Annotated in this window: 62 protein-coding genes, 5 tRNA genes, 1 pseudogene and 1 riboswitch (1 of these 69 running past the window's edge); of the genes and pseudogenes, 21 read left to right on the forward strand and 47 right to left on the reverse strand. The window is 66.4% G+C overall.

The genetic code is table 11. The features are described 5' to 3' along the window. Window positions 1–218: 218 nt before the first annotated feature. From AC5P5R_RS19525 to surE, 4 genes are read right to left on the reverse strand one after another with little or no spacing between them, the layout of a single operon-like run. Complete coding sequence (locus AC5P5R_RS19525) at window positions 219–1010, reverse strand: peptidoglycan DD-metalloendopeptidase family protein (RefSeq protein ID WP_005409011.1); 792 nt, start codon at window positions 1008–1010, stop codon at window positions 219–221. Further along, window positions 1007–1621 carry a YqaA family protein gene (locus AC5P5R_RS19530; RefSeq protein ID WP_005409010.1) on the reverse strand — a complete coding sequence of 205 codons (615 nt, stop codon included), beginning with the start codon at window positions 1619–1621 and terminating at the stop codon, window positions 1007–1009. Before AC5P5R_RS19530 ends, AC5P5R_RS19525 begins: the two co-directional genes overlap by 4 nt. A gap of 18 nt (window positions 1622–1639) precedes the next feature. Further along, window positions 1640–2317 carry a protein-L-isoaspartate(D-aspartate) O-methyltransferase gene (locus AC5P5R_RS19535; RefSeq protein WP_099474119.1) on the reverse strand — a complete coding sequence of 226 codons (678 nt, stop codon included), beginning with the start codon at window positions 2315–2317 and terminating at the stop codon, window positions 1640–1642. Further along, entirely contained in the window at window positions 2314–3093 is a 780-nt protein-coding gene (surE, locus tag AC5P5R_RS19540; RefSeq protein WP_010485979.1) for a 5'/3'-nucleotidase SurE, read from the reverse strand. Before surE ends, AC5P5R_RS19535 begins: the two co-directional genes overlap by 4 nt. A gap of 209 nt (window positions 3094–3302) precedes the next feature. Between surE and AC5P5R_RS19545 the strand changes: the two genes are divergently transcribed. Then, window positions 3303–3842 (forward strand): Smr/MutS family protein, encoded by a 540-nt coding sequence (locus tag AC5P5R_RS19545; protein WP_005409007.1) that lies wholly within the window; start codon window positions 3303–3305, stop codon window positions 3840–3842. Window positions 3843–3905: 63 nt separating this feature from the next. On the opposite strand, the gene truD is transcribed toward AC5P5R_RS19545, so the two are convergent. The 10 genes from truD to AC5P5R_RS19595 form a co-directional block, all read right to left on the reverse strand. Then, window positions 3906–4937, reverse strand: coding sequence for a tRNA pseudouridine(13) synthase TruD (gene truD, locus AC5P5R_RS19550; RefSeq protein ID WP_100438068.1), 1032 nt, complete (start codon window positions 4935–4937; stop codon window positions 3906–3908). After that, entirely contained in the window at window positions 4934–5431 is a 498-nt protein-coding gene (gene ispF / locus AC5P5R_RS19555) for a 2-C-methyl-D-erythritol 2,4-cyclodiphosphate synthase (RefSeq protein ID WP_005409005.1), read from the reverse strand. The genes truD and ispF overlap by 4 nt, the downstream gene beginning before the upstream one ends. A 34-nt stretch (window positions 5432–5465) precedes the next feature. Further along, window positions 5466–6164, reverse strand: a complete 699-nt coding sequence (gene ispD / locus AC5P5R_RS19560) for a 2-C-methyl-D-erythritol 4-phosphate cytidylyltransferase (protein ID WP_005409004.1) — start codon at window positions 6162–6164, stop codon at window positions 5466–5468. Next, the gene (ftsB, locus tag AC5P5R_RS19565; protein WP_005412924.1) at window positions 6161–6514 is read right to left on the reverse strand and encodes a cell division protein FtsB; all 354 of its coding nucleotides are present in this window, start codon (window positions 6512–6514) and stop codon (window positions 6161–6163) included. The genes ispD and ftsB overlap by 4 nt, the downstream gene beginning before the upstream one ends. Window positions 6515–6518: 4 nt before the next feature. After that, window positions 6519–7811, reverse strand: a complete 1293-nt coding sequence (gene eno / locus AC5P5R_RS19570) for a phosphopyruvate hydratase (RefSeq protein ID WP_005409002.1) — start codon at window positions 7809–7811, stop codon at window positions 6519–6521. Window positions 7812–7907: 96 nt separating this feature from the next. After that, a complete protein-coding gene (locus tag AC5P5R_RS19575) occupies window positions 7908–8237 on the reverse strand; it encodes a hypothetical protein (RefSeq protein WP_100438067.1) in 330 nt (109 codons plus the stop codon). After that, window positions 8237–8584, reverse strand: coding sequence for a hypothetical protein (locus tag AC5P5R_RS19580; RefSeq protein WP_005412922.1), 348 nt, complete (start codon window positions 8582–8584; stop codon window positions 8237–8239). Before AC5P5R_RS19580 ends, AC5P5R_RS19575 begins: the two co-directional genes overlap by 1 nt. After that, complete coding sequence (gene kdsA / locus AC5P5R_RS19585) at window positions 8581–9411, reverse strand: 3-deoxy-8-phosphooctulonate synthase (protein WP_005408999.1); 831 nt, start codon at window positions 9409–9411, stop codon at window positions 8581–8583. The genes AC5P5R_RS19580 and kdsA overlap by 4 nt, the downstream gene beginning before the upstream one ends. 89 nt (window positions 9412–9500) lie before the next feature. Then, window positions 9501–11165, reverse strand: coding sequence for a CTP synthase (gene pyrG / locus AC5P5R_RS19590; RefSeq protein WP_005408998.1), 1665 nt, complete (start codon window positions 11163–11165; stop codon window positions 9501–9503). Window positions 11166–11565: 400 nt separating this feature from the next. Next, window positions 11566–11799, reverse strand: coding sequence for a hypothetical protein (locus tag AC5P5R_RS19595; RefSeq protein WP_005408997.1), 234 nt, complete (start codon window positions 11797–11799; stop codon window positions 11566–11568). A 172-nt stretch (window positions 11800–11971) separates the two neighbouring features. On the opposite strand from AC5P5R_RS19595, the gene parE reads away from it, so the two are divergent. From parE to AC5P5R_RS19610, 3 genes are all read left to right on the forward strand, one after another. Continuing rightward, window positions 11972–13861 (forward strand): DNA topoisomerase IV subunit B, encoded by a 1890-nt coding sequence (gene parE, locus AC5P5R_RS19600; protein ID WP_005408996.1) that lies wholly within the window; start codon window positions 11972–11974, stop codon window positions 13859–13861. A 193-nt stretch (window positions 13862–14054) separates the two neighbouring features. Further along, window positions 14055–14633: a GNAT family N-acetyltransferase gene (locus AC5P5R_RS19605; RefSeq protein WP_024956351.1), complete on the forward strand. Its 579-nt coding sequence runs from the start codon at window positions 14055–14057 to the stop codon at window positions 14631–14633. A gap of 110 nt (window positions 14634–14743) precedes the next feature. Further along, window positions 14744–16240, forward strand: a complete 1497-nt coding sequence (locus AC5P5R_RS19610) for a S10 family peptidase (RefSeq protein ID WP_059033941.1) — start codon at window positions 14744–14746, stop codon at window positions 16238–16240. Window positions 16241–16612: 372 nt separating this feature from the next. Here AC5P5R_RS19610 and AC5P5R_RS19615 read toward each other — a convergent pair whose 3' ends face one another. Both AC5P5R_RS19615 and AC5P5R_RS19620 read right to left on the reverse strand, forming a co-directional pair. Continuing rightward, the gene (locus AC5P5R_RS19615) at window positions 16613–17734 is read right to left on the reverse strand and encodes an inorganic phosphate transporter (protein ID WP_005408993.1); all 1122 of its coding nucleotides are present in this window, start codon (window positions 17732–17734) and stop codon (window positions 16613–16615) included. 13 nt (window positions 17735–17747) lie between these two features. Next, the gene (locus AC5P5R_RS19620; protein ID WP_004152833.1) at window positions 17748–18374 is read right to left on the reverse strand and encodes a DUF47 domain-containing protein; all 627 of its coding nucleotides are present in this window, start codon (window positions 18372–18374) and stop codon (window positions 17748–17750) included. A 292-nt stretch (window positions 18375–18666) separates the two neighbouring features. On the opposite strand from AC5P5R_RS19620, the gene AC5P5R_RS19625 reads away from it, so the two are divergent. Next, window positions 18667–19971, forward strand: a complete 1305-nt coding sequence (locus tag AC5P5R_RS19625; protein ID WP_032966609.1) for a hemolysin family protein — start codon at window positions 18667–18669, stop codon at window positions 19969–19971. Further along, window positions 19955–20614 carry an exopolysaccharide biosynthesis protein gene (locus AC5P5R_RS19630; protein ID WP_059033938.1) on the forward strand — a complete coding sequence of 220 codons (660 nt, stop codon included), beginning with the start codon at window positions 19955–19957 and terminating at the stop codon, window positions 20612–20614. The genes AC5P5R_RS19625 and AC5P5R_RS19630 overlap by 17 nt, the downstream gene beginning before the upstream one ends. 92 nt (window positions 20615–20706) lie before the next feature. On the opposite strand, the gene AC5P5R_RS19635 is transcribed toward AC5P5R_RS19630, so the two are convergent. The 4 genes from AC5P5R_RS19635 to AC5P5R_RS19650 all read right to left on the reverse strand — a co-directional run bounded on the left by AC5P5R_RS19635 (window position 20707) and on the right by AC5P5R_RS19650 (window position 23920). Next, entirely contained in the window at window positions 20707–21204 is a 498-nt protein-coding gene (locus tag AC5P5R_RS19635; protein ID WP_005412916.1) for a pyridoxamine 5'-phosphate oxidase family protein, read from the reverse strand. Between the two features lie 68 nt (window positions 21205–21272). Beyond that, entirely contained in the window at window positions 21273–22268 is a 996-nt protein-coding gene (locus AC5P5R_RS19640) for an LLM class flavin-dependent oxidoreductase (protein WP_049449161.1), read from the reverse strand. Window positions 22269–22491: 223 nt separating this feature from the next. Next, window positions 22492–23259, reverse strand: a complete 768-nt coding sequence (locus tag AC5P5R_RS19645; protein ID WP_100438066.1) for a sulfurtransferase — start codon at window positions 23257–23259, stop codon at window positions 22492–22494. 295 nt (window positions 23260–23554) lie between these two features. Beyond that, window positions 23555–23920 (reverse strand): DUF6164 family protein, encoded by a 366-nt coding sequence (locus tag AC5P5R_RS19650; RefSeq protein WP_100438065.1) that lies wholly within the window; start codon window positions 23918–23920, stop codon window positions 23555–23557. A gap of 70 nt (window positions 23921–23990) precedes the next feature. On the opposite strand from AC5P5R_RS19650, the gene AC5P5R_RS19655 reads away from it, so the two are divergent. Beyond that, window positions 23991–24425, forward strand: a complete 435-nt coding sequence (locus AC5P5R_RS19655) for an FKBP-type peptidyl-prolyl cis-trans isomerase (RefSeq protein WP_005408986.1) — start codon at window positions 23991–23993, stop codon at window positions 24423–24425. After that, window positions 24412–25659 carry a TIGR03862 family flavoprotein gene (locus AC5P5R_RS19660; protein ID WP_100438064.1) on the forward strand — a complete coding sequence of 416 codons (1248 nt, stop codon included), beginning with the start codon at window positions 24412–24414 and terminating at the stop codon, window positions 25657–25659. Before AC5P5R_RS19655 ends, AC5P5R_RS19660 begins: the two co-directional genes overlap by 14 nt. Window positions 25660–25712: 53 nt before the next feature. On the opposite strand, the gene AC5P5R_RS19665 is transcribed toward AC5P5R_RS19660, so the two are convergent. From AC5P5R_RS19665 to AC5P5R_RS19680, 4 genes are all read right to left on the reverse strand, one after another. Beyond that, the gene (locus AC5P5R_RS19665) at window positions 25713–26174 is read right to left on the reverse strand and encodes a GNAT family N-acetyltransferase (RefSeq protein WP_044569785.1); all 462 of its coding nucleotides are present in this window, start codon (window positions 26172–26174) and stop codon (window positions 25713–25715) included. Between the two features lie 126 nt (window positions 26175–26300). Further along, window positions 26301–27923: an FMN-binding glutamate synthase family protein gene (locus AC5P5R_RS19670; protein WP_005408983.1), complete on the reverse strand. Its 1623-nt coding sequence runs from the start codon at window positions 27921–27923 to the stop codon at window positions 26301–26303. A 55-nt stretch (window positions 27924–27978) separates the two neighbouring features. Next, window positions 27979–29265, reverse strand: coding sequence for a nucleotide sugar dehydrogenase (locus AC5P5R_RS19675; protein WP_005408982.1), 1287 nt, complete (start codon window positions 29263–29265; stop codon window positions 27979–27981). A gap of 142 nt (window positions 29266–29407) precedes the next feature. Next, complete coding sequence (locus AC5P5R_RS19680) at window positions 29408–29842, reverse strand: BLUF domain-containing protein (RefSeq protein ID WP_005408981.1); 435 nt, start codon at window positions 29840–29842, stop codon at window positions 29408–29410. 128 nt (window positions 29843–29970) lie between these two features. Here AC5P5R_RS19680 and AC5P5R_RS19685 point away from each other — a divergent pair. Further along, a tRNA-Leu gene (locus tag AC5P5R_RS19685) sits at window positions 29971–30057 on the forward strand. Window positions 30058–30080: 23 nt separating this feature from the next. On the opposite strand, the gene hemN is transcribed toward AC5P5R_RS19685, so the two are convergent. Further along, window positions 30081–31490 (reverse strand): oxygen-independent coproporphyrinogen III oxidase, encoded by a 1410-nt coding sequence (hemN, locus tag AC5P5R_RS19690; RefSeq protein WP_100438069.1) that lies wholly within the window; start codon window positions 31488–31490, stop codon window positions 30081–30083. 44 nt (window positions 31491–31534) lie between these two features. Continuing rightward, the gene (locus AC5P5R_RS19695; RefSeq protein WP_049459683.1) at window positions 31535–31972 is read right to left on the reverse strand and encodes a group III truncated hemoglobin; all 438 of its coding nucleotides are present in this window, start codon (window positions 31970–31972) and stop codon (window positions 31535–31537) included. Between the two features lie 178 nt (window positions 31973–32150). Between AC5P5R_RS19695 and AC5P5R_RS19700 the strand changes: the two genes are divergently transcribed. Together AC5P5R_RS19700 and AC5P5R_RS19705 are read left to right on the forward strand one after the other, a co-directional pair. After that, the gene (locus tag AC5P5R_RS19700) at window positions 32151–32438 is read left to right on the forward strand and encodes a hypothetical protein (protein WP_005408925.1); all 288 of its coding nucleotides are present in this window, start codon (window positions 32151–32153) and stop codon (window positions 32436–32438) included. Continuing rightward, window positions 32435–33478, forward strand: coding sequence for a 4Fe-4S dicluster domain-containing protein (locus tag AC5P5R_RS19705; protein ID WP_088436360.1), 1044 nt, complete (start codon window positions 32435–32437; stop codon window positions 33476–33478). The genes AC5P5R_RS19700 and AC5P5R_RS19705 overlap by 4 nt, the downstream gene beginning before the upstream one ends. Window position 33479: 1 nt before the next feature. Here AC5P5R_RS19705 and AC5P5R_RS19710 read toward each other — a convergent pair whose 3' ends face one another. Beyond that, the gene (locus AC5P5R_RS19710) at window positions 33480–33716 is read right to left on the reverse strand and encodes a hypothetical protein (RefSeq protein WP_005408923.1); all 237 of its coding nucleotides are present in this window, start codon (window positions 33714–33716) and stop codon (window positions 33480–33482) included. A gap of 352 nt (window positions 33717–34068) precedes the next feature. After that, a complete protein-coding gene (locus tag AC5P5R_RS19715) occupies window positions 34069–34278 on the reverse strand; it encodes a helix-turn-helix domain-containing protein (RefSeq protein WP_005408922.1) in 210 nt (69 codons plus the stop codon). 111 nt (window positions 34279–34389) lie between these two features. Between AC5P5R_RS19715 and AC5P5R_RS19720 the strand changes: the two genes are divergently transcribed. Both AC5P5R_RS19720 and crcB read left to right on the forward strand, forming a co-directional pair. Further along, window positions 34390–34791, forward strand: coding sequence for a transcriptional regulator (locus tag AC5P5R_RS19720; RefSeq protein ID WP_005408921.1), 402 nt, complete (start codon window positions 34390–34392; stop codon window positions 34789–34791). Window positions 34792–34813: 22 nt separating this feature from the next. After that, a riboswitch (Fluoride riboswitch) is annotated at window positions 34814–34877 on the forward strand. Between the two features lie 82 nt (window positions 34878–34959). Beyond that, on the forward strand, window positions 34960–35352 hold the full coding sequence (crcB, locus tag AC5P5R_RS19725; protein WP_005412844.1) for a fluoride efflux transporter CrcB: 393 nt from the start codon (window positions 34960–34962) through the stop codon (window positions 35350–35352). Window positions 35353–35355: 3 nt separating this feature from the next. Here crcB and AC5P5R_RS19730 read toward each other — a convergent pair. Beyond that, window positions 35356–36113, reverse strand: a pseudogene (locus AC5P5R_RS19730) (helix-turn-helix domain-containing protein). Window positions 36114–36247: 134 nt separating this feature from the next. Here AC5P5R_RS19730 and AC5P5R_RS19735 point away from each other — a divergent pair. Then, the gene (locus tag AC5P5R_RS19735; RefSeq protein ID WP_043034343.1) at window positions 36248–36742 is read left to right on the forward strand and encodes a DUF6265 family protein; all 495 of its coding nucleotides are present in this window, start codon (window positions 36248–36250) and stop codon (window positions 36740–36742) included. Window positions 36743–36800: 58 nt separating this feature from the next. On the opposite strand, the gene AC5P5R_RS19740 is transcribed toward AC5P5R_RS19735, so the two are convergent. Together AC5P5R_RS19740 and AC5P5R_RS19745 are read right to left on the reverse strand one after the other, a co-directional pair. Next, window positions 36801–37211 (reverse strand): SRPBCC family protein, encoded by a 411-nt coding sequence (locus AC5P5R_RS19740; protein WP_005408917.1) that lies wholly within the window; start codon window positions 37209–37211, stop codon window positions 36801–36803. A gap of 20 nt (window positions 37212–37231) precedes the next feature. Then, a complete protein-coding gene (locus AC5P5R_RS19745; RefSeq protein ID WP_049449138.1) occupies window positions 37232–38251 on the reverse strand; it encodes an aldo/keto reductase in 1020 nt (339 codons plus the stop codon). Between the two features lie 103 nt (window positions 38252–38354). On the opposite strand from AC5P5R_RS19745, the gene AC5P5R_RS19750 reads away from it, so the two are divergent. Continuing rightward, window positions 38355–39272 carry a LysR family transcriptional regulator gene (locus AC5P5R_RS19750; RefSeq protein ID WP_076739970.1) on the forward strand — a complete coding sequence of 306 codons (918 nt, stop codon included), beginning with the start codon at window positions 38355–38357 and terminating at the stop codon, window positions 39270–39272. Window positions 39273–39282: 10 nt separating this feature from the next. Here AC5P5R_RS19750 and AC5P5R_RS19755 read toward each other — a convergent pair whose 3' ends face one another. After that, entirely contained in the window at window positions 39283–39801 is a 519-nt protein-coding gene (locus AC5P5R_RS19755; RefSeq protein WP_081284545.1) for a P-loop nucleotide/nucleoside kinase family protein, read from the reverse strand. 261 nt (window positions 39802–40062) lie between these two features. Between AC5P5R_RS19755 and AC5P5R_RS19760 the strand changes: the two genes are divergently transcribed. Then, entirely contained in the window at window positions 40063–41139 is a 1077-nt protein-coding gene (locus AC5P5R_RS19760; protein ID WP_100438063.1) for an alpha/beta hydrolase family protein, read from the forward strand. A gap of 259 nt (window positions 41140–41398) precedes the next feature. On the opposite strand, the gene AC5P5R_RS19765 is transcribed toward AC5P5R_RS19760, so the two are convergent. Then, window positions 41399–41668, reverse strand: a complete 270-nt coding sequence (locus tag AC5P5R_RS19765; RefSeq protein ID WP_005408911.1) for a hypothetical protein — start codon at window positions 41666–41668, stop codon at window positions 41399–41401. A gap of 124 nt (window positions 41669–41792) precedes the next feature. After that, window positions 41793–42497 (reverse strand): ArsR/SmtB family transcription factor, encoded by a 705-nt coding sequence (locus AC5P5R_RS19770; RefSeq protein WP_049449167.1) that lies wholly within the window; start codon window positions 42495–42497, stop codon window positions 41793–41795. Window positions 42498–42600: 103 nt separating this feature from the next. On the opposite strand from AC5P5R_RS19770, the gene AC5P5R_RS19775 reads away from it, so the two are divergent. Next, a complete protein-coding gene (locus AC5P5R_RS19775; RefSeq protein WP_100438062.1) occupies window positions 42601–43242 on the forward strand; it encodes a flavin reductase family protein in 642 nt (213 codons plus the stop codon). 10 nt (window positions 43243–43252) lie between these two features. Here AC5P5R_RS19775 and AC5P5R_RS19780 read toward each other — a convergent pair whose 3' ends face one another. From AC5P5R_RS19780 to AC5P5R_RS19790, 3 genes are all read right to left on the reverse strand, one after another. Further along, entirely contained in the window at window positions 43253–43798 is a 546-nt protein-coding gene (locus AC5P5R_RS19780) for a DUF4124 domain-containing protein (RefSeq protein ID WP_100438061.1), read from the reverse strand. Window positions 43799–43872: 74 nt separating this feature from the next. Next, entirely contained in the window at window positions 43873–44244 is a 372-nt protein-coding gene (locus tag AC5P5R_RS19785) for a GNAT family N-acetyltransferase (RefSeq protein ID WP_229298719.1), read from the reverse strand. 221 nt (window positions 44245–44465) lie between these two features. After that, the gene (locus AC5P5R_RS19790; protein ID WP_100438060.1) at window positions 44466–44963 is read right to left on the reverse strand and encodes a GNAT family N-acetyltransferase; all 498 of its coding nucleotides are present in this window, start codon (window positions 44961–44963) and stop codon (window positions 44466–44468) included. A 107-nt stretch (window positions 44964–45070) separates the two neighbouring features. On the opposite strand from AC5P5R_RS19790, the gene AC5P5R_RS19795 reads away from it, so the two are divergent. Continuing rightward, the gene (locus AC5P5R_RS19795) at window positions 45071–45475 is read left to right on the forward strand and encodes an NUDIX hydrolase (protein ID WP_100438059.1); all 405 of its coding nucleotides are present in this window, start codon (window positions 45071–45073) and stop codon (window positions 45473–45475) included. A gap of 49 nt (window positions 45476–45524) precedes the next feature. Here AC5P5R_RS19795 and AC5P5R_RS19800 read toward each other — a convergent pair whose 3' ends face one another. The 4 genes from AC5P5R_RS19800 to AC5P5R_RS19815 all read right to left on the reverse strand — a co-directional run bounded on the left by AC5P5R_RS19800 (window position 45525) and on the right by AC5P5R_RS19815 (window position 46412). Further along, a complete protein-coding gene (locus AC5P5R_RS19800; RefSeq protein ID WP_005408904.1) occupies window positions 45525–45878 on the reverse strand; it encodes a nuclear transport factor 2 family protein in 354 nt (117 codons plus the stop codon). A gap of 99 nt (window positions 45879–45977) precedes the next feature. Beyond that, window positions 45978–46051 (reverse strand) — tRNA-Cys (locus AC5P5R_RS19805). A 67-nt stretch (window positions 46052–46118) separates the two neighbouring features. Further along, window positions 46119–46194: transfer RNA gene (locus AC5P5R_RS19810), tRNA-Gly, on the reverse strand. A 142-nt stretch (window positions 46195–46336) separates the two neighbouring features. Then, window positions 46337–46412, reverse strand: a tRNA-Gly gene (locus tag AC5P5R_RS19815). Between the two features lie 130 nt (window positions 46413–46542). Between AC5P5R_RS19815 and AC5P5R_RS19820 the strand changes: the two genes are divergently transcribed. Both AC5P5R_RS19820 and AC5P5R_RS19825 read left to right on the forward strand, forming a co-directional pair. After that, complete coding sequence (locus AC5P5R_RS19820) at window positions 46543–46944, forward strand: hypothetical protein (protein ID WP_049402549.1); 402 nt, start codon at window positions 46543–46545, stop codon at window positions 46942–46944. After that, a complete protein-coding gene (locus tag AC5P5R_RS19825) occupies window positions 46937–47386 on the forward strand; it encodes a hypothetical protein (protein WP_049402550.1) in 450 nt (149 codons plus the stop codon). Before AC5P5R_RS19820 ends, AC5P5R_RS19825 begins: the two co-directional genes overlap by 8 nt. Before the next feature lie 2 nt (window positions 47387–47388). On the opposite strand, the gene AC5P5R_RS19830 is transcribed toward AC5P5R_RS19825, so the two are convergent. From AC5P5R_RS19830 to AC5P5R_RS19845, 4 genes are read right to left on the reverse strand one after another with little or no spacing between them, the layout of a single operon-like run. After that, window positions 47389–48309: an HlyD family secretion protein gene (locus AC5P5R_RS19830; RefSeq protein ID WP_100438058.1), complete on the reverse strand. Its 921-nt coding sequence runs from the start codon at window positions 48307–48309 to the stop codon at window positions 47389–47391. Next, window positions 48306–49034: an ABC transporter ATP-binding protein gene (locus AC5P5R_RS19835; protein ID WP_076739977.1), complete on the reverse strand. Its 729-nt coding sequence runs from the start codon at window positions 49032–49034 to the stop codon at window positions 48306–48308. The genes AC5P5R_RS19830 and AC5P5R_RS19835 overlap by 4 nt, the downstream gene beginning before the upstream one ends. 10 nt (window positions 49035–49044) lie before the next feature. Then, window positions 49045–50184: an ABC transporter permease gene (locus tag AC5P5R_RS19840; RefSeq protein ID WP_060380152.1), complete on the reverse strand. Its 1140-nt coding sequence runs from the start codon at window positions 50182–50184 to the stop codon at window positions 49045–49047. Continuing rightward, window positions 50181–51644 (reverse strand): efflux transporter outer membrane subunit, encoded by a 1464-nt coding sequence (locus tag AC5P5R_RS19845; RefSeq protein WP_060380151.1) that lies wholly within the window; start codon window positions 51642–51644, stop codon window positions 50181–50183. The genes AC5P5R_RS19840 and AC5P5R_RS19845 overlap by 4 nt, the downstream gene beginning before the upstream one ends. 190 nt (window positions 51645–51834) lie before the next feature. Between AC5P5R_RS19845 and AC5P5R_RS19850 the strand changes: the two genes are divergently transcribed. Then, complete coding sequence (locus AC5P5R_RS19850; RefSeq protein WP_223846386.1) at window positions 51835–52182, forward strand: hypothetical protein; 348 nt, start codon at window positions 51835–51837, stop codon at window positions 52180–52182. Between the two features lie 67 nt (window positions 52183–52249). Here AC5P5R_RS19850 and AC5P5R_RS19855 read toward each other — a convergent pair. Further along, window positions 52250–52325 (reverse strand) — tRNA-Gly (locus AC5P5R_RS19855). Window positions 52326–52440: 115 nt separating this feature from the next. Then, a protein-coding gene (locus AC5P5R_RS19860; protein WP_099473624.1) for an NAD(P)/FAD-dependent oxidoreductase crosses the window boundary here: on the reverse strand, window positions 52441–52517 show its final stretch. Its footprint extends 1030 nt past the window's final position; only the last 77 of its 1107 coding nucleotides appear in the window; its start codon lies beyond the right edge, outside the window; the stop codon is at window positions 52441–52443.

A 52517-nucleotide genomic window follows, 5' to 3' on the forward strand; every position in this document is an offset into this window, starting at 1 on the left:
GCCGCACCGTTGGCGAACGCCCGGCGCGCTGCGCCGGGCCGGGGATCCGCCCAGATGGCGAATCGACGATCAGCGTGCCGGCAGGTATTGCTGCGGGTCCACCGGCTTGCCGTTGTAGCGGGTGAGCCGAGGGCGTTTGCGGCCCATGGGCCGCGCCGTTGGCGAACGCCCGGCGCGCTGCGCCGGGCCGGGGATCCGCCCAGATGGCGAATCAACGATCAGCGTGCCGGCAGGTACTGCTGCGGGTCCACCGGCTTGCCGTTATAGCGGATCTCGAAGTGGACCATGTCGCGGTTCGCACCGGTGCGGCCCATCTCGGCGATCTGCTCACCGGCCTTCACGCTCTGTCCTTCATTCACCAGGCGCTTGCGGTTGTGGCCATAGGCCGACAGCCACTGGTCGCTGTGCTTGATGATGATCAGCTCGCCGTAGCCGACCAGGCCGGCGCCGGAGTACACCACCACACCGTTGGCGGTGGCCTTGACCGGCTGGCCGCTGGTACCGGCGATGTCCACGCCCTGCTTGGTCGCGTCACCGGCCACGTAGCGGCCGACGATCGCGCCATCGGCCGGCCAGCGCCAGGCGATGTTGCTCTTCACCGGACCCACCGGCGCCGGGGCCGGGGCCGATGTGGTACTGCCGCCGCTGCTGCCACCCGAGCGCGGCGGGGTGACCACCGTGGTCGGCGCGCGGCCGCCGCTGGCACCGGCCGGATACAGTCGGATCACCTGCCCCGGATGGATGGTCGAGGGGTTGTCCAGGCTGTTCCAGGCAATCAGGTCGGCCGGGGTGATGTCATGGATGCGGGCCAGCGCATAGATGGTATCGCCCTTGCGCACCACCACGGTCTGCCCGGGCTTGGGCACCGAGGTCTTCGGCGTGGTCACACCACCGCCGGTGCTGCCACCACCAGGACGAACCACGGTTGCGGTGCCGCAGGCGGCCAGGGTGGAAACCAGCAACGCCAGCGCGCCGATGCGCACTCCCTTGCTCAGACGATCAGGATTCATGCGAACTTCGACCTCCATACAAGCCAGGCGATCAGCACCACCACCAACGCGGTGGCGATCCAGCCCAGCGGTTCAATCCAGCGACGCAGTGCCGCTTCAGCACGCGCACCACCGATACGGATGACCGCAGCCAGCACGAACACGCGCTTGCCGCGACCGATCAGCATGCTCAACAGGTACTGCGGCATCGGCACGCCGACGATACCCGATGCCCACGTGAAGACCTTCATCGGGATGGGCATGAAGCCGCCCAGCACCAGGAAGGTGAACACCGCCCATGGCGACTCGGCCATCTTGGCCTGCACGGTGGTGATGCCCTGCTCGATGGCCGGCAGCATGCCCAGTGCTTCGAACAACGGCTTGATCGCTTCGAAGGCATAATGACCCAATGCATAGCCAATCAGCGCGCCGACCATCGAGCCAGCCAGGCTGAGGGTGGCGAACCACCAGCCGCGTTTCGGCTGGGCCACGCACATCGGCGCCAGCATCACTTCCGGCATCACCGGAAAGATGATCGCCTCGAAGAAGCTCAACACCGTCAGGTAGGTCGGCGCGCGTTCGTGCGCCGCCCACTTCATCGCCCGCTCGTACAGCGGCCCGAAAATCTTCATGCAACCCTGCTCCGTGGATTAGTCGAGCATGCCGGACAGCAGCGGCACGAAGGTGACCGGCGCCAGCACGCGTTGTTCGATGCTGCCGTCAGCCCTGCGGTCCAGCTGCACCAGCGACTGCCCACCCGGCCCGCCGACCGGCGCCACCAGGCGGCCGCCCTCGGCCAGCTGCTCGACCAGTTCATCGACCAGTGCAGGCGCCGCGGCGGTGACGACGATGGCATCGAACGGGCCGTGCTCGGCCCAGCCGGCGCGGCCATCATCATGCTTGGTGCGGATGTTCATGCCCAGCGCACGGAAGCGCTTGCGCGCCTGTCGCAGCAGGTCGCCGATGCGTTCGACGGTGTAGATCTCCAAGCCCAGCGCGCCGAGCACGGCGGCCTGGTAGCCGGAGCCGGTACCGACTTCCAGCACTTTCTTTGGCGAGACCTGCAGCACGGCTTCGGTCATGCGCGCCACCACCCACGGCTGCGAGATGGTCTGGCCGTGGCCGATCGGCAGGGCGGTGTCTTCGTAGGCGCGTGACGCCAGCGCTTCGTCGATGAACAGATGACGTGGCACCACCCGGATCGCATTCAAGGTCGACTCGTCGACGATGCCAGCCTCGCGCAGGCGATCGACCAGGCGGTCGCGCACACGCTGCGAGGTCATGCCGATGCCGACGGCTTCCGGTTGCAGGCGCAGGCGTGGGCTCATGCCGGCTGGTCCAGCGCCGCGCTGAGGCCGCCGACCCAGCTGGCCACTTTCTCCAGTGCCTGGTAGCGGGTCAGATCGACCTGGATCGGGGTAATCGAGATGTGGCCGGTGCGTACCGCGTGGAAATCGGTGCCGGGGCCGGAGTCCTGCTCACGACCGGCCGGGCCGATCCAGTACACCTCGTTGCCGCGCGGGTCCTTCTGCGCGATGCAGCCTTCTGCGCGATGGCGGTTGCCCAGGCGGGTGACCTCGAAGCCCTTGACCTCGCTCCACGGCAGGTCCGGCACGTTGACGTTGAGGATGGTGTCAGCCGGCAACGGATCGGCCTTGAGCCGGGCGACGATCTCCACCGCAGCGCGCGCGGCGGTCTCGAAGTGTTTCGGATCGTGGTTGCGGGTGACCAGCGAGACCGCCACCGCCGGCAGGCCGAGGAAGCGACCTTCCATCGCCGCCGAGACGGTGCCGGAATAGATCACGTCATCGCCGAGGTTGGCGGCGTTGTTGATGCCGGATACGACAATGTCGGGTTCGAACTCGAGCAGCCCGGTCAGTGCCAGGTGCACGCAGTCGGTCGGGGTACCAGCCACCGAGACGGTGTAATGGTCGATGCGCTTGAGGCGGATCGGCAGGTCCAGGGTCAGCGAATTGCTGGCGCCGGAGCGATCGCGGTCGGGCGCGACCACCGTGACTTCGTGACCGGCCTCACGCAGCACCGAAGCAAGCATCCGGATGCCTGCGGCGTCGACGCCATCGTCGTTACTGACCAGGATTCGCATCTTCGATTTAACCGCTTGATTTTCCAAGAATTCGATTCCATCACCGCGCAGTGTGGGCGGGACCGTCGTACTCCCCTGCGGAAGCCGTCGACCCTGCAAGGGCATCGTCTATTGTGCCGCATGCGAGCCGCCGGTCCTACCCTGCCGGCGGTCACGGCCGACATCGAACCGTCATAGGCAGACCTGCGCCAGCGGTTTACCCTGTGCGCATGTCGCACCCTGAAGACGAAGATCCGGCCGCATTGTTCCGTGCGGCCATCGGCGAAGTGACGCCGCTGCGCAAGGATGCCGAGCCGGCACCGGCTGCGCCCCGGCCGAAGCCGCGCGCGCGTATGGCCGAACGTGACGAGGCCGAAGCCGCCGGCGAGTTCGCACGGCTGCTGCGCGACAGCACGCCACTGGAAGCCGGCGACGTGGCCAGCTATCGCCGCGACAACCTGCCACCTCGCCTGTTCCAGCGCCTCAAGCGTGGCCAGTATTCGGTGCAGGACGAACTGGACCTGCATGGCGCCACCGCCGCGCAGGCCGAGACGCTGCTGCGCCAGTTCCTGCTGGAAGCGCATGCACACGAGTATGGCTGCGTGCGCATCATCCACGGCAAGGGATTGCAGTCCGACGGCGGTGCACCGGTACTGAAGAACCTGGTCGACCGCCTGCTGCGGCTGCGCAACGACGTACTGGCATTCCATTCGGCGCCGACCGGGCAAGGCGGCACCGGCGCGGTGCTGGTGCTGCTGGCGCGGCGCTGAAAAAAGGGGACGCCATGAGTCCAGGTAGAGTCGACTGACAGTCGACTCTACCGCGCGCCCTGCTCAGGCCTGCGAGGCGTCTTCGACCGGGCCGAGCTCGTGCAGCACGGCGGTGGCGTAGCAGCCCGGCGGCAGCGCGAACGATAACTCCAGCACGTCATCGCCCAGCCACTGGTGCTGCAACAACGCGGGGCGCAGGCGCAGCGCGCGGCGCTCCTGCTTCAGGCGCGCGTCTTCCAGGCCGGCCCGCAGTGCCTTCGATTCCTCGTCGTCGAGCGCGGCCAGCTCCAGCTCGCGTGCCACTTCGGTGCTGCGCAGCTCCCCTTCGCCCCACAGCGGTGCGCTGGGATGGATGTCGAACCGCGCGAGGCGCTCGGCCAGCACGTCGGTGTACGGCTCCGGGCCGAACACGCTGCGGCTGCCGTCCAGCATCCACACCTCGCCGTCCAGTGGCTGATCCCAGTTGCCCTGCTCCACGCGCGCAGCCAGCACGCGGTTGAACAGCGCCGATCGGGCGGCAGACAGCAGCAGTGAACGCTGGTCCTTGCGCATGCGGCGGCCACCGAACATCGCCAGTGCCGCCGGCACGTTGCCGCCGTCTCGGCCAAAGCGCTGCTCGCCAAACCAGTTCGGCAGGCCGCGCCCGGCAATCTGCTGCAGGCGCTCGCTGATCGCCGTGGCATCGCCCTGCACCTCGCGCAGCACCAGCTTGAAGCGGTTGCCGGCCAGTGCGCCACGCTGCAGCTTGCGGTTATGCCAGGTCGCTTCGAGCACTTCGATCTCGTCACTGGCCAGCTCGGCCAGGTCCGGCGCAATGCGCTTGGGCAGGTGCACGCTGAAACGCTGGGTGGTGACCGCGTGGCGGTCTTTCATGCCAGCGTAACTCACCGCCATTTCCGGCAGGCCCGCCCACTTGGCCAGCACCTTGGCCACATGCACGGTGTTGGCACCGCGCTTTCGGATGTGCAGCAACAGGTGCTCGCCTTCGCCGGTAGCCTCGAAGGCCGGCAGCTCGTCAACCTGGAAATCGTCTGGCGTGGTGCGGATGCGCGCCGTCAACAACGGCGCACCAAATGCCAACGGCAGCGGAATCATGCCGCCACCAGCAACACGACCGCCTGTGCGGCAATGCCTTCACCACGGCCGGTGAAGCCCAGCTTTTCCGAGGTCGTGGCCTTGACGCTGACCGCATCCAGCGGCAACTGCAGCAGGCCGCCGATGCGCTCACGCATCGCCAGCGCATGCGGGCCAACCTTCGGCCGCTCGCAGATCACGGTGATGTCGGTGTTGCCGACGCGCCAGCCGCGCTCGCGCAGCAGGCTGTCGCAATGACGCACGAAGTCGCTGCTGTCGGCGCCCTTCCAGCGGTCGTCACTGGGTGGGAAATGCTGGCCGATGTCGCCCAGCGCCAGCGCACCGAGCATCGCATCGCACAAGGCGTGCAGGATCACGTCGCCATCGCTGTGCGCAAGCACGCCACAGCTGTGTGGAACGTTCACGCCGCCAAGCATGATGTGATCGCCTTCGCCGAAGGCATGGACGTCGTAGCCCTGGCCGATGCGGACGGGCGGGAACGGTGCGGTGCTCATGGATGCAACCCTTGCAGCAGGGCCACGCGGACGGTCAGCCGGCGCGGCGGGAAAGTACGAATTCGAACCGGTCCAGATCGGCCGGGGTGGTGACCTTGAAGTTGTCCTCGCTGCCTTCTACCAGCAGCGGGCGCTGGCCCTGGCGCTCCATGGCCATCGCCTCGTCGGTGACTTCAACACCGGCGGCAGCGGCGTCGGACAGCGCGCGGCTGAGCTGGTGGCGGCGGAACAGCTGCGGGGTCAGTGCACGCCACAGGCGCTCACGCGGCTCGGTGCCATCGATGCCACCGTCGTCGCCTGCACGCTTGAGCGTGTCACGTACCGGTGCGGCCAGGATCGCCCCCACCGGGTCGGTACGACCGACTTCAAGCAGGCGGCCGAGATCGGCCGGCGACAGGTTCGGCCGCGCGGCATCGTGGACCAGTACGAACTCATCAGCGCGCACCGTCTCCGGCAGCGCCTGCAGGCCAGCCAGCACCGAAGCGGCACGGGTCGCGCCACCGATGCAGGTCAGCACCGGCTTGCCCGCCCACTCGTTCCAGCCGGGCCAGTCGGCGTCGTCCTGGCCGATCACCACCATCGCCCCGGCCACGGCCGGGTGCGCCAGCAGGGCGTCCAGGGTATGGGCAAGCAGGATCTGTCCCCCTGCCTGCAGGTATTGCTTGGGCAACGGCGCGCCGAAGCGGGTGCCACGGCCCGCAGCCGGAACCACGACCCAGATGGCCGCACTCATGGCACGTCCGCCGGGTGGTCGCCAACCTGCGCACTGACACCTGCCGCGGGCTGCGCCGGATGGACCGGCGCATCCTCGACCACACGATAGAACTTCTCGCCGGGCTTGATCATGCCCAGCTCGCTGCGTGCGCGCTCCTCGATGGCGGACTGGCCTTCCTTGAGGTCCTTCACTTCGGCAGCAAGCGCGTCGTTGCGCTGCTGCAGACCCTCATTGTCCCGCTCCTGGTTGGCGACCTGGGCTTCGAGCATCATCACTTCGCCCGAATTGCCCGGACCGAACCAGAAGCGGTACTGCAGCCAGCCCAGCAGCAGGGCCAGCACCAGCAGCATCCAGCGCCAGTCGCGCATCGGCTCAGCGCTTCAGCGAAACGAACGCGTCACGACCGGCGTAACGCGCGCCGGCGCCGAGGGCTTCCTCGATGCGCAGCAGCTGGTTGTACTTGGCCACGCGATCGCTGCGGCACAGCGAACCGGTCTTGATCTGGGTGGCGGTGGTGGCCACTGCGATGTCGGCGATGGTGGTGTCTTCGGTTTCGCCCGAACGGTGCGAGACCACCGCGGCATAACCGGCGCGGTCGGCCATGGCGATCGCTTCCAGGGTTTCGCTCAGGGTGCCGATCTGGTTGACCTTGATCAGGATCGCGTTGGCGGTGCCCGAGTCGATGCCTTCCTGGAAGATCTTCGGGTTGGTCACGAACAGGTCGTCACCGACCAGCTGCACCTTCTTGCCGATGCGGTCGGTCAGCAGCTTCCAGCCAGCCCAGTCGTTCTCGGCCAGGCCGTCTTCGATCGTGATGATCGGGTACTGCGCGGCCCAGTCGGCGAGGAAGTCGACGAACTGCTCGGAGGTCAGGCGCTTGTTCTCGCCGACCAGGTTGTACTTGCCGTTCTCGAAGAATTCGCTGGAGGCGACGTCCAGGCCCAGCAGCACGTCTTCACCGGCGGTGTAGCCGGCCTTGCCGATCGCTTCAAGGATGGTGTCCAGCGCTTCGACGTTGCTGCGGAAGTCCGGAGCAAAGCCGCCTTCGTCGCCGACCGCCGTGCTCAGGCCGTGGCCCTTCAGCACCGACTTCAGCGAATGGAAGATTTCGGTACCGGCACGCAGCGCTTCGGAGAACGAGGTGAAGCCGACCGGCAGCACCATGAATTCCTGGAAGTCGACGTTGTTGTCGGCGTGCGCGCCGCCGTTGATGATGTTCATCATCGGCACCGGCAGCGACGGGGTCACGCCGGTCCTGGCGGCCAGGTACTGCCACAGCGCCTGCTTGTTCGATGCGGCGGCGGCGTGCGCAGCGGCCATCGAAACACCCAGCAGCGCGTTGGCACCCAGGCGGCCCTTGTTCTCGGTGCCGTCAAGGTCGATCAGGCGACGGTCGAGGCCGGCCTGGTCGGTGGCCTCAAAGCCCTTCAGCGCGGCGGCAATCGTGGTGTTGACGTTGTCGACGGCCTTGCGCACGCCCTTGCCCAGGTAACGGGTCTTGTCGCCGTCACGCAGCTCGACCGCTTCCTTGGTGCCGGTCGAGGCGCCGGAGGGAACCGCGGCACGACCGAACGAACCGTCCTCCAGGATGACTTCGGCTTCCAGCGTGGGGTTGCCACGACTGTCGAGGATTTCACGGGCGTGGATGCTGCGGATCGTGCTCATGGTCGGACCGGTTACCTGTCTGGAGAGGGGGCGACAAAACGAATGCCGCGTGATTATCCCCGGCTGCCCGCCACTTGCCAAATGGCGTGGGCGGCTTCAGCCCCAGCTGGACCCGATCACGATCAGGACCATCGACACCAGCATCACCAGCAATGCACCAGCAAGCGCCGCCAGCATGGGGCCACGCCGCCGTCGCCAGGCCAGCACCATCGCCACCGGGCTGCCCAGGAAGGACAGCACCATCGTGACCAGTGCGCCCAGCAACCACCACTGCGTGGCCTGCACGCCGTTGTTCCCGTCCCCCGGCGGCCGGAAACCGGCGGTGAAGGCCAGTACGCCCACCACCAGGGCGATCCAGGTCAACACGGACAGCCCCAGGGCGATCAGGCCCCAGGGCCAGCCTCGCGCCGATGTGGTCGCATTCATCAAAGCACTCCGTAGAACAGGGCGCCGAGCCAGAGCGAGAGCAGGATGATCGCCAGGCCGGCGGCCACCTTGCCGCGATTCAGCCTCCAGGCCTGCACAGCAGCAGCGACGCATCCCACTGCACCGAGCAGCTCTGCCACCAGCAGCGCAATGAAGTACGCGCGCAGATCGAGTGCGCTGCTGCCATCACCCGGCGGCCGCACGGACGCGGCACCGATCAGCACCAGCCCGAACATGCCCACGGTGAACAGCACGGCCAGGCCCAGTGCGATCAGGCCCCACGGCCACTGTTTCCAGTGCCGGCGGCGGCGCTGGGTTTCCAGCGCCAGCCACGGGTCACGACTCACGCGAAGCGCGAGAAGCCGTGCTTCTTGGTCACTGCGTCGAGTTCCATCAAGGTCTCAAGCAGTGCTTCCATCTGGTCCAGCGGCCACGCATTGGGGCCATCGGACAGCGCCTTGGACGGATCCGGATGGGTCTCGGCGAACAGGCCGGAGATGCCCACCGCCACGGCGGCACGGGCCAGCACCGGCACGTGCTCGCGCTGGCCACCGGAACTGGTGCCCTGCCCGCCCGGCAGCTGCACCGAATGGGTGGCGTCGAACACCACCGGGCAACCGGTGTCGCGCATCACCGCCAGCGAACGCATGTCGCTGACCAGGTTGTTGTAGCCGAAGCTGGCACCACGTTCGCAGACCATGATCTGCTCGTTGCCGGTGGCCTTGGCCTTCTCCACGACCGGCTTCATGTCCCACGGCGCCAGGAACTGGCCCTTCTTGATGTTGACCGGCTTGCCGGCCGAGCACACCTTGCGGATGAAGTCGGTCTGGCGGACCAGGAACGCCGGGGTCTGCAGCACGTCCACCACCGAGGCCACTTCGTCCATCGGGGTGTATTCGTGGACGTCGGTCAGCACCGGCACGCCGATCTGCTTCCTGACCTCGGCCAGGACCTTCAGGCCCTCTTCCATGCCCGGGCCACGGAACGCGGTGCCCGAAGTACGGTTGGCCTTGTCGAAGCTGGACTTGAAGATGAAGTTGACGCCGAGCTTGTCGGTGACTTCCTTCAACTTGCCGGCGGTATCGAGCTGCAGCTGCATCGACTCGATCACGCAGGGGCCGGCGATCAGGAACAGGGGCTGGTCCAGCCCGACCTCGAATCCACACAGTTTCATGGCGTTTCCTTGTTGTCCGCAGCACCGGCCGGGCCGGTGCGCTGGGGGTTGAAGCATGCAGGATGGGGGCCGAAGCCCCCATTCACAAGTCAGGCGCGCGCTTCGGAAAGCAGCTTGCCGCCGGCCTTGCGCTCGCGTGCGGCGCGGATGAAACCGATGAACAGCGGATGGCCGTCACGCGGCGTGGACAGGAATTCCGGGTGCGCCTGGCAGGCCAGGAACCACGGGTGCGCGTCGCGCGGCAGTTCGACCACTTCCACCAGGGTGTCGTCCATCGACTTGCCGGCGATCACCAGGCCGGCATCTTCCAGCTGGGTGCGGTAACGGTTGTTGAACTCGTAACGGTGGCGGTGACGCTCGGCGACGACGTCCTTGCCATACAGCTCGCGGGCCAGCGTGCCCGGCTTCAGGCGCTGTTCCTGCAGGCCCAGGCGCATGGTGCCGCCGAGGTCGCTCTTGTCGTCGCGCTTTTCCACGTCACCGGTCGCGGTGCGCCATTCGGTGATCAGGCCGATCACCGGGTTCGGCGACTGGCGGTCGTTCTCGGTGCTGTTGGCACCTTCCAGGCCGACCACGTTGCGCGCGTAGTCGACCACGGCCGCCTGCATGCCGTAGCAGATGCCGAAGTACGGCACCTGCTGCTCGCGGGCGAACTTCGAGGTCAGCACCTTGCCTTCGAAACCACGGTCACCGAAACCACCCGGCACCAGGATGCCGTCGACATCGGCCAGTGCGGCCATGTCGGTGCCTTCCAGGTCCTGTGCTTCCAGCCACTTCAGGTTGACCTTGGTGCGCTGGCGCAGGCCACCGTGCTTGAGGGCTTCGCCGACCGACTTGTAGGCATCCTGGTGATCGACGTACTTGCCAACCACGGCGATGGTCACTTCGTCCAGTGGATGCAGGGTCGCGTCGACCGCGTCTTCCCACATCGACAGGTCGACCGGGCCGGCCTTGTCGGCCAGCTTCAGCTGGTTGACCACGATCTCGTCCAGGCCCTGCGCGTGCAGGCCCGACGGAATGCGGTACAGCACGTCCACGTCCGGCACGCTGATCACCGCGCGCTCGGAGACGTTGGTGAACTGGGCGATCTTGCGGCGCTCCGAATCCGGCACCGCCTGCTCGGAACGGCACAGCAGCACGTCCGGCTGGATGCCGATCGAGCGCAGCTCCTTCACCGAATGCTGGGTCGGCTTGGTCTTCAGCTCGCCGGCGGCGCCGATGTACGGCACCAGGGTAAGGTGCATGAACAGCGCCTTCTCCGGGCCACGCTCGGTGCGCACCTGGCGGATCGCTTCCAGGAACGGCAGCGACTCGATGTCGCCGACAGTACCGCCGATCTCGACCAGCGCCACGTCGTAGCCTTCGGTGGCTTCATCGATGCAGCGGCGGATCTCGTCGGTGATGTGCGGGATGACCTGCACCGTCGCGCCCAGGTAGTCGCCACGGCGCTCCTTGCGGATCACGTTCTCGTAGATGCGGCCGGTGGTGACCGAGTTCTTGCGGCTCAGGCGGGTGCGCACGAAGCGCTCGTAGTGGCCCAGGTCGAGGTCGGTCTCGGCGCCGTCGTCGGTGACGTAGACCTCACCGTGCTGGAACGGGCTCATGGTGCCCGGGTCGACGTTGATGTACGGGTCGAGCTTCATCATCGTGACCTTCAGGCCACGGGCTTCGAGAATGGCGGCCAGTGACGCAGCGGCAATGCCTTTGCCGAGCGAGGACACCACGCCGCCGGTTACGAAAATCAAGGGAGTCATGGCTGCAAGCATCCTGTCTGGAAATGGAAAACGGCAGCACCACGCGCACCCGGAGGGCGGGCATGGAGCTTGAAGGGGGTTTTCCGGTTCGCTGGGGCAGCGAGGGAGGTGCTGGGCCGTGCGGCGGCAGGCGCCGGACGGGGACCACCCTGCGAGGTCGGGGCGGCCGTGCCGGTCAAATCGACCGTCACCTGCGACCCGCATTGCTGGCGACCACGCATGGCCGTGCCAGCCCATTCGCAAAGGGTGGACACGCACTTACTCCCGGAAAGCCATAGTTTACAGATTGATGGCCGCCAACCCAAGGGGCAGTTGCGGCCATCACCCAAAAGAAACGCCCCGCTGGGCGGGGCGTCGGGGGGCGAATCCCTTGCGGCAAGGGCTTCGGAGGGCGGAAGAATTACTTCTTCTTCCGCGCCTCTTCTTCCTCTTCCTGCTGCGGGGCCGGCTGGCCCTGCGCCTTCATTTCGGCATTGGCCTGGGCGCGGCGCTTGGCCTTGGCATCGGCTTCGGCCTGCGCCTTGTCGGCCTGGCCACCCTGCTGCGGGGCCGGCTGGCCGGCGTTCTGCGCCACCACCAGCGGCACTGCAACGGCGGCAGCGGCCAGGATCGCAATGGTCAGCAACTTCTTCATGAGGTCCTCCTCGCGGTATGGCTTGGATGTTTCGACCCAACGGGGGTCGCCGGCATTCAGATTCCAGCGGCTGCCATTTTACCCCCTCTGCGTCGCCGAGACTGAACCGCAGGCGTGCAAAATCCCGTGCCAGACCCCACACTTGCCCGTCGCTCCAAGCTTTCGAAGACAGATGAACGCCCGCTATAACGCCGCCGATATTGAAGTCCTGTCCGGCCTTGACCCGGTCAAGCGCCGTCCCGGCATGTATACCGACACCGCGCGCCCGAACCACCTGGCGCAGGAAGTGATCGACAACTCGGTGGACGAGGCCCTCGCCGGCCACGCCCGCTCGATCGAGATCACCCTGTACAAGGACGGCAGCGTGGAGGTCAGCGATGACGGCCGCGGCATGCCGGTGGACATCCACCCGGAAGAGAAGATCCCGGGTGTCGAGCTGATCCTCACCCGCCTGCATGCGGGCGGCAAGTTCAGCAACAACAACTACACCTTCTCCGGCGGTCTGCACGGCGTCGGCGTCAGCGTGGTCAATGCGCTGTCGACCCTGGTGGAAGTGCACATCAAGCGCGAAGGTGCCGAGCACCGCATCACCTTCCGCAACGGCGACCGCGCCACGCCGCTGGAAGTGGTCGGCAGCGTCGGCAAGAAGAACACCGGCACCCGCGTGCGCTTCTGGCCTGACCCGAAATACTTCGACACGCCCAAGTTCGCGGTGCGCGCGCTGAAGCACCTGCTGCGCGCCAAGGCCGTGCTGTGCCCGGGGCTGACGGTCAAGCTGACCGATGAGGCCACCGGTGAAGTCGACACCTGGTACTACGAAGACGGCCTGCGCGATTACCTGAAGCTGGAACTGGGCGAACGCGAATCGCTGCCGGCCGACCTGTTCGTCGGCAACCTGAAGAAGGACACCGAGGTGGTGGACTGGGCCGTGGCCTGGCTGCCGGAAGGCGAGCTGGTGCAGGAAAGCTACGTCAACCTGATTCCCACCGCCCAGCACGGCACCCACGTCAACGGCCTGCGTACCGGCCTGACCGAGGCGCTGCGCGAGTTCTGCGACTTCCGCAACCTGCTGCCGCGCGGCGTCAAGCTGGCCCCGGAAGACGTGTGGGACCGCGTGTCGTTCGTGCTGTCGCTGAAGATGACCGACCCGCAGTTCAGTGGCCAGACCAAGGAACGCCTGTCCTCGCGCCAGGCCGCCGGCTTCGTTGAAGGCGCCGCCCACGATGCCTTCAGCCTGCTGTTGAACCAGAACGTCGAGCTGGGCGAGAAAATCGCGCAGATCGCCATCGAGCGCGCCAGCGCACGCCTGAAGACCGAGAAGCTGGTCGTCCGCAAGAAGGTCACCCAGGGCCCGGCCCTGCCCGGCAAGCTGGCCGACTGCATCAGCCAGGACCTGTCGCGTACCGAGCTGTTCCTGGTGGAAGGCGACTCGGCAGGGGGCAGCGCCAAGCAGGCCCGCGACAAGGACTTCCAGGCCATCATGCCGTTGCGCGGCAAGATCCTGAACACCTGGGAAGTCTCGTCCAACAGCGTGCTGGCCTCGGAGGAAGTACACAACCTGGCCATCGCCATCGGCTGCGACCCCGGCAAGGACGACATCAGCGGCCTGCGTTACGGCAAGGTCATCATCCTGGCCGACGCGGACTCCGACGGCCTGCACATCGCAACCCTGCTGACCGCACTGTTCCTGAAGCACTTCCCGGCGCTGGTCGATGCCGGCCACGTGTTCGTGGCGATGCCGCCGCTGTTCCGCATCGACGTGGGCAAGCAGGTGTTCTACGCCCTGGACGAGGAAGAAAAGCGCTCGATGCTGGACAAGATCGAACGCGAGAAGATCAAGGGCGCGATCAACGTCACCCGCTTCAAGGGCCTGGGCGAGATGAATCCACCGCAGCTGCGCGAATCGACCATCCACCCGGATACGCGCCGCCTGGTGCAGCTGACCGTGGACGATCGCGAGCAGACGAGCTCGCTGATGGACATGCTGCTGGCCAAGAAGCGCGCTTCCGACCGCAAGGGCTGGCTGGAATCGAAGGGCGATCTGGCTTCGCTGGAGGTCTGATCCCGGCACGGGGTCGGATCCCTTTGCCTGGCAAAGGGCTCTGACCCGGCTGCCCGGTAGTGCCGGCCGCTGGCCGGCAACCTCGACTGCCGGCCAGCGCCCGGCACTACCGGCTCATGCGCCCTTGGCATTACGCCGCCATCGGCAAACCCGGCGGCGGCATAATGCGCGTCCACCCGTGTGGACCATCGTATTGGCCAGCCACTCGCTGCTGTTCCCCGCCCTGCCGCTGCACAGCGCGCGGTTGGTGTTGAGCCCGATCCGCCGTGACGACGCGGCCGCGCTGTTCGCGCTGCAATCCAATCCGGACGTGATGCGCTGGTGGAACCATCCGGCCTGGACACGACCTGCCGAAGCCCGCGAACAGATCGACGACGACCTTGCCGCGCACGCGATCGGCACCCAGTTGAAGCTGGCCCTGCGCGAATCACCCAACGGCCCACTGCTGGGCGTCTGCGTCGCATTCGCCATTGATCGTGAGGCCATGCGGGCCGAGATCGGCTATCTGCTGGCGCCCGACCGCCAGGGCCAGGGCTACATGCATGAGGCCCTGCAGCAGATGCTGGGCTATCTGTTCCACACCCTGCACCTGCACCGCATCGAAGCCGAGATCGATCCACGCAACGTACCCTCGGCACATGTGCTTGACCGCCTCGGCTTCCACCGCGAGGGGGTGCTGCGCCAGCGCTGGCGCATTCAGGGCGAGCTTTCGGACTCGGCCGTCTATGGCCTGCTGGCCAACGACGAAGCGGCAGCCGCCCTGCCCGTTTGATCCAATCTGGCCGCAAGCCGCTGCAGAACGTGGCCATGCCTTTGGACACATACGGCGTGGTGCTCCACCGGCCTAGCATCGGAACCCCCTTCCGCTGCCGATCCGGTGCCATGAAGTCCCTGCTGCACACTGCCGCGCTCTGCGTCGGCCTGCTCATCGCCCCCACCAGCGTGCTGGCCGCGCCCGCCGCTGACACCAAGCCCGATTCGAAAGACGACAGGACCGACGCGCCTGCGCTGCCCGCCGATGCGTCGGCGCGCCAGAGCATGCGCCTGGCCGGCCGCACCCTGGACTACACCGCCACCGTCGGCACCCTGCCGGTGCGCGATGAGAAGGGCAAGGTCATCGCCGATGTGGTGTTCACTGCGTACACGATGCCGGGCAAGGACCGGCCGGTGACGTTCGCGCTCAATGGCGGGCCCGGTGCCTCGTCGGTGTACCTCAACATGGGCGCGATCGGGCCCAAGGTGGTCACCTTCGGTTCGGAAGGCGACAGCGCCTCGGCGCCCGCCACCCTGCATGACAACCCGGGCACCTGGCTGGATTTCACCGACCTGGTATTCATCGACCCGGTCGGCACTGGTTTCAGCCGCGCGCGCATCGGCGATGACGAGGCGAAGAAGCAGCTGTACAACCCCGGCGCCGACATCGAGTACCTGTCGCGCTCGATCTACGACTGGCTGCTGCGCAACCAGCGCATGGCGTCACGCAAGTACCTGACCGGCGAGAGCTACGGCGGCTATCGCGGCCCGCGCATCACCCATTTCCTGCAGACCCGGCTGGGCGTGGCGATGAACGGCCTGGTACTGGTCTCGCCGTACCTGAGCCCGACGCTGGAAGACAACGCCGACGTCTCGCCGATGGCATGGATGCAGACGCTGCCGTCAATCGCCGCGGCGCACCTGGAGCGCCAGGGCAGGCTCACCGACGCGGCAATGCGCGAGGTGGTGGAGTACACCCGTGGCGATTACGCCACCGCGTTGATGAAGGGCCGCAGCGATCCGCAGGCGACCGAGGCGATGCTGCGCCGGGTGACCGAGCTGACCGGGCTTGACCCGCAGTTCGTGCGCCGTGCCGGTGGCCGTCTTGAAACCCAGGCCTACCTGCGCGAAGTATTCCGCGACAAGGGCACGCTGGGCAGCCGCTACGACTCCAATGTGACCGCGTTCGATCCATTCCCGAATGACCCGGAGCAGCGCGCCAATGATCCGCTGCTGGACAGCATCATCGCGCCGACCACCACGGCGATGGTCGACTTCGTGACGCGCGTGGTTGGCTGGAAGGTGGATGCACGCTACCAGGCGCTGAACTACGACGTGAACCGGTTGTGGGACCGCAACGGCGAGCTGCGCCAGGGTGCGGTGACCCAGCTGCGCCAGGCGGTGGCGATCGATCCGCATCTGCAGGTGCTGATCGTGCATGGCTGGAACGACCTGTCGTGCCCGTTCATGGGTTCGATCCTGACGGTGGACCAGATGCCGGCGATGGGCAGCAACCCGGACCGGGTGCAGGTGCGGAGCTATCCGGGCGGGCACATGTTCTACAGCCGGACGGACAGCCAGGCGGCGTTCCGCAAGGATGTGCAGGCGCTGTTCCAGCGCAATTGAGGGGTTCGGCCGGGCCTGCGGCCCGGCACCCGCCGGATCAACGGCAACGGCAACGGCAACGGCAAAAGCAGGGTTTCCGTGGGCTGGCGAGGTGGGGTGGGGTTGCAGGACACGCCGTAAACCCGTCCCTGGGGGCTCGATGGCGCCATCCATGGCGCCAACGGTCCTGCAACCCCACCCCACCCCGCCGCTGACAGGTTCCTGCTGCTGTTGGTGGGTGCCGACCGTTGGTCGGCACGGGATCGGATCCCTGTTTCTGCTCTGGTAGGTGTCGACCTTGGTCGACACGATGTGTCCGGAAGAATTCTCTGCCCATGAAAAAAGCCCGCCGGATACCGGCGGGCTTTTTCGTTTGCAACCTTGGCGTGGCGATCAGGTCCAGCCGAACAGCTCGAACAGCTTCAGGATCAGGTACGCACAGCCGCCGGCTGCCGGGATGGTCAGGATCCAGGCCCAGACGATGCGTTCGATCACGCCGAACTTCAGCGAGCGCGGGTTCTTGGCGAAGCCGACGCCCATGATCGCGGTGGAGATGCTGTGCGTGGTCGAGACCGGCATGCCGAAGTGGGCGGCCAGGGTCAGGATGGTGGCCGAGCTGGTCTCCGCGGCGAAGCCGTGGATCGGGTGCAGCTTGACCATCTTGTGGCCCAGGGTCTTGATGATCTTCCAGCCGCCCGAAGCGGTACCGGCGGCCATCACAACCGCACAGGTCAGCACGATCCACATCGCGATGCCGTCACCGGCGTGGGCGTCCGGGTGCATGAAGGCCAGCCAGGACGGCAGGTCATCCAGTGCGCCGGTGGCCTCGGCACCGATCAGGGTCATGGCGATGATGCCCATGGTCTTCTGCGCATCGTTGTGGCCGTGGGCGAAGCCCATGTAGGCCGCCGAGGCGATCTGGGCCTTGCCGAAGAATGCATTGACGATGCGTGGGCGGGCCAAGCGACCAATGGCGCCACCGATCCTGGCCAGGCCGGCGATCAGGCCCCACAGCAGCACCATCACCACGATGCCGAGCAGGAAACCGGCGATCGGCGAGGTGATCATCGGCACGAACACCTTCCACAGCAGGCCCTTGTTCTGCGCCCAGCTGCCCAGGCGCTCGGACCAGATCAGCGCGTCCCAGTTGTTGTGGGCGGCCGCCAGGCCGGCGCCGCAGAGGCCACCGATCAGCGCATGCGAGGACGAGGACGGCAGGCCCTTCCACCAGGTGATCAGGTTCCAGATGATGCCGCCCAGCAGCGCGCACAGGATCACCTGCGGGGTGACCTCGACCACGTTGGTGTTGAGCAGGCCCGAAGCGATGGTCAGCGCCACCGCGGTGCCGGTCAGCGCACCGATGAGGTTCATGAAGGCGGCCAGCATCACCGCCCAGCCGGGCGAGAGCACCTTGGTCGCGACCACGGTGGCAATGGAATTGGCGGTGTCGTGGAAGCCGTTGATGAACTCGAAGACGAGTGCGGCCAGGATCACCACCAGGACAAGGGTCAACATGCGGCGGCGTCCGTCAGCTGTTCTTCAACACGATCTGGTACGCAACCACGCCTGCCTCGCGGCAACGGTCGATGGCCTTTTCCAGGATCTCGAAGAATTCCTTCAGCAGGAACATCTGCAGGTTGTCCAGGCGGCCGGAATAGATGTCGCGGTACAGCTCGAGCATCAGGCGGTCGGCCTCGTTTTCCAGCGAGCGCAGCTTCTCGTTCAGCGCGGTCATCCGGTCCAGGTTCATGTGGCGCAGGTCGGCCACCATCTCCACCACCACGCCGGCGGCCTGTTCCAGCATCGCCGCGCGCGGCGCGAAGTCGATGTGCTCCAGGTGGGTCGTGGCCAGCGAATAGCGATCGGCGAACTTCTCGATCTGCTTGGGAATCTTGTACAGGGCCGAGCCCAGCGCTTCGATGTCTTCGCGCTCGATCGGGGTCATGAAGCTGTCCACCAGCGCCTGGCTGATCTTGTCCGAGGCCGCGCGCTCGCGCAGGCGGGCCAGCTTGAAGGCGTCCAGCGCGGGCTGGCGGTCGGCCTCGCGCAGCATGGAATGCAGCGCCTTGGCGGCGTCGGAGGCCGCGACGGCGGCCTCATCGAGCAGGGTGTAGAACTGTTTGCCGGAACCGAAAATGGTCTGCAGAGAGAACATTGAGAAACCTGTCAGCCGTCGCGGGAAGGACGGCACCAGACGGAATTATGACGGCTAGATGACCATCACGGGTATCCCCGCCCCCTTTCCGGGGCTCGGAACCCTGAACCTGAACAGGCGGTTGCCACCCTGCCATGCCCCTTTGCTAAGATGCCAGCGCGCCTTCGGGCGCATCCTATGGACGACGACCCTTATCCCCCAGCGCCGCGCCGGACCCCGTTCCTGAGCGCCTGCCGCCATCGCAAGCACCCGCCCTCCCTGCCACCAACCGGGGACGACGCCCGTGTTTGAAATGATCCTGATTGTCTTTGCGCTTGTTCTGCTGAACGGCTTCTTCGCCATGTCCGAGATGTCGGTCATGACCTCGCGCAAGAGCCGCCTGAAGCAGATGGCCGCCACCTCCAAGCGCGCGGCCAAGGCGCTGGAGCTGTCCGAGAAGCCGGAGAGCTTCCTGTCCACCGTGCAGATCGGCATCACCGTGATCGGCGTGCTGACCGGCTACCTCGGCGGTGAAGCGCTGGGCGAAGCCTTCGCCGGCTGGATCCAGGGCCTGATGCCGGGCTTCGCCTATGCCGGCAACATCGGTACCGCGCTGGCGGTCAGCCTGATCACCTTCATCACGCTGATCTTCGGCGAACTGGTGCCCAAGCGCCTGGCGCTGACCCGTTCGGAGGCCATTGCCGGCCTGGTCGCGATGCCGATGAGCTGGCTGGCCAAGCTCGCCCTGCCCTTCGTCTGGCTGCTGTCCAGAACCACCCAGCTGGTGCTGCGCCTGTTCGGCCTGGGCAAGGATGAAGTCGCCTCGGTGACCGAAGAAGAGATCCGCATGCTGGTCGCCGAAAGCCACGAGGCCGGCGTGATCGATGCCCACGAGCGCGACATGATGAACCGCGTCATGCGCCTGGGCGACCGCACCGCCGACAGCCTGATGACCCCGCGCAACCGCATCGCGTGGCTGGATACCCAGGCCGGGCTGGAGCGCAACCTGGAAATCATGGCCGAACACGAGTTCTCCCGGTACCCGGTGTACCGCGACAACGACATGGACGTGGTCGGCGTGCTCGAACTGAAATCGCTGGCCACGCGCATGGCGCGCGGTGACAACGCGCTGTTCCAGACCCTGCGCGAACCCCTGTACGTCTCCGAATCGACCCACGCGATGAAGCTGCTGGAAATCTTCCGCGAGGAACAGCAGTCGATGGCACTGGTGGTGGACGAGTACGGCGAGATCCAGGGCCTGGTGACCATCAGCGACCTGATGGGCGCGGTGGTCGGCCGCCTGCAGGCGGTGGAGAACGCCGACGAGGACGCGCTGGTGGTGACCCGCGAAGACGGCTCGCTGCTGGTGGACGGCTCGCTGCCGATCGAAGACGTGCGCGAACTGATCGGCAGCAACGACCTGCCCGACGCCGAGGACGGCGACTACTACACGCTGGCCGGCATGTGCATCCATTACTTCGGCCGCATTCCGCACGCAGGCGAGTACTTCGACTGGGCGGGCTGGCGCTTCGAAGTGGTTGACCTGGATGGTGCGCGCGTGGACAAGCTGCTGCTGCGCACGTTGTCCGACGAGCAGGCCGATGAGCTCACCGCCTGAGCCCGGCAAGGGTCCGGGCGACGAGCGCCCGGCCTACCGTAACGAGGGCATCCGTACCCTGCTGGAGATGTTCGCCTCTGGCGATCCCGCCGAGCACATGCCGCTGGGCCAGATCCTCGGCAACCTGCAGCAGAGCGCGTTCGGCGTGTTCCTGTTCGTGGCGATCCTGCCGTCGTTCATCCCGATCCCGGGCATGGGCGGCGCGGTCAGCGGCCCACTGGTGGTCCTGATCGGCCTGCAGATGCTGTTCTGCCTGCGCCGGCCCTGGCTGCCCGGCTTCATCGCCCGCCGCGGGCCGAAGCGCGGCACCATGCATCGTTTCCTGGACCGCATCGACCGACCGCTGCGGCGCCTGGACAAGATGCTGAAACCCCGCCTGCCGCAACTGCTGACACCGCTGATGGCGCACGCCTTCACCGGCCTGCTGCTGGTGCTGCTGGGCCTGCTGCTGTCGTTGCCGATTCCCTTCACCAATTTCCTGTTCGGCTTCCAGCTGCTGCTGTTCTCGCTGGCGCTGCTGGAACGCGATGGCGCGCTGATGCTGTTCAACTGGATCGCCGCCGTGGCAGCGATCGCCTTCTTCGGTTTCAGTTCGGGGCAGCTGGTGGGTTATACGGTGGAGCTGTTCCACCGCTGGTTCTGATCCGGAATCCGGTAGAGCCGGCCGCTGGCCGGCTGCCACGTTTCCAGGTTTGCCGGCCAGCGGCCGGCACTACCAATACCGGACATCGGTCATCACCGAAGATCGATGAAACCGTTGTCGGCCAGCGCCGCCGGTTCGTCCTGCACCGCCGACAGCACGAACGTCAACGCCTTGCCCAGCAGCGTGCCCGGACCGTCCCAGTACTCGGCACTGTCGGCGCGCACATGGATCAGGCGAAGGTTGGGGTCATCCTTGCCACCGGGGAAGAACAGCTTCATCGCCGGTGACCACAGCTCCTCGATCTTCGCGCGATCATCGACCACGCGTGCCCGCCCCGCCACCGACACATAGGTGTTCTTCGAGGGCGAGGCATACGCCACGTTGACCCGCGGGTCGAGCGCGATCTCGGCCACCTTGGGGCTGTCGCCGGTGATCACGAACCACAGGTCACCGTCGAAGGCGACCTGCTGGGTGGCCAACGGCCGGCTGTAGAGGCGGCCATCGACGCCGGTGGTGGTGAACATCGCCACCTCCACGTCCTTGATCAGTTCGGCCAGCTGGGCGATGTGTTCGGCACGGGTGTCGGCCATGTGGGGGCTCCTTCGATATGAGCCCCCATCAGACGCGGTTCGGCCGCAATGGGCCGTGACGCAATTGTTCAGCCCGCGTGGCGGGCGTGCCAGGCCTGCATGGTGAGTTCGAACGACCGCAGGCGCGCGCGGTGGTCGTACAGGTTGGCGGTGAGCATCAGCTCGTCGGGCTTGTGCCGTTCGACGAACGCGGCAATGCCCTCCGCCACCTGCTGCGGATCGCCCAGCACGGTGCAGGCCAGCGCCCGCTCCACGCCCAGTTTTTCGTGCGGCTCCCAGAAGGACTCGATGTCGTCGATCGGTGCCGGAATCTTGCCCGGTCGGCCGCGACGCAGGTTCACGAAACTCTGCTGCTGGCTGGTGAACAGGCGCCGCGATTCGGTTTCGCTGTCGCTGGCAACGACGTTCAGGGCCAGCATCGCGTGCGGCTGCTTCAGCGTGGCCGAGGGGCGGAACTCGCGGCGGTACACGGCAAGGGCTTCATCCATCGCGTCGGGTGCGAAGTGCGAGGCGAACGCATACGGCAGGCCCATCGAGGCGGCCATGCGCGCACCGAACAGGCTCGAACCGAGGATCCAGGTCGGCACCCGCAGGCCGCCACCCGGAACCGCCTGCACCGCCTGCCCGGGTTGTACCGGCTCGAAGTAATGCAGCAGCTCGCGCACGTCCTGCGGGAACTGGTCGGCGCTGTCGAAGTAGCGGCGCAGCGCACGCGCGGTCGGCTGGTCGGTACCGGGTGCACGGCCCAGGCCGAGGTCGATGCGGTCCGGATACAGCGAAGCCAGCGTGCCGAACTGCTCGGCCACCTGCAGCGGGGCATGGTTGGGCAGCATGATGCCGCCGGCACCGACGCGGATGCGCTTTGTGCCACCCGCCACGTGGCCGATCAGCACGGCGGTGGCCGCGCTGGCGATGCCCGGCATGTTGTGGTGTTCGGCCAACCAGTAGCGGCGGTAGCCCAGCGCATCGGCGTGCTGGGCCAGTTCCAGCATGTTGGCGAAAGCGGCGGTGGTGTCACTGCCCTCGCAGACCGGGGCCAGGTCAAGGATCGACAACGGGATCATCAGGCGTTTTTCCGTCACAGGATCCCCCATGCATGGGGTCGGCCAGGCGCCGCGGCCAGTGACGGTGGCGGGATGCTGATTCCCGTGTGGCGGGTTCAGGGCTGACCGGGCCGATCCGGGGTGCCCTGATGCGCGCCAAGCGCGATTGGTAGTGCCGGCCGCTGGCCGGCATACAGGTAGATGGCTTCGCAGCCGGCCAGCGGCCGGCTCTACCGCGGAAGCGTCAGAACGCGCTGGGGCGCGGCTCCGGCAGCGGCTGGTCGACCATCGGCTTCAGCTCGGCATCCAGCGCTACGCGCTCATCGAACACGAAGCAGCGGCCTTCGTAGCCTTCGCCGCCCACCTCCTCGAAGTAGCCGAGGATGCCACCGTCCAGCTGCAGCACGTTGTCCATGCCGTCGTTGACCATCCACAGCGCCGCCTTCTCGCAGCGGATGCCGCCTGTGCAGAAACTGACCACGGTGCTGTCTTTCAGCGCCTCGCGGTGCGGCGCCAGCGCCTCGGGCAGGTCGGTGAACTTGTGAATCGGCAGCACCAGCGCATCCTTGAAGGTGCCGTACTCCACTTCCTGCAGGTTGCGGGTATCGAGCATCACCACCGGCTTGCCGGCGTCGTCATGCCCCTGCCGCAACCAGCGCTGCAGCGTGGCCGGATCGACCGCCGGCGCGCGCGGATAGTCCAGCGGCTGACCGTCGTCACGGCGGAAGCTGATGATCTCATCCTTCACCTTGGCCTTCAGCCGCGCGAACGGCTGATGTTCACTGAAGCTGGTCTTGACCCGCATATCGGCAAACCGCGCGTCAGAACGCAGCGCCGCGTAGAAACCCTCGACCGCCTCCGGCGCACCCGCCAGGAACAGGTTCAGCCCCTCCCCCGCCACCAGGATCGTGCCCCGCAACTTCGCCGCCTCGGCACGCGCCAGCAACTGGTCGCACAGACCCTGGGGAGCGTCGATGACGGCGAAATGGTAAGCGGCGGTATTGGCGATCATCCTGCCATTTTAGCGCCTCCCGCCCCTCCGGGCAGATTCAGGGGTCAGAGCCCTCTGCGCAGCAGAGGGACCCGACCCCAAGCCCGGCAAACAACCGGAATCTGTCATGGGTGGGGCGGTGTGGGCAGGCGGGGGCGCAGAGCGCCATGGATGGCGCTCTACGAGGCACGCAGGAGCAGCTTTTGCCGTCCCCCGCCTGTCCACACCGCCCCGCCCTCCCACTGAAGCCCGGCTTTTGACGTTGCCGTTGCCGTTGCGTCTGCGGGTGCCGGGTGCAACCCGGCCAGAAGCCCCATTACCCCCGCAACAGCACGAACGGCAGCAATACCAGCGCCGCCGCACCGGCCATCCCCAGCAGCACCAGCACCACGTAGACCGGCCGCCGCCGGAACAGGCTGCCGAAGGTCTCCGCCGTGCCATCTCGCAATGCCTGCTCACGCTCGGCACGGATGCGCGGCCCGCGTTCGGCCTGGTATTCCACCATCAGCGCCTTCGCACGTGGATGATCGGCGTCCTCGCGCAGCCACAGGCCACCATTGGAGATGCCCCAGGGGCTGGGTTCGGTGCGATACCAGGCGATGCCGTGCTGGTCGAGCAGCGTGCAGACATCGGCATATTCGTCGTCGCCGACATTGCGCAGATTGAGCAGGAGTTTTGCCATGCCCCCATGATACCCGGCGCCGATGCGCTACCCTTGCCGCCCTCGCCCTGCGCCCTTCCGGAGACGCCCGATGCGCCGCCTGCTGCTTCCCCTGCTGCTGTCCCTCGCCGCCGCTGGCTGCACAACCGAACCGTCCGGCCCACCGCCCGGCGGCACCCTGACCACCTTCGAGCGCATCGATACCGTGCCCGGCACCGGTACCGAAGCCGTTGCCGGCAGCAAGGTCACCGTGCACTACACCGGCTGGATCTACGACAACCGCACCGAAACCAAGCACGGCAAGACCTTCGACAGCTCCTTCAAGCACGGCGAACCGTTCACCTTCGCGCTCGGCGCCGGCCAGGTCATCCGCGGCTGGGATGAGGGCGTGGCCGGCATGAAGGTCGGTGGCAAGCGCACCCTGATGATCCCGCCGGATTACGGCTATGGCGACCGCCGGGTTGGCCCGATTCCGGCCGGTTCGTCGCTGGTGTTCGATGTCGAGCTGCTCGATGTCAAACCGTAATGCCGCACCGCTTCCGCGGGTCGCCGTCATCGGCGGCGGCCCGGCCGGCCTGTTCGCCGCCGAGCGCCTGCGCGCCGCCGGTCTGGAGGTGGACCTGTACGAGGCCAAGGGTTCGCCCGGCCGCAAGTTCCTGATCGCCGGCAAGGGCGGGCTCAACCTCACCCATTCCGATCCGCGTCCGCTGTTCGACAGCCGCTACCGCGAGCGGTCCACGACCGTGGGCCGCTGGCTGGATGGCTTCGATGCGCAGGCATTGCGCGACTGGGCCGGCGGTTTTGGCGTGGAGACCTATGTGGGCAGCTCCGGCCGCGTGTTCCCGGTCGACCGCAAGGCCGCGCCGCTGCTGCGTGGCTGGGTGCGCCGGCTGAAGGAACAGGGCGTGCGCCTGCATGCCAACCACCGTTGGATCGGCTGGAGCAACGACGGCGCGCTGCGCTTCGCCACCGAAGCCGGCGAGATCGATGTCCACGCCGATGCCACCGTGTTGGCGATGGGCGGCGGCAGCTGGCCGCAGCTGGGCAGCGACGGCGCCTGGGTTGCACCGCTGCAGGCCCGTGGCGTGGACATCACGCCACTGCAGTCAGCCAACTGCGGCTTCGACGTGGACTGGACCCCGTTCTTCGCCCAGCGCAATGCCGGTGCACCGCTGAAGCCGGTGGTCGCGCACTGGATCGACCTGGCCGGACAGCCACAGTCGCTGCAGGGCGAATGCGTGGCCAGCGAGTACGGCATCGAAGGCAGCCTGATCTATGCGTTGGCGGCGGACCTGCGCGAGACCATCAACCGCGATGGCCACGCGATGCTGTGGCTGGATCTGGTGCCGGGCCGCGACGAGGCGCGCCTGCTGGCCGATCTGTCACGCCCGCGCAAGGGCCGCAGCTTCGGCGAGCACCTGCGTCGCCAGGCGGGCCTTGATGCGGTGAAGGCCGCACTGGTGTTCGAGATTCTGGGTAAGGAAGCCGGCAACGATCTGCCTGCCGTGGCGGCTACGCTCAAGCGCCTGCCGCTGCGCCTGCTGCGTCCCCGGCCGATGGCCGAGGTGATCAGCACCGCCGGCGGCGTGCGCCTGGATGCGGTGGATGATGGCCTGATGCTGCGGGCCGTGCCCGGCGTGTTCTGCGCCGGCGAGATGCTGGACTGGGAGGCGCCAACAGGTGGCTACCTGTTGACCGCGTGCTACGCCAGTGGCCTGCGCGCCGCCGAGGGCGTGATCGGGTGGCTGGCCGGGCGGTGACGCCTGCATTGTAGAGTCGAGCCATCCTCGACTGCCTTACAGTCCCCGGGCGCTCACCATGGCCTGCGCATGCTCACCGAAGCCAGCGCCACGCCGCTGGGATGCGGGTAGACCTCTTCGCGCACGCTGATGAATCCCTGCCGTTGGTAGAACGGCACCGCGTTGAGCGAGGCCGACAGCACCACCTCACGCTCACGATCGGCCATTGCCAGCAGGCGCTGCATCAGCGCCTGGCCAATTCCCTGGCCGCCACGATCAGGATCAACGAACAACGCGTCGACTTCATTGGCATCGGCATCGAACACACCGAAGCCAAGAAGGCCGCCCTGCCCATCCTCGGCCACCACGCAGCCGCCCTGCCCCAGCAACCGCGCGTACTGCGACGGCGGCGGCGAGGCCGACCAGGGCGCAATCACTTCGGGCGGATAATGGCTGCTGCAGGTCTCGCGCACGCAACGCGTGCGCAACGCCCACAGCGTGGCGACATCATCCGTGGTGCCGGTCCGGAACCGCATGGCATCTCCTTGCAGCGTCGAGCCATGCTCGACTGTTCTTCGTTCCAACATCGCGATGAGAGAAGCAGCCGAGCATGGGCTCGGCCCTTGCCTAGGCGAGGGCGACACGGTATCTACAGCAACACGTTATCGCGACTTGCTGGCCCGCAGCGCCTGGATCTTCGGCGGCGGCTGGAAGGAATCGCTGCGCGCATCGGCCCAGAACGCATGGAACACGGCGTGGTCCGGCACCTTGTGCAGCAGCTCGCCCGGTTCAAGGTAGCGGTACAGCGAGGCCAGCGAACGGATCTCAACAGGCGAAACCCGACGCAGGATATGCTCCGGGCCCAGTTCCGCCGGGTCGTTCAGGCCCGCGGCACACAGCAGTTCCTTCAAGGCATGCAGCGTGTGCTCGTGGTAGCTGTACACACGGGTGGCCTTGTCCGGTGCATCCAGATGCTTCCAGCGCGCCGGGTCCTGGGTCGCGATGCCGGTGGGGCACTTGTCGGTATGGCAACTCAACGACTGGATGCAGCCCAGCGCAAACATGAAGCCGCGGCCGGCATTGCACCAGTCGGCACCCAGCGCGATGGTGCGCGCGATGTCGAACGCACTGGTGATCTTGCCGGCTGCACCGATGCGGATGCGCTCGCGCAGATCGAGGCCGACCAGGGTGTTGTGCACCAGCAGCAGCGCTTCGTGCATCGGCACGCCGACATGGTCGACGAACTCGGCCGGCGCCGCGCCGGTGCCCCCTTCGGCACCGTCCACCACGATGAAATCCGGCAGCAACCCGGTTTCCTGCATCGCCTTGGCAATGCCGAACCACTCCCACGGGTGGCCGATCGCCAGCTTGAAACCGACCGGCTTGCCACCGGACAGCTCGCGCAGGCGGGCGACGAACTGCAGCAGCTCGACCGGTGTCGAGAACGCCGAGTGACGCGACGGCGACACGCAGTCCACGCCCATCGGCACGCCCCGGGTCACCGAGATCTCGGCAGTCACCTTCGGCGCTGGCAGCACGCCGCCATGACCCGGCTTGGCACCCTGCGACAGCTTGATCTCGATCATCCTGACCTGGTCATGGGTGGCATTAGCAACGAAGCGTTCCTCGCTGAAACCACCCTTTTCGTCGCGGCAACCGAAGTAGCCCGAGCCGATTTCCCAGACCAGATCGCCGCCCATCTCACGGTGATAGGGCGAGATCGAACCTTCGCCGGTGTCGTGGTAGAAACCACCACGCCGTGCGCCTTCGTTCAGTGCGCGGATGGCATTGGCCGACAGTGAACCGAAGCTCATCGCCGAGATGTTGAACACGCTGGCCGAATAGGGCTTGGCACAGTTCGGACCGACCAGCACGCGGAAGTCATGCTTGGCGATGGCGGTCGGCGCCAGTGAATGGTTGATCCATTCGTAGTCCACCGCATAGGTGCTGCGCAGGGTGCCGAACGGTACCGTGTCCATCTCGTTCTTGGCGCGCTGGTAGATCAGTGCACGTTGCTGGCGCGAGAACGGCACGTCCTCCAGGTCACTCTGCACGAAGTACTGGCGGATCTCCGGGCCGATCGATTCCAGCCCGTAGCGGAAGTGCGCCATCACCGGATAGTTGCGGCGCAGCGTGCTGCGCTTCTGCAGCAGGTCCCAGGTCCCCAATGCCACCATCGCGGCAGTCAGGCCGACGCCCCAGTACCAGGCCGGCCAGATCGTGGCCAGCCACAGGCATATCGGGAACATCAGGATGGCGAGCAGGTAGACGATGTACCGGTGCATGGCTTTCCTCGGTTGCAACTGTTCCCGAGTCTACCGCGCCGCTCGCTGCCAAGGCTTACAAACGATCGTCAACCACGTTGCGCGGCCAGGCCGATTTGACGTCGTAGACCAGGCCGCCTGGCGCCAGCAGCGCCCGGATTGCGTCTTCATCCATTGCCTTGAAACGGGCGTGGGCCACCGCCAGCACCACCGCGTCATAGCGCCCTGCCCCGGGTTCGGCCAGCCAATCCAGGCCCTCGCCGGTCAATGCCGCCGGGCCGACCCACGGGTCGCTCACCTCCACCTGCGCACCCGCATCGCGCAGGCGCTGGGCCAGTTCCAGCGCGCGGCTGTTGCGCAGGTCGGGGCAATCCTCCTTGAAGGTCACGCCCAGCACCAGGATGCGTGCCTCCGCCGGTGCACGGCCACGCTCGGCCAGCATCGCCAGCACGCGCGCCGCCACGTGCTCGCCGACGCGGTTGTTGACCTGCCGCGCGGTGTGGATCAGGTCCGGGTGGTAGCCCACGCTTTCGGACTTGTGCAGCAGATAGTACGGATCGACGCCGATGCAGTGACCGCCAACCAGGCCTGGCCGGAACGGCAGGAAATTCCACTTGCTGCCGGCGGCGTCCAGTACGTCCTGGGTATCAATGCCGAGCCGGTCGAAGATCAGCGCCAGCTCGTTGACCAGCGCGATGTTGACGTCGCGCTGGATGTTCTCGACCACCTTGGCTGCTTCGGCCACGCGCATCGACGGCGCCGGGAACGTACCGGCGTCGATGATGCGCTGGTAGAGACCATCGATCACCGCAGCGACTTCCGGGGTCGAACCAGACGTGATCTTGCGGATGTCGGCCAGGCGCCGCTGGCGGTCACCGGGACTGACCCGTTCCGGGCTGTAGCCGCAATAGAAGTCTTCGTTGAAGCCCAGGCCCGAACCCTGTTCCAGCAGCGGCACGCACACTTCCTCGGTGGTGCCGGGGTACACCGTGGACTCGTAGATCACCAGATCGCCGGCGCGAAGATGACTGGCAATCAGCCGTGTCGCCGAACGCAGGGGCTCCAGGTCGGGCTGCTCGTATGCATCGATCGGGGTCGGCACGGTGACGATATAGACGTTGCAGGCATCGAGCAGCGAAGGATCGCTGCCGTACTGCAGATGCGTGGCTTCGGCCAGCTCGTCGGCCTCCATCTCCAGCGTGTGATCGCGGCCACCGCGCAGCTCCGCGATGCGGCCGGCATCGATGTCAAAGCCCAGTGTCGGCCAGTGCCGGCCAAACGCCACCGCCAATGGCAGGCCGACGTAACCCAGGCCGATCACGGCGAAACGCGGCGTCACCGCCGCCGCAACGGGCACGCTCATCGGCATATCCCGTGCACCGGGTGAAACCGGATGCGTGCCGCCATGGCTTGGGCCAACCCACTCATTCGCTGTACCACTCCGGAAAACCCGCACCAGAAAGGCTACAGCCTACCGGCCCCGATACCCCGCCGCCAAGGCGGGCTCAGGAACCCAGCGCGACCGCGGCGGGTTCCAGCTCGCCGTCGGCACCGGTCCAGGCCTGCAGCAGGCGCTCGAAACCACCGCTGCCAAGCAGGAAACCCGGCCACGCCGCGTCAACGATCTGGGTCAGCAGGTCCGCATCGATCCGCCGCGTACCCATCGACCAGCGCGGGAACGCACGCTGCACCACCGGCGCGCGGCACAACAGCCTCATCTGCGCGTGGCTGCGTGCATTGAAGATGCGCTGGAACACCGAATCGATGCCATCTTCGGGGCCTTCCAGATATTGCAGGAAGCGGCTGCCGTCGAACATCAGGACACCGGTGACACCGGCTACACGATTGAATGCCGTGGCGTCGGCCAGCAGGCGATCAAGATCGGTTGTCCGCAGATCGGCGCGGGCCTCACTGGCATAGGCAATCGCGTGCAGCGACATCGGGTGGCTCCCCCCCTGGGAACGGTGGCTGGGACTATGACATGAACAGGGATAACAGTTAAGCACGTCGCTCACGCGCAATCCGGCTGCAGCGACACGGGTAGGCTACAATCGGCGCCGCGCTGCAGGCCCGGATGGCGAAACTGGTAGACGCATCGGACTTAAAATCCGCCGGGGGCAACCCCATGCCGGTTCGATTCCGGCTCCGGGCACCACACGCACGCAGCACATCCCGCTTTCAGATCGCCCGCGAGTAACGTGGCTGCGCATGTGCGGCACGCAGATACGGGTCGAAGCACATTGCCAGCAACCGCAGCAACGGTCGCCCGGGTTCGCTCGCACGCACCACGCCATCGCGGTATTCGGCCAGGCCATCCTCCTGCAGCCGCTGTACCGAACGCAGGTCCTCGGCGAAGTACTGCTGGAAATCCACGCCGTGGCGCTGCCCCAGCACCGCACCATCCACCTCGCCCTGGCACATCAGCTGCTGGATCAGCTCCGCGCGCAACTGGTCGTCGGCACTCAGCGCGACACCGCGCCAGACCGGCAACTGCCCCTGGTCCACCGCGTCCTCCCAGGACGCCAGGTCACGTGGATTCTGGCTGTAGGTGGCGCCGATATGGCTGATCGCACTTACGCCCAGGCCGAGCAGATCGGTATCGGCGTGGGTGGTGTAACCCATGAAGTTGCGATGCAGCTGGCCGGCACGCTGCGCGCGTGACAGATCCTCTTCCGGCAATGCGAAATGATCCATGCCGATGTACTGGTAGCCAGCCGCAGAGAGCTTCTCCACCGCCAGGCCCAGCAGCGCCAGCTTGTCTTCCGGCGACGGCAACCGGCTTTCGTCGATCTGCTTCTGCGCCCGGAAAAGATGCGGCAGGTGCGCATAGCCATACACCGCCAGGCGGTCCGGGCGCAGCGCCAGCACCCGTTCGAGGGTGCGGCCGAATCCTTCCAGGCTCTGCCCGGGCAGGCCGTAGATCAGGTCGACGTTGACCGAACGCATGCCGCTGTCGCGGCAGGCGCGCAGGATGTCCAGTGTCTGCTGCACGCCCTGTATGCGGTTGATCGATTCCTGCACCTGCGGGTCGAAATCCTGCACGCCCAGGCTGGCCCGGTTGAAGCCCAGGCGCGCCAGCATGGCGACGTCACGGGTGTCGATGAAGCGTGGATCGAGTTCGATCGAGAAATCGCGCTGCGGTGAATCGCTGAAATCGAAGCGCCGGCGCAACCCTTCCACCAGTGTGGTCATCGCCTCGGCATCGAGGAAGTTCGGCGTACCACCGCCCAGATGCAGCTGGATGACCTCGCGACCGTCCTCGAACTGTGGTGCCAGCAGATCGGCCTCGGCCAGCACGCGCGACACATAGCTGTGGCCACGGCCGCGATCGCGGGTGATCACCCGGTTGCAGCCGCAGTAGAAGCACGGGCTGGAACAGAACGGCACATGCACATACAGCGACAGCGCGCGGGCCAGCTGGTTGCTGTCGGCGATCGCCTGGCGCAGCGCCGGCGCGTCGAACCCATCATGGAAATTCGGCGCGGTCGGGTACGAGGTGTAGCGCGGGCCCGGCCGGTCGTGCCGGCGCAGAAGGTCGGGGTCGAAGGTCCAGGCCAGGCCACCAGCGGCGGGAGAGAACGTGTCCATGGCGCCAGCATCGCGCCGGGCGGCCTGCGCCGCCTTGACCCAGATCAATCCTTGGCGGGCATCGCCAGCACCGGCAGGCCGACCTGCGGCCATCGCAGCATCTGGTAGCGCTTCCAGAAGGTGTCACCGATGCGCGCGGCCACGTCGTTGGCCAGCTCCTGCATCGGCGGGTTGTTGCATTCGGCGGTGGTGATCCGGAACAGCACCAGCCAGCGGTCGAACAGATCCTTGTCCAGCTCGATGGCCATGTGCTTGGACATCGGCGAACCCTTGAAGCGCCGGGTGCCGCGCAGCATCGCCGACCAGAAGTCGACCAGTTGGGCCAGATGCTCCGGCCAGTCGTGGACGTGGGCCTCGAACACCGGCCCCAATCGCTCCTCCCCGCGCACGCGGGCGTAGAAGTCGTGGACCAGGCGGGTCACTTCCTGCTCGGTGCACAGCTCGGGCGAGGCGACAGGAAGGACAGGCGGCGTTGCGTTCATCGGGGTACCCAAAGCGTGCCGGCAGTGTGCCGCAGCCGGCCGGCACCACCGTTGATCCAGATCAATGTCGGCGCAGTCCGCTGCACCTAGGCTGGCACGCTTGCAGGAAGCATGCCCTGCGGATGCCGCGCCAACCCAGGCGAGTATACGCGCCGCCCACTTTTCGATCCGGGACAGCATGAACAGACCCTCTCCCAACCGTCGCCAGCAGTTGATCCAGCAATGGGGCGCGATCCTCTGGCCCAGCTTCATCGCTGCCGGCCTGGCCAGCGTGGTGTTCTTCGCCTTCGTCGACCCGCTGCGGTTGCAGGCCATCAGTTTCCCGGGCACGCAGATCAGCCGTGAAATGGGCTACACGGCAGGCTTCTTCATGTTCTGGACGGTGACGGCGCTGTCCAGCGCGATCACCTGGTACCTGCAGCGACCGATGCCCAGCGGCGACGACGACGAGTTGCCGCTGGGATGAGTACGACCTGCACACCGAGACCACGGCACTGGCGCGGCACGCTCAGCGCCGCCTTGCTGGTGCTGTTCTACGCATTGCCATGGCTGCACTGGGACGGCCGCCAGGCCTTGCTGCTGGATATCAACGCCCGCCGCTTCGATCTGTTCGGCTGGACGCTGTGGCCGGGAGACGTCGGGGTGCTGGTCGGCCTGCTGGCGGTGCTCGCGGTGGGGCTGGCACTGCTCACCCACCTCGCCGGGCGCATCTGGTGCGGCCACGCCTGCCCGCAGACACTGTGGCGCCGTGCCTTCGACTGGATCGCCGACGGCATGGCCCGCACGCTTCCGGCACGCGTTGCGCGCGCGGCCACACAGCTGGCCTGGGGGCTGCTCTCGCTGTGGACCGGCATCACCTTCGTGGGCCTGTTCAGTCCGATCGCCGAGCTGGTGATCGCAGCGCCGCGTGCCGGCTGGAGCGGCTGGGAAACGTTCTGGGTGCTGTTCTATGCCGCCGCCACCTGGGCAAACGCCGGCTTCCTGCGCGAGCAGGTCTGCCGTTCGCTGTGCCCGTTCGCACGCATGCAGCCGCTGCTGACCGATCCACATACGCCGCGCATGCTGTACGACGCCCGCCGCGGCGAGCCACGTGGGCCTCGCCCATCCGGCCTGGGCGGCGTGCTGGGCCGCGGCCGCGGCCTGCTCGACCCGACCACTGCACAGGACTACGTGTTCCGCGCCGCGCATCCGCTGCTGGCCGGACCGATGCCGACCTTCAGCGCCGACCGTCTTGGCGACTGCACCGATTGCGCGGCCTGCATCAGCGCCTGCCCGATGCAGCTGGACATCCGCCAGGGGCCGCAGGCCGACTGCCTGGCCTGCGGCGCCTGTCTGGAGGCCTGCGCACAGCAACAGCACCGGGCCGGGTTCGGTCCGGGGCTGGTGCGCTACTGCAGTCCGCAGGCGATGGCCGGACAACCGAAGCGCTGGTGGCGCCCCCGGACCCTGGCCCTGCTGTCTTTGCTGCTGGCGCTGCTTGCCTGCGGCGCCTGGCGCCTGCTCTGAATCAACGCGGCCCGTCGGCGTGCGGTGGTACCAGCTGCGCGCGTCGGACAATGCCCAGCTGCTCGATGATCAGCGCCATTTCGTTGGTGAACTCGGTACGCTCGGTCCCCTGCGGGACGAGCCGGTCCAGCACCTGCTGGTAGGTATCCCAGAACGCCGGACCGCATCCGTGTTTGTGATAGCTGGCTTCCAGTTCGCGGCGTACCCGTTCAGCCAAGCCATGCATGCCGTATTCCATACGACCTCCGTTGGACTTGTTCTGCATCGTTGACGGTCTACCGACTCACTTGCGTGCTACTGAAAGACTCCCAGGCTTCACGCCCGGTTGATCCAAATTAGTCACAGATTTCACGACAGGTCAATTACATGCAGCGACTTTCGCGATTGAAATTATTAATCGTTCACGAAACCACATACGGGACCCCGCCCCTCCCGGATGGGGTGAAGGCGACAACGCGCCCCAGCCACCTGTCCGGCAGCCGGTAGGCGTCGACAATAGGTACTGCCAAAACGATCAGTTTTTCCTATTTTGCTAAGTGTACTTAACAGAATGCGCTTAGCACGCTAAATGCGACAAAAGGCGGCGTAATTCAGGCGGATTCGACTTCGGCGGCGCCCGTTGCGGGGAACAGGTTCGGGTAACGCTGATGCAGGATGTACTGCCGCAGAGCGGGGATCGGGAAGTCTTTCGGCCATTGCGATACTGCGGAACGGCTGATGCCGAAGAAGCGCGCCAGCTCCGCATCGGTCTGGAACCCCAGCCGCGTGCGCACCTGCCGCTTGTTCCAGAATTCGGTCATGGTCTGCCCTTTTGTTAACCAGACTTATTCTTGCGGCAAGGATTCTTCGCATTCCACGCGTTAAGCTGGCTTGCATAGATGAATACTCTCGGCCAACGACTCGCCGCCGCCATGAAGAAAGCCGGGCACCCCCGCCCGGCCGATCTGGCCCGCGCCGCCAAATCCACCACGGCAACCATCAGCAACTGGCTCAACGACCATGTCAGTGCGTCCCATGTGAAAGCCGAGCAGCTGTTCCGCATCGCCGATGCGGCCAAGCTGGACGCACGCGAGCTGCTGTATGGAGTGAACGGGCGCGGCGTCGGGGAGCCGGGTAACGCCTACATTCCCAGCCAGGCCCACCTTGACGTCTGGCAGGACGCCTACGAGCTGGTCAGTCACCTGGTGGCCGAGAATGGCCTGGAAATCGACCACCGCCGCCACGCGGCGCTGGACCTGCTCGCGTTCGAACTGCTGATGGATGGCTTCAGCCGCAGCAAGGTGGCCCGCGTGCTGACGACCTCGATGACGTGAATGCACCGCCGCTGGTAGCATGGACCGCGATGGGGATGGGGCTCCCCCGATAACCGCCTGAGAAGGCTGATGGCTCCTGCCAGGACGAACCCGGTGTTCGTCGACGGCAGGTCTTGCCTGCCCTCGGCGTTCGCCATTGACCCTGCGAACCCGCATTCGAGGCACGCCATGCAAGCATTGAACAACTATTTCCTGGTCTTCGTCGGCGGCGGCATCGGTGCCTGCCTGCGCCACGCCTGCAACCTGATCGGCGCCCGAGTGGCCGTCGGCAGCCCCTGGCCGTGGTCGACCTTCCTGATCAACATCAGTGGCGCCCTGCTGATGGGCGTGGTGGTCGAGGTCTTCGCGATGCGCAATGGTGCCTCGCCGCAGCTTCGCCTGTTGCTCGCCACCGGCATCCTTGGTGGCTACACCACGTTCTCTACCTATGCGCTGGAGATCGGCCTGCTGCTGCAGCGCGGGCAGCACGGACTGGCCGCGCTGTATGCCGGTGGCTCGGTGGCGCTGGGCCTGGCCGGCCTGTTCGGTGGCATGAAGCTGGCCCGGCTGGTGCTGGGCTGAGGCTCAGGCCGCGCCAGCACGCGCCTGTCCGCGCCATTCGCGTGGTGACTGCCCCGTGTGCGCCTTGAACGCGCGCGAGAGTGCCGCCTCGCTGCCATAGCCCACCTCGTCGGCAATCCGCTTCAGCGGCCGGCCCTGGCGCAGCGCCTGCTGTGCCAACCCGACCCGCCAGCCTTGCAGGTACTGGCCCGGGGTGGTCCCCATCGCTTCGCGGAAGCTGGCGGCGAACACGCTGCGTGACATGCCGGCCACCTCGGCCAGATCCTCCAGCGTCCACCCCTGCGCCGGGGCTTCGTGCATCGCCACCAGCGCCAGCCGCAATCGCGGGTGGCCAAGCCCAGCGAACAGACCGCCGCGCGCCCGCAACGCTGCTCGAACGCTTCTTCGAACAACAACTCCAGCGCTGCGTTGCCGCCATACAGCCCAGCCAGCGGCAGGCAGATGAAATCCGGCAACGCGGCGCTGATCGGATTGAGCCGGCCGCCTTCGAAATGCAGGTTCGCGCAGGCCATGTCGGCGCCCTGCTGTGGGTCGGTACTGAAGCGGTGCGGCATCGGCCGCGGATACAGCAGCAGGCTGGGCACATCCACCTGTACGGTCTGCTGGGCATGACTGACCTGCAGCGGGCCACGTCGCACCAGGTGCAGCTGCCCGGCTTCATCCTCACCCTCCAGCGTGTTGATGCCGCACAGCGCACCGGCATGGAACACCGAGGCGGTGACCGCGAAGCGTTCAAGCAGAATGGCGAGACGGTCGACCATGACGGGACTCCGGGTCAAGCGAGACAAGCTCAATGTGACAGATCGTATCGGAATCGGCACTGGAAAGGACGGCACTGGCCGCATGATCTGGCGGGCGCTATACAGGCCGCACATTCCCGCGCATGGAGGCACCGATGTCACTCCGCATCGCCCTGGCCCTGTTGCCGCTGCTGCTCGCGGCCCCGCACGCGCTATCCGCCTCACCCTCGAAGATCGAACACCTGGCCTGGCTGGCCGGTTGCTGGCAGCTTGATGGGCAGCCACCCGGTGCCGGCGAGCAATGGACCAGCCTGGCTGGAAACACCCTGTTCGGCAGCAGCCGCAGCCTGCGCGACGGGCGAACCGTCGGCTTCGAGTTCATGCAACTGCGCCAGCACGATGATGGGCGCCTGGTGCTGACTGCCCTGCCCTCTGGCCAGAACGCCACGGACTTCAACGCCACCCGGGTCGATGCCAACGAGGCGGTCTTCGAGAATCCTGCCAACGACTTCCCACAACGTATCCACTACCGGCGCCTCGACGACCAGCGCGCACATGCGCGCATCGAGATCGCGCAGGACAATCCGAAGCAGGCAATGGACTTTCCCATGCATCGCGTCGCCTGCGGTGCACCGACGCCCGCACCCTGACACGCAGACGCCCCGGACCGGCCGGGGCGCCTGCATGCGGTCAACGCCACACGGGCATTCACCCGGCCAGCGTGGTTTCCAGGGCCTTCAGGCCATCGCGATAGATGCCCTCGAACAGCGCGGACGCTTCTTCGTTGCTGACGCCCACCGGAGTGAACTCACCGGACCAGTCGATCCGCGAACCGTCGCCCTGCTCGACCACACGCAGGGTGGATCGATAGCCGCTGACCGGGAACGGGGCCTGCAGGATCGAGTAGGTGTAGCTGCGATCGGCCTGGTCGAAGGCTTCCAGGCGCTCGACGATGGCATCGCCATCGGGATTGGCCAGATGGCGCACGCGACCGCCTTCGCTGAGCGTGCTCTGGGGAATGTACGGAAGCCAGTCGGGCAATGAATCGAAGCCGCCGATGAGGTTCCAGACCTGGTCGGCCGGGGTCGGCACGGTGATGGATACAGAAGCAGTTGCCATGGGAATGTCTCCTTCGGGACTCAGATGTTGTCAATCGGCAGCGGGGCGTTGGCCGCGACCAGGCCCTGGGCGCGCAGCGCCTGCCAGAACCCGGCCGGGATGATTTCCTTCAGTGCGGCGTAGTCTTCGGCGATGCGCTCGGGACGGCTGGCGCCCGGGATCACCGCAGCCACTGCCGGGTTGGCCAGCGAGAACTGCAACGCGGCCGCCTTGATGCTGATGCCGTACTCGGCCGCGATGGCCTTGATGCGCTCGACCTTGGCCAGGATCTCCGGCGACGCCTTCTGGTACTCGAAGTGGCTGCCACCGGCCAGCACGCCGGAGCTGTACGGACCGCCGACCACGATGCCGGTGTTGCGCTCGGCCGCCTTGGGCATCACCCGCTGCAGCGCACGCTCGTGGTCGAGCAGCGAGTAGCGGCCTGCCAGCAGGAAGCCATCCGGACGGGCTTCGTCCAGGTCCAGGGTCAGCTCGATCGGCTCGACACGGTTGACGCCCAGGCCCCAGGCCTTGATCACGCCCTCCTCGCGCAGGCGGGTCAGCACCTTGAAGGCACCGCGGCGTGCGGTCTCGAAGTACGACAGCCACTCATCGCCATAGAAGTCCTGTGCGATGTCGTGCACCCAGACGATATCCAGGCGATCGGTCTTCAGGCGCTTGAGGCTGTCGTCGATCGAACGCAGGGTGGCATCGGCCGAGTAGTCGTTGACCAGCTTGTTGGGGCGGCCGGCGACGAACAGGCCGCCCTTCTCGCCAAGGTCGCGGGCGCTGGTGTCTTCCACTTCGTCCAGGATCAGGCGGCCGACCTTGGTGCTGAGCACGAAGTCATCGCGGTTGCGCTTGGCCAGCGCGTCGCCAAGGCGGATCTCGGCCAGGCCTGCGCCATAGAACGGGGCGGTATCGAAGTAGCGGGTGCCCTGTTCCCAGGCCGCGTCCACCGTGGCCTGGGCCTCGGCTTCCGGGATGTCACGGAACATGTTGCCCAGCGGCGCGGTACCGAAGCCGAGGGTCTTGCCAGCCAGCAGCGTGTTGATGCTCATGGATTCCCCCTTGGGGAGGTTGTTGAAGTTGAGGCACAGGCTAGGCTTGCCCGATAAGACTGTCCAAGACATAATTTAATTATCTTGAGTCCTACAAGGTCTTATGCTCGACCTCCGCCAACTGCGCTACTTCGTGGCCGTCGCCGAAGATGAACACGTCGGCCGCGCTGCCGAGCGCCTTCACATCTCCCAATCCCCGCTCAGCCGGCAGATCGCCCAGCTGGAGGAACGGCTGGGACTGCAGCTGTTCGAACGCTCGCAGCAGCGCATCCGGCTGACCGCCGATGGCCGTACCTTCCTGGCCGAGGCGCGGGCCCTGCTGACCCATGCCAACCGGCTGGAATCGCTGGCGCGCCGGCTCGGCCGCGGCGACGAAGGCGGCCTGTGCATCGGCTATCTGGAGTACGCGATGCACTCCGGCGTATTGCCCACCGCCCTGCGCGAACTGCGCGGCGATCGCCCGGCGGTGCATATCGCGCTCTACAACCAGCAGTCGGACGTGCAGCTGGAAGGCCTGCGGCAACGCAGCCTGGACATCGCCCTGGTCTGCGAACCACCGGCGTTCGACGATCCGGACCTGGAAGCCACGCAGGTGCTGAACGACCCGATGCTGCTGGCCGTGCCGGCCGACCACCCACTGGCCAGTGCAGAGACCATCACGCCAGAGGATCTGGCCAGCCAGCAGTGGATCGGCGTGATGCACAGGGAAAACGCACTGCGCCACGACACCTTCATCGCCGCGTGTGCGAAAGCCGGGTTCACCCCGACCATCGCCATGGAAGCGACCGAGCCACTGGCCGCGCTTGGCCTGGTTGCCGCCGGCCTGGGCCTGACCACCGTCCAGCAGAGCCTGGATCATCAGGCGCCGGACGGCGTGGTGCTGCGCGAGCTGCCGTGGTTCAGCTACCGCACACCGCTGTGGGCGGCCTGGCACCGCATCAACCTGCGCCCCCTGGTCGAGACCTTCCGCAGGACGCTCGTGCGCACCGCCACCGAAGGCAAGCCGGCATTCGGCGACTGAGCCGACCGCGCTATGCCGGGCCTGCCTCGGTGTAGCGCATCACCATGAAACCCTCTTCTGCGGCCGGTGCAACGAAGTGGCGGGTGATCTGCTCGAATTCCTCATCGCTGGCCTGGAAGGGATGCTCGCCGCATGCATTGCGTGCACGCAGCCGCGCCTTGCAGACCTCGTCGGCGATATCGAGGAAGTGCAGTTGATGCGCGGCGCCCACTGGCGAGAACACCTCACGTGCCCACCCGCGGGTTGCGGGCGTGTTGAAGGGGAAATCGAGCACCACCGAGACGCCGGCCCGCAGCAGCGTACGCAGATGATCGGTCAGCACGCTGCGCAGCGTGGCTGCGCGCTGCAGATAATCGGCGACGGAGTGGATTTCACCCGGGTGCAGCGTGGCCAACCAGGCATCTTCGCTGATCAATACGTGGCGAGGATTGGCCGCCAGCTGTTGCGACAACGTCGATTTTCCTGCGCCGATCTTGCCGCACAGCAGGTGCAGGGTTGCGCCGCCATCGGCGGATGAAGGGTGTTGCATCTGCGATCTCCTCGGTGGATTCCAGTTCCCGGGAGAGCGCTGCATGCAATCCGCCTTCCCGGGCGGGTTGCAGGGCCGTGACGACCGCGCGCTACCCCGCCTTTCCTTGGGGAATGCGGATAATCGACGCGGTGACGTGCGGAGCCATGCCACCAGCGTAGAGCGCCGCCTGTACGGCCCGCAATCCCCTGCGGCAGTGCAGCGCGCGCAACATTCCGCTGGCATCTATGCTCGGCGCCATTCCCGCATGGAATGACCACGATGCGCCCCTTGCTTCGATGTGCCCTCGCCCTTGGCCTGCTGCATGCTTCGTCGGCATCGCTGGCAGCACCAACCACGGCACCACGCACGCTCAGCGGCGAGCTGCAGGGCGCCCCCTGGCGGCTGGATGTACCGGCAGACTGGAACGGCGACCTGGTGATGCTGGCCCATGGCTATGAGCCCGTGGGCGTGCCACGCACCACGCCAATGGCCGCCGGTGACAGCACCGCAGCACTGCTGGGCGCGGGCTACGCCGTCGCGCAGAGCGCGTATTCCAGCCAAGGCTGGGCGGTAGCCGAGGCGATCACCGACATGGAACACCTGCGACAGCATGCCCTGGGTGAACTCAAGCGCGTGCGACACACCTGGATGCTGGGCTTCTCGATGGGTGGTGCCGTAACCATTGGCAGCCTCGAGCGTTTCCCGCAGCACTATGCCGGTGGTGTGTCGCTGTGCGGCGCCAATCTCAGTGGCGAACAGATCGCGGCCGACCTGCTGACCACACTGGTCGCGTTCGATTATTTCTTCCCCAAGGCTGAGGGGCTGCCGGTCACCGGGTTGGCGTCGCGCGAAGCAGCCATGCTGGCCCAGAGCGAGCTTTACCAGGGCATCGCCACCGCGCTGCAACGCGACCCGGCGCATGCCGCGTTGCTGGCGCAGCGGCTGCAGGTTTCCCCCGATGAAGTGGCCGGCACGATCAGCCTGCACGCCCTGGTCCTGCACGAGCTGGCCACACGCAGCGGTGGCATGCCGGTCGGCAACAGGGGCACGGTCTACAGCGGCTTCGGCGATGACGCCGCATTCAACGCCGGGGTGCGGCGCATCGATGCTGTACCTGCCGCGCAGGCCAGGGTGCGCGCGACGCTGGCGCTGACCGGCGCACTGCAGCGCCCGCTGGTGATCCAGTTCAACCACAACGACCCGACCATCGTGCCGCACATGCAGACGGTGTATCCGCAGTTGGCCGCACACGCCGGTGCGCGGCCAGCGCCACGGGTACTGCCATCGGTGGGCGAAGGACATTGTGGCTTCTCTGAAGCACAGGTTGTCGATGCCTTGAAGACAGTGCAACGCTGAGTCCATCGCGTAGCGAAACGTGTCCGCCAGGCTGGCAACGCTTACGGTGCAGGGACCCGCGCAGCATGTGCCGCCTCCCCTCGATCCGACCGCGCACCTGTTCGGCATGCCCGAAGGCGAGTGGCTGGGCTTCGACATGTCGGTGCCGTTTGGCCACCCGGGTGTCGGCCGACCAGCACAGTGCTGCTCGATGCGCGCGGTCAGATCGGCGCGCTCGGCCAGGTCTTGGCCGTACGCCCGTAGCCACAGCAGGCAGGGATCAGCCGCCCAGCGTGCCCATCGTGAAGGTATAGCCCGAGCTCATCAGGAATTCGCGCATGCGCATTTCCGCGCGCCGCGGTGAGGCCAGGTTGGCCGGCGCATACAGGGCATACACCAGGCCCGATCCCTCGATATGTTCGCGGCGGACCTCGCAGCGGGCGGTTTCCGAGGCTATCACCCATCCGTCCTTCAGCCGCTCCGGCCCGATGGATTGCCCGTTCTTCAACCGAAAGGTCAGCCAACGCACATCTGCCATGATTTTGCTCATTTCCGATTCGCTCCGTGCCCGAAGCGACCCGTGATGTCCTTGCTCGCCATTGCAGCTCCCTGAGACGTGGAACTCGACCATAACGCCTTGCCATGTCGCGGGTGACTGAGACTGGCCGCGCCGCTCAGGTCGCCAGGTTGAAGAGCCGCCACAACGCCTCGCGCCCGGGTGGCGTCAGCCGTAGTTCGCGCCGGCCCTCGACGCGCCGCAGCCAATCGTTGTTCACGAAACTGTCCAGCATCGCCTCACCGACCAGCCCTGCCAGGTGCGGCCGCCGTTCGGTGCAGTCCAGGCAGCCACGGCAGTAGCGCGCCGGGTTGGCCGCCACCGGCTGCTGCAGGAGCTCGCGCAACGGCAGGCCCAGTCCGGCAAGGAATGCGGCGCCTCCAGCGCTGATCTGCCAATGCCCTTCGCATGGCAGTACATGCCCCGCCTGCAGCAGGCGATCGGTGATGGCGACCGCGTGCACGCCGGCCAGGTGCCGATAGCAGGAACGCGCCTCGCGCAGTGCAGGCATGCTGCGCGCGGCCGCAGCGGTACAGGAAGGGGTACGGTCGGCCACGCGCAGGATGCCTTCGAGCATCTCTGCCACCTCGTTTGATGCCAGCCGGTGGTAGCGATGACGCCCCTGCGCCACCGCCACCAGCAGGTCGCCCTCGACCAGCCTGCGCAGGTGCGTGCTCGCCGTCTGCGGCGTTACCCCGGCCACGCGCGCCAGCTCCATCGCGGTGTAGGCCCGTCCATCCATCAACTGCAGCAGCATGGCGGCACGCGCCTGGTCCCCGACCAGGGCACCGACACTGACAAGGGAACCGGAGGTGTGGACCATGCCCCATTGTGGCATGCCGTCATCTGCCAACAGTTCGATGCAGGCCGAAGCGTCAGCAGCCGACTGCGCGGCACAGTGCTCGCCCGCAACCGCGAGACCTGCCATGAAGACCGCTTCGATCCATCGCCGCCGCATCACCCCTTCGGTCCTGTACCCAGGCACGCCCGTGCTGCTGATGACCACGTTGAATGACGATGGCAGCAGCAACATCAGCCCGCTTTCTTCGTTCTGGGCGCTGGGCAACCGGGTAGTGCTGGGCCTCGGTACGCAGGGCCAGGGCTATCGCAACCTGCAGCTGCGCAGCGAGTGCGTGCTGAACTTCCCCTCATCCGCGCAGGCCGCACAGGTCGAGGCGATCGCGCGGGCAACCGGCTGCAACCCGGCGCCGACCGCCAAGCAGGCGATGGGCTACGTGCACGTGCGCGACAAGTTCGCACTGGGCGGATTCACTGCCGTCGTGTCGACGCATGTTGCTCCGATGGCCATTGCCGAGTGCCCGCTGCAGGTGGAGGCCACCGTCATGGCGATGCATCCACCCGGCGAGGATGATGGCCAGGGCTTCGTGATCGTCGAAGGCCGCATCCGCTGCGTGCATGCGCACGAAGACATCACCGTGGACGGCACCCAGCACATCGATGTGACGCGCTGGAAACCGCTGATCTACCTGTTCCGGCACTACCTGGGCGTGAGCGCGCCGGTTGGGCGCAACTTCCGTGCTGAGACACCCATGCGCCTTCCCGCCTAGCGGGAACGACTCATGGCGTACCCGCGGGTACGTTGCTGAACTTGTCGCGCACCGAGCGCTCGCGTTCACGCCGGGTCGAGGCGCACTGTTCGCGCGCACTCGCCATCTGTGTATCCGCCGCCATCCGCTCGGCACTCAACGATTGCTGCAGGCTGGCAATCTGCGCACGGATGCCCGAGTCACGGGTTGCGCCGGCCAGGTTGTTGCTCGACGCGGCCATCTGCCGGTTCAACTCGGCGATCTGCCGACCGATCTGCTGGCTGCGCGACTCCAGCGGACCGTAGATGCGCGAGCGCTCGCCCTGCACGCAGTTGCGCTCGGCGATACCGGCGTCGGCCAGTTCGGTGTTCTGGTACACCGCCGCGCGGTTCGATGCCTCCCCCGCCGTTTCCGTGGAGGAACGGCTGGAACGCAGCTTCATGGGTTCAGCGCCGGCAGCACAGGGATTCTGGCTGTATACCGTTTCACCGGAAGCGCCCTTGCACTTGTAGACCTGGGCCGATGCCAGCGGGAAACACCCCAGCAGCAGCATCGCCATCACTACCTTCCCCTTCATCCTGCACCGCTCCCTGGTTCATTGGACAACCGCCACGATACGGTGGTTTGGTGGCGACTGCACGCTGGCGCCGTTCAGACCGTTTCGCCCTGCAGATCGAGCAAGGCCGTGGTCCAGCGGCGCGCTCCCAGCGCGGCCACCATGCCGCCGCGATAGACGAACCTGCGTACGTGGCCGTCTTCAATGAAGCAGGTCTCGTTCTGCATCGGTACATAGCCCGCAGAGGCATAGTGCCGATGATCCAGGGCGAACAGCACGGCGAAATCGATACCGTGCCGGCGCAGCTCTGCATGGGCCGCTTCGATCAACCGCGAGGCAACGCCCTGCCGGCGAACGTCGGCACGCACCACCACGCCGCCAATCAAGCCCATGCGTTCCGGCTCGCCGTCCAGCAGTACGTTGCGTTCGTACAGCGCGAGATGTGCGACAACCTGATCACCTCCCATCGCCAGGACCAGAGCGACCGGCCCCGGGGATGGCGTAGCCCTCGCCCTGCATGTCCGGGAAAGCCTGGCGGAGCAGATCCACCGCCTGCTGACGGTGTTCCGGCGCTACGCTTTGCCAGCGGCATACCTGAACGTGCATTGCCCTATCTTCGTCGAATGAATGTGGGTCCAGGCCCATCGTGCCACGGAAATATGACCGGGCCCGCGCTAACGTTTCACTGTCAGTGCAATGTGATCCAGTACGAGACGATATCCGTGTAGATGCCCTCGCGCTTGACTGCGCGCGGCTCCCTGCCGAGTACGCTGAAACCCAGCGATTCATACAGCCCGCGCGCAGCAGCATTGTCCTCCAGCACCGTGAGGGTGAGCGATTCAATGCCCTCGGCGCGCGCAGATGCAAACGCAGCAAGAAGAAGCTGGCGGGCGACACCCTGGCCACGGTGGCCGGTGCCCACATGGACACTGTGCACTTCCGCCGTATGCCGTCGCGCCATCCGCATCGGGCGTACGTAGCGCAGGAAGCCCGCAAGCATGCCGTCGATGAAAGCGCCGAAGTAGCGCGTGCCAGGATCAGCAAGCTGGGTGCGCATCACGTCTGCCGTCTCATTCTGCGCTTCGGCCAGCGTGGACAGGAACGCAGCGGGCGACTCGCGAAGCGCCTGCAAGCGTGCCTGCCAGAGAATGTCGGCGTCGTCAGCACCAAGTTGCCGGATGAGCATGCGACACACCTGCGAGGTTGTTGATGCACAGGCGCCCAGCCTAGCGCGGGTCCGCCTGATGCGGCGTGCATGCAAGAATGAAGAACGTCCCTTCTTCACCCAACGCCATGACTGAACTGCAGATTCCCCGCGTGGGATGTGGCGCCGTCGTCCGTGATGCCGACGGCCGCATCCTGCTGATCCAGCGCGGACGCGAGCCGGAGCGCGGGCATTGGGGCCTGCCTGGCGGCAAAGTCGACTGGATGGAAACGGTGGAGGCTGCCGTCGTCCGCGAAGTCCGCGAGGAGACCGCCCTGGAAGTGCAGCTGCTGCGCCTGCTGTGCGTGGCCGATCATTTCGAGCCGGCGCTTGCTCAGCACTGGGTCGCGCCTATCTACGAGGCACGGGCACTTGCGGGTGCCGAGGCTTCCATCCAGGAGCCGGGCGTGCAGACCGGGCTGGGCTGGTTTGCCGGGGATGCTCTGCCCCAGCCGCTGACGCAGGCCACGGTGCAGGCGCTGGCCAGGCTGTAGCCCATCAGGCCACGACCAAGGCGGCACGGATGCCGCCCGGCCTTGCGGCTCACTCGATCGGAAGACCGTGCATCTTCAGGAACGAGAGTTTGTCCCAGTAGCCGCGCTGGAACGTGATCAATCCTCCGTCAACCGTGAAGAAGCCGCATCCACGCAGGCCAAGAGGGTCGCGCCATTCCAGCGCAGCGACATTGCCGGCCTCATGGATGACTTCGGGAATGCAGACCATTTCAGCAGTGCTGAATTCACGCTCGAAGGTGGCACGGATCGCATCGCGGCCCTTGATCGGGTCCTGGGTGACCTGGTGATTGATCGCGTCGGGGTGATACAGCTCCGCCAGGCCAGCAGCATCGCCTGCGTTGAAGCGCTCGATCCAGGTTTCCACGATGTGTCGGGGAGTCATCTGCGTACAGTCCGCCAAGGTCCAGACCGGATCATAGCGCTCGAGCGACACATTCCAGACCGCAGAAAAAAGCCCTGACCGGAGTCAGGGCTTTTCAAATGGAGGCCTCAAGCGGAATCGAACCGCTGTAAACGGATTTGCAATCCGGTGCATAGCCACTCTGCCATGAGGCCAACGTACTGCGCGCCAGGAACTGGCGCCCTGACAAGACAAAACCCCATGATGGGGCCTGTCGGAACATGGAGCGGGAAACGAGACTCGAACTCGCGACCTCAACCTTGGCAAGGTTGCGCTCTACCAACTGAGCTATTCCCGCGTAAGCCGACATGCTACCGGAAATCCGGAAAACACACCAGCGATTTCACCTTTCTGACTGCGCGTAAAGCCTTGTGGCCCAACGTGCCCCGCCTTGCCGTGGCGGGAGAAAAACAAGGCCCCTGCCGGGGCCCTGTAGAATCTGGAGCGGGAAACGAGACTCGAACTCGCGACCTCAACCTTGGCAAGGTTGCGCTCTACCAACTGAGCTATTCCCGCAGATTCCGTTCGACCTGCGTCGAAGGAGCGCTATTGTGTCCAAATTCCTTCACGCCGTCAACAGTCTTCACATCATGCGGTCACGGACGTCCGCAGTGGGGTACGCTGCCCCGCCCGGCCCCGTTCGCCCATGCTCCTTCGCGGCACGCCTCTGTTGATCGCCCTGCTGCTGCATCTGCTGGTGGCCCTGCTGTACTGGGCGCTGATGCCGATGGGAATGAACTGGTATCGCGACCATTTCGGCTTTGCTTCACATCGTGACATCGGCCTGGGCATCGCCCAGTTCTATCTGTTCTGGATGTTCATTGGCACCCAGCCGCTGATCGCGGTGCTGCGGCCACTGTTTGCCAAGCTGCTGGTGCTGGCGATTCCCCTGGCGTTCGCGAGTTGGACACTGATGCACAACCATCCGCTGCGCCTGCTGTACTTCACCCTCGGGCCCGGCCTGCTGGCGCTGGCCGCGATCGCCATTTCCGCGTGGTATGCATCACGCAACCGCCTGCCTGCCGCCACGGACACCGCCGATGCCTAGACGCTACGTCCGCCTGTTCTGGTTGCTGGTTGCGTTGACCTGGCTGGCGCTGATTGCCGCACTGGTCAATGCCGGCTTCACACCAGACTACTGGCTGCTGCATCACCTGGAAGGCGCCGAGTCGCCCTACCCGACCAGCACTGTGATCGTGTTCGCGTTGCTGGGCACCGTCGAACTGGTGGTGGCCGCCTTGATCGTGAGGCCGTGGCGACTGAAACGACTGTGGCTGCGCCTGCTGATCGCCTTCGCCCTGCTGCTGGCATGGTCGGTGCCGTGGATGCTGTCAGCCATGCACCAGCCGCCGGTACACGGCATGCATCTGCTGTGGTTGTTGCTGCTGGACGTGGGACTGCTGCTGGCGCTGTGCATGGTGTCGGCGGTGAGCGCATGGCGGACGCTCAGGCGTCGAGGGCGCGCGGATGCGCCCCCGCCGCAGCACTAGGCTTACTTCCGGAACTCCACCCGCACATGCTGGCCGAAGCGCGCCTTGGCCTCGCCATCGAACTCCAGTACACACTCCACCACCTTGGCCACGCCACGCCCTGCATCTTCAGGCAGGCGTGCCTGCGCGAACACAGGGCTGATGCGCACCACGCGTGCAGACGGCAGCGTGCTGGTGTTCTCGGCGCCATCGCTATCCGGCACGACAGTAGCCTTCATGCCCACCTGCACGGCATCGGCGTAGGCCGCGCTGAGTTCGGCACGTACCTGTAGCGGGCGCGCCGGCAGCAGCGAGATCGCCGGCTTGCCCGCCTGCACGAAAGCTCCGAGGCCAGGCACCTGGCCGACCACGGTGCCGGCTTCCGGCGCGCTCAGCGACATCTGCTGCAGTTTCAGCCTGGCGTGTTCCAGCTTGTGCTGGGCCATGTCGACCTGCGCACCGGCCACGTCAACATCGGCGCGTACGCCAGCCAGCTGCTGCTTGGCCGCATCGGCCTGCTGGTTGGACGACACGCCCTCGCTGGCGCCCGTGGACAGGCGGGTAACGTTGCGCTCCAGTTCGCGCAGCTGCGCCTGGCTGCCCTTCAGGCGATCATTGGCCAGGGCGAGATCGGCGCTGGCCATCGCCACCTCCTGCTGCAGCAAGGCACCATCCAGCGACAGCAGCAGCTGCCCCTTCTTCACCGTGGCGCCTTCCTTCACCGGCGCGGCAGTGATCGAGCCGTCCACCGGCGGTGCCAACGCGATCAGGCCACCCTCGACATCGATGATGCCGCGTGCCACCGCAACCTTGCCGGCGGCGGTTGCACCGGCCTTGCCCGAAGGCGACTGTGCAGGCGCAGGCGCGTCACTGGAACAGGCGCCGAGCAGCAGTGCCGCGGACAGGGCCAGGCTGAGGGGGAGCAGGTGCGACGTCTTGGTCATGGGGCGGACTCTACAGTTTCGTTCTGGCGGCGGTCGTCACGGACCATGCCGTCTTCCATGGCGATCACCCGATCGGCATGCCGGATCAGGCGCGGATCGTGGCTCACGCACAGCACGGTGGCGCCATGCGCACGTGCGTAGCGATGCAGGATGTCGATCACGCGCTGGCCGTTCTCGGCGTCCAGCGCGCTGGTGGGTTCGTCTGCGAAGATCAGCGTCGGCGACTTGGCGAAGGCGCGGGCAACGGCCACACGCTGCTTCTCGCCGCCGGACAGCTGCGCCGGGCGCATGTGGCTGCGGTGGCTGAGGCCCACTTCTTCCAGCGCCTTGCGCGCCAGCGGTTCGCTTTCGCGATTGCGCATGCCGCGGTAGCCCAGCGGCAGCTGCACCTGCTCCAGCGCAGTTAGTGCCGGGAACAGATTGAAGCCCTGGAACACGAAACCGACATGGTGCAGGCGGAAGCGCTCCACCTCGCTTCGGGTCATGTGCCCCACATCCTGGCCAAGTGCGTGCACGCGGCCACCATCGGGCGCGGACAGGCCGGACAGCAGCGACAACAGCGTGCTCTTCCCGCAACCCGACGGGCCCGACACCAGGGTCAGCTCGCCAGGATAGATGTCCAGCGACAGGCCGCGCAGCACCGGCACCTGCACATCGCCGGACATGAAGCTCTTTTCAAGTGCATCGGCCCGCAGGGTCGGGGCGACGGCGCGTGTGGAAGTCATCGGCCGGTCCTCAACGCAGCAGCAACGATGGATCGGAGCGGACGACACTGCGCACCGCCATGATGCTTGAGAGCATGGCCATCACCGCAACCAGCGCGACACAGCCGAGGATCACCATCGGTGTCAGCTGCACCGGAACACGCTGGGTCTGCGCGATCAACAGCACCACGGTACTGAAGGCCGCCGCCAGCAACATGCCCACACCGCCGATCAGCAACGCCTGCTCGAACACCACCCGCGCCAGCGCATAGCGACCGGCGCCGAGTGCATTGAGCGTGGCGTACTCGCGCACTGAGCCAGCCACCACCGACGCGAACGACTGGTTGGTGATCACCGCGCCGACGAAGCAGACGATGACGGCCATGAACAACACCGCGATGCCGGCACCGGTGTCGAACAGCCAGTACTGCTGCGAGCGGCTGGCGAACTCCGGCGCGGTCCAGAACTCGACCGGCGTAGCTTGGCCCATCGACGCGGCCAGGCGATCGCGCACGCGGTCGGCCAGGTCAGGCGAGCGCAGGCCCGCCACGAAGTAGGTACTGCCCTCATGTGGGTCGGTACCGGCGATGGCGCGCGCGGTATCCAGCGAAGCCAGTACGTTGACACCACCAAGGCCACGCAGGCCCGGCTGCGCGGCAACCACGCGCACGGCCTTGCCATTGATCCAGGCGCGGTTGTTCTGCAGGTCCACGCCCAGCGTATCCAGGTCGGCGCTGTCGACGATCACCGCACCCGGTTCGCGCAGCTGTGCACGCAGGTCGGCAGGCAGGATGCGCGCGAACATCATTGCATCGTCGCGGGTGGAGATGCCGGACAGATACACCGACACGTTGCCGGTACCCTGCGCGCTGGAGCGCCATTCGCCATCCACCCACTCGTAAGGTTCGACGCGGGTGACATCCGGATCCATGCGCAGGTGGCTTTCCACATCGGCGCTGATCGCGTGGCCGTAGTTGACGCTCTGGGTGCCGGGGAAACCGGCCCAGATATCGGCCGAAGATGCCTTCACATAGATCGCGGCGGTACCGAAGATGCCCAGCACCAGCGCCGCCTGCACGATCAGCAGCACGCCGGCGAAGCACATCGCCAGCACCACCGGCAGGAACCGGCGCCACTCATAGGCCAGGGTCTTGCGGGCCAGCGCGATCATTGCGGTTCGCCCTCAGCCTCGACCGGCAGCGGTGCGCCGCCAAGGGCGCGGTACAGCGAAGCAAACGCCAGCACGCGTGCGCCCTGCGCACCGATCAGATCCGCCTGCGAAGCGAGCGCGGCACGTTGCGTGTCCAGCCCATCGAACTCGCTGGACAGGCCCAGCTGCACCTGCCGCGCCTGGCGCTTGACCTGCTGGTTGGCGGCATCGTTGGCCGCGCGCAGCGACTGGATGCTGCTGTCCTGGCGTGCAAGGCTGCCCAGCGCACCTTCCACTTCGCTCACGCCTTCCAGCACGGCCTTGCGATACCCGAGCAGCGCGGCGTCCAGTTGCTTCTCATCGGCATGGAAACGCGCACGGCGTTGGCCCCAGTCCCACAGCGGAATATCGACGTATGGACCGATCGACGGACTGGAGTCGGAATTGGAGCGCGCGTTCTGGGTGAGGTTGTAGGCATACAGAATGGAGCCGCCGAGGCTGATCCGCGGGTACATCGCGGCGCGCGCCGAGCCCTTGCTGGCGGCGGCCTGCATCACTTCCGACTCGGCCAGCAGGATCTGCGGCCGATGGCGCAGCAGATCGGCGGGGACCTGCTGCAGCGAGAACGTGCCCAGCGTCGGCGGCGTGCGATAGGCGCGCCAGGCCGGATCCGGGCCATCGCGGCCCAGCAGCAATGCCAGCGCGCGGGCCGCGTTATCCGCGTTTTCCCGCGACTGTGCGATGGCGGCGCGGGTCGCGGCCTGGCGTGCACGCAGGCGATCAAGTTCGCCGGGCTCATCCAGGCGCAGGCGCTGGCGCACCAGGGCCAACTGTTCGCCACGGTCATCCACGGTCTGCTGCCGGCCCAGCAGGTCCTGCTGGGCCTGCGCCACGGTCAGATCCAGATAGCTGCGCACCACGTCGGCAATCACCGCTACCTGCGCGGCATTGCGCAGCGCCTCGGCATTGCCGGCCGAGGCCTGCGCGCTCAGCTGCGCACTCTCGGCGGCGCCGAACAGGCCCAGGTCCCAGATCGCTTCAATGCCGGCATGGAAGTAGGTATCGACAGCGGCGGCGTCCTGCACCTGCTTGGCGCTGGCGGAGATTTCCGGCAGGAAACGCGAGTCGGACGTGCCAGCGACGATCCGAACGGCCTGCAGGCGCAAGGTGGCCTGCTGCAGGTCGAGATTGCCGGCGACCGCCTGATCGACCAGGCCATCCAGCGCCGGGTCGGCCAGCACCTTCCACCACTGCCTGGCGTCCACCGCCACGCCCTGGCCCTGCGGTACCTGGGTCCAGGCGCTGGGTGTGCGATCAGGCAGGTCCGGGACGGGCACCGACATGCAGCCGGCCAGGGCCAGGGTTGCCAACAACGCACCGGGGCGCAGCACTGCCTGCAGGGAGAGTCCGCGCCCGGTCCTGGGCACTGCCACTGAAGTGATACGCCTGACCACCAGCCCGCCAACGTGTAGAAGGAGCATGAAGGCTACCGTGCGATTGTGGAGCGAACATGGAGAATTGGTCCGAAAAAGGTCACAGCACGCGTGCGGTTCAGGCAACGCCGATCCAGCCTTTCACTACGCTTTCAATGCGTTCCCCGCGCGAAACACTGGACGCCTTTCACTGCGTATTGCACATTGCGGCACTGTCTTGCCTCGATGCTGCCCGACCGTGAAATATCCCCGCCGCTGGCTGTTGATTGGCTCGATCACGACAGTGACTGTCGGCGTGATCGTGCTCGTTCAGACCACCCCACTGGTCTCGAACGCCATGCTGCTACTGATGGAGCGCAGCAACTTCATTCCGGGTGAATCTTCGATCTTCACCTTCGAGCCGTATGCCATCAACCAGGGCTCGTCGAACTACTGGTTGTACGGGAAGGACCGGACCTACTACTACCACTTCACCTACGAAGATGACGTTCCCTACGTCTACATCCGGCAGGACAACCGCTGCCCCGGTTTCGACCGGCAGGATGCCCGCACCTGGCGCAGCGCCCTGCCCGGCAAGGCACGCTAGCGCGGCAGTGGTGCAACCGGTGTGACAAACGAAAAACGCCCCCTTTCGGGAGCGTTCTTCTTGAATCTGGAGCGGGAAACGAGACTCGAACTCGCGACCTCAACCTTGGCAAGGTTGCGCTCTACCAACTGAGCTATTCCCGCAGATTTCGTTCGACTTGCGTCGAAGGAGCGCTATTGTGTCGATATTGCTGCACGGCGTCAATAGGAATTTTCACGTGAGTGAGGGACGGCGTTCAGACGCCCCCACCTGCTCTCCTCACGTGCGCACGCCACGGCGGTGGAAGTAGACCTGCTCGGCGATGCGCCGCGTGGCCGCCGTGTGCAGCAGTGCAT

It is taken from the genome of Stenotrophomonas sp. YJH_SMC_19 (assembly GCF_059367915.1).

Bases quoted from the DNA above. Each gene is read 5' to 3' on its own strand.
- hemN (WP_100438069.1), bottom strand. From the start codon at position 31,490: ATGGACACGTTCTCTCCCGCCGCTGGTGGCCTGGCCTGGACCTTCGAC.
- AC5P5R_RS19710 (WP_005408923.1), bottom strand. From the start codon at position 33,716: ATGGAATACGGCATGCATGGCTTGGCTGAACGGGTACGCCGCGAACTG.
- AC5P5R_RS19655 (WP_005408986.1), top strand. From the start codon at position 23,991: ATGCGCCGCCTGCTGCTTCCCCTGCTGCTGTCCCTCGCCGCCGCTGGC.
- AC5P5R_RS19640 (WP_049449161.1), bottom strand. From the start codon at position 22,268: ATGATCCCGTTGTCGATCCTTGACCTGGCCCCGGTCTGCGAGGGCAGT.
- AC5P5R_RS19755 (WP_081284545.1), bottom strand. From the start codon at position 39,801: ATGCAACACCCTTCATCCGCCGATGGCGGCGCAACCCTGCACCTGCTG.
- AC5P5R_RS19695 (WP_049459683.1), bottom strand. From the start codon at position 31,972: ATGAACGCAACGCCGCCTGTCCTTCCTGTCGCCTCGCCCGAGCTGTGC.
- AC5P5R_RS19665 (WP_044569785.1), bottom strand. From the start codon at position 26,174: ATGCGGTTCCGGACCGGCACCACGGATGATGTCGCCACGCTGTGGGCG.
- AC5P5R_RS19845 (WP_060380151.1), bottom strand. From the start codon at position 51,644: ATGCTCCTTCTACACGTTGGCGGGCTGGTGGTCAGGCGTATCACTTCA.
- truD (WP_100438068.1), bottom strand. From the start codon at position 4,937: ATGATTCCGCTGCCGTTGGCATTTGGTGCGCCGTTGTTGACGGCGCGC.
- AC5P5R_RS19645 (WP_100438066.1), bottom strand. From the start codon at position 23,259: ATGATCGCCAATACCGCCGCTTACCATTTCGCCGTCATCGACGCTCCC.
- surE (WP_010485979.1), bottom strand. From the start codon at position 3,093: ATGCGAATCCTGGTCAGTAACGACGATGGCGTCGACGCCGCAGGCATC.
- crcB (WP_005412844.1), top strand. From the start codon at position 34,960: ATGCAAGCATTGAACAACTATTTCCTGGTCTTCGTCGGCGGCGGCATC.
- AC5P5R_RS19785 (WP_229298719.1), bottom strand. From the start codon at position 44,244: ATGGGAGGTGATCAGGTTGTCGCACATCTCGCGCTGTACGAACGCAAC.
- AC5P5R_RS19795 (WP_100438059.1), top strand. From the start codon at position 45,071: ATGACTGAACTGCAGATTCCCCGCGTGGGATGTGGCGCCGTCGTCCGT.
- AC5P5R_RS19735 (WP_043034343.1), top strand. From the start codon at position 36,248: ATGTCACTCCGCATCGCCCTGGCCCTGTTGCCGCTGCTGCTCGCGGCC.
- AC5P5R_RS19835 (WP_076739977.1), bottom strand. From the start codon at position 49,034: ATGACTTCCACACGCGCCGTCGCCCCGACCCTGCGGGCCGATGCACTT.
- AC5P5R_RS19770 (WP_049449167.1), bottom strand. From the start codon at position 42,497: ATGGTCCACACCTCCGGTTCCCTTGTCAGTGTCGGTGCCCTGGTCGGG.
- ispD (WP_005409004.1), bottom strand. From the start codon at position 6,164: ATGAGTGCGGCCATCTGGGTCGTGGTTCCGGCTGCGGGCCGTGGCACC.
- AC5P5R_RS19545 (WP_005409007.1), top strand. From the start codon at position 3,303: ATGTCGCACCCTGAAGACGAAGATCCGGCCGCATTGTTCCGTGCGGCC.
- AC5P5R_RS19635 (WP_005412916.1), bottom strand. From the start codon at position 21,204: ATGGCCGACACCCGTGCCGAACACATCGCCCAGCTGGCCGAACTGATC.
- AC5P5R_RS19675 (WP_005408982.1), bottom strand. From the start codon at position 29,265: ATGAGCGTGCCCGTTGCGGCGGCGGTGACGCCGCGTTTCGCCGTGATC.
- AC5P5R_RS19535 (WP_099474119.1), bottom strand. From the start codon at position 2,317: ATGAGCCCACGCCTGCGCCTGCAACCGGAAGCCGTCGGCATCGGCATG.
- AC5P5R_RS19775 (WP_100438062.1), top strand. From the start codon at position 42,601: ATGAAGACCGCTTCGATCCATCGCCGCCGCATCACCCCTTCGGTCCTG.
- AC5P5R_RS19670 (WP_005408983.1), bottom strand. From the start codon at position 27,923: ATGCACCGGTACATCGTCTACCTGCTCGCCATCCTGATGTTCCCGATA.
- AC5P5R_RS19740 (WP_005408917.1), bottom strand. From the start codon at position 37,211: ATGGCAACTGCTTCTGTATCCATCACCGTGCCGACCCCGGCCGACCAG.
- AC5P5R_RS19750 (WP_076739970.1), top strand. From the start codon at position 38,355: ATGCTCGACCTCCGCCAACTGCGCTACTTCGTGGCCGTCGCCGAAGAT.
- AC5P5R_RS19830 (WP_100438058.1), bottom strand. From the start codon at position 48,309: ATGACCAAGACGTCGCACCTGCTCCCCCTCAGCCTGGCCCTGTCCGCG.
- AC5P5R_RS19825 (WP_049402550.1), top strand. From the start codon at position 46,937: ATGCCTAGACGCTACGTCCGCCTGTTCTGGTTGCTGGTTGCGTTGACC.
- AC5P5R_RS19575 (WP_100438067.1), bottom strand. From the start codon at position 8,237: ATGAATGCGACCACATCGGCGCGAGGCTGGCCCTGGGGCCTGATCGCC.
- AC5P5R_RS19625 (WP_032966609.1), top strand. From the start codon at position 18,667: ATGATCCTGATTGTCTTTGCGCTTGTTCTGCTGAACGGCTTCTTCGCC.
- AC5P5R_RS19660 (WP_100438064.1), top strand. From the start codon at position 24,412: ATGTCAAACCGTAATGCCGCACCGCTTCCGCGGGTCGCCGTCATCGGC.
- AC5P5R_RS19530 (WP_005409010.1), bottom strand. From the start codon at position 1,621: ATGAAGATTTTCGGGCCGCTGTACGAGCGGGCGATGAAGTGGGCGGCG.
- AC5P5R_RS19650 (WP_100438065.1), bottom strand. From the start codon at position 23,920: ATGGCAAAACTCCTGCTCAATCTGCGCAATGTCGGCGACGACGAATAT.
- AC5P5R_RS19705 (WP_088436360.1), top strand. From the start codon at position 32,435: ATGAGTACGACCTGCACACCGAGACCACGGCACTGGCGCGGCACGCTC.
- AC5P5R_RS19525 (WP_005409011.1), bottom strand. From the start codon at position 1,010: ATGAATCCTGATCGTCTGAGCAAGGGAGTGCGCATCGGCGCGCTGGCG.
- AC5P5R_RS19595 (WP_005408997.1), bottom strand. From the start codon at position 11,799: ATGAAGAAGTTGCTGACCATTGCGATCCTGGCCGCTGCCGCCGTTGCA.
- AC5P5R_RS19700 (WP_005408925.1), top strand. From the start codon at position 32,151: ATGAACAGACCCTCTCCCAACCGTCGCCAGCAGTTGATCCAGCAATGG.
- kdsA (WP_005408999.1), bottom strand. From the start codon at position 9,411: ATGAAACTGTGTGGATTCGAGGTCGGGCTGGACCAGCCCCTGTTCCTG.
- AC5P5R_RS19745 (WP_049449138.1), bottom strand. From the start codon at position 38,251: ATGAGCATCAACACGCTGCTGGCTGGCAAGACCCTCGGCTTCGGTACC.
- ispF (WP_005409005.1), bottom strand. From the start codon at position 5,431: ATGAGCACCGCACCGTTCCCGCCCGTCCGCATCGGCCAGGGCTACGAC.
- AC5P5R_RS19620 (WP_004152833.1), bottom strand. From the start codon at position 18,374: ATGTTCTCTCTGCAGACCATTTTCGGTTCCGGCAAACAGTTCTACACC.
- AC5P5R_RS19840 (WP_060380152.1), bottom strand. From the start codon at position 50,184: ATGATCGCGCTGGCCCGCAAGACCCTGGCCTATGAGTGGCGCCGGTTC.
- AC5P5R_RS19760 (WP_100438063.1), top strand. From the start codon at position 40,063: ATGCGCCCCTTGCTTCGATGTGCCCTCGCCCTTGGCCTGCTGCATGCT.
- AC5P5R_RS19780 (WP_100438061.1), bottom strand. From the start codon at position 43,798: ATGAAGGGGAAGGTAGTGATGGCGATGCTGCTGCTGGGGTGTTTCCCG.
- AC5P5R_RS19630 (WP_059033938.1), top strand. From the start codon at position 19,955: ATGAGCTCACCGCCTGAGCCCGGCAAGGGTCCGGGCGACGAGCGCCCG.
- AC5P5R_RS19820 (WP_049402549.1), top strand. From the start codon at position 46,543: ATGCTCCTTCGCGGCACGCCTCTGTTGATCGCCCTGCTGCTGCATCTG.
- AC5P5R_RS19715 (WP_005408922.1), bottom strand. From the start codon at position 34,278: ATGACCGAATTCTGGAACAAGCGGCAGGTGCGCACGCGGCTGGGGTTC.
- AC5P5R_RS19720 (WP_005408921.1), top strand. From the start codon at position 34,390: ATGAAGAAAGCCGGGCACCCCCGCCCGGCCGATCTGGCCCGCGCCGCC.
- AC5P5R_RS19790 (WP_100438060.1), bottom strand. From the start codon at position 44,963: ATGCTCATCCGGCAACTTGGTGCTGACGACGCCGACATTCTCTGGCAG.
- ftsB (WP_005412924.1), bottom strand. From the start codon at position 6,514: ATGCGCGACTGGCGCTGGATGCTGCTGGTGCTGGCCCTGCTGCTGGGC.
- eno (WP_005409002.1), bottom strand. From the start codon at position 7,811: ATGAGCACGATCCGCAGCATCCACGCCCGTGAAATCCTCGACAGTCGT.
- AC5P5R_RS19680 (WP_005408981.1), bottom strand. From the start codon at position 29,842: ATGTCGCTGCACGCGATTGCCTATGCCAGTGAGGCCCGCGCCGATCTG.
- AC5P5R_RS19610 (WP_059033941.1), top strand. From the start codon at position 14,744: ATGAAGTCCCTGCTGCACACTGCCGCGCTCTGCGTCGGCCTGCTCATC.
- AC5P5R_RS19615 (WP_005408993.1), bottom strand. From the start codon at position 17,734: ATGTTGACCCTTGTCCTGGTGGTGATCCTGGCCGCACTCGTCTTCGAG.
- AC5P5R_RS19765 (WP_005408911.1), bottom strand. From the start codon at position 41,668: ATGAGCAAAATCATGGCAGATGTGCGTTGGCTGACCTTTCGGTTGAAG.
- pyrG (WP_005408998.1), bottom strand. From the start codon at position 11,165: ATGACTCCCTTGATTTTCGTAACCGGCGGCGTGGTGTCCTCGCTCGGC.
- AC5P5R_RS19800 (WP_005408904.1), bottom strand. From the start codon at position 45,878: ATGACTCCCCGACACATCGTGGAAACCTGGATCGAGCGCTTCAACGCA.
- parE (WP_005408996.1), top strand. From the start codon at position 11,972: ATGAACGCCCGCTATAACGCCGCCGATATTGAAGTCCTGTCCGGCCTT.